Source organism: Candidatus Planktophila lacus (assembly GCF_002288325.1).
GTDB lineage: Bacteria > Actinomycetota > Actinomycetes > Nanopelagicales > Nanopelagicaceae > Planktophila > Planktophila lacus.
In genome coordinates, this window is record NZ_CP016780.1 from 114,406 (window position 1) to 172,076 (window position 57,671).

General features: G+C 47.8%; 55 protein-coding genes, 3 tRNA genes and 1 pseudogene (2 of these 59 only partly in view). 39 read left to right on the forward strand and 20 right to left on the reverse strand.

Translation table 11 applies throughout. The features are described from left to right. The 3 genes in view from A1sIIB106_RS00540 to pdxH are tightly spaced (at most 9 nt apart) and all read right to left on the reverse strand, a layout consistent with a single transcriptional unit that may run on beyond the window. Positions 1-326 carry the 5' portion of an MFS transporter gene (locus tag A1sIIB106_RS00540; protein WP_095676970.1) on the reverse strand. Its footprint begins 838 nt before the window's first position, so only the first 326 of its 1,164 coding nucleotides appear in the window; it begins with the start codon at positions 324-326; its stop codon lies off the left edge, out of view. Positions 327-333: 7 nt separating this feature from the next. Beyond that, entirely contained in the window at positions 334-1,452 is a 1,119-nt protein-coding gene (gene serC / locus A1sIIB106_RS00545) for a phosphoserine transaminase (protein WP_095676971.1), read from the reverse strand. A 9-nt stretch (positions 1,453-1,461) separates the two neighbouring features. Further along, positions 1,462-2,121, reverse strand: a complete 660-nt coding sequence (gene pdxH / locus A1sIIB106_RS00550) for a pyridoxamine 5'-phosphate oxidase (RefSeq protein ID WP_095676972.1) — start codon at positions 2,119-2,121, stop codon at positions 1,462-1,464. 107 nt (positions 2,122-2,228) lie between these two features. Here pdxH and A1sIIB106_RS00555 point away from each other — a divergent pair, with 107 nt between their 5' ends. Both A1sIIB106_RS00555 and A1sIIB106_RS00560 read left to right on the forward strand, forming a co-directional pair. Further along, complete coding sequence (locus A1sIIB106_RS00555) at positions 2,229-3,344, forward strand: citrate synthase 2 (protein ID WP_095670581.1); 1,116 nt, start codon at positions 2,229-2,231, stop codon at positions 3,342-3,344. 11 nt (positions 3,345-3,355) lie between these two features. Continuing rightward, a complete protein-coding gene (locus A1sIIB106_RS00560; protein WP_095676973.1) occupies positions 3,356-4,720 on the forward strand; it encodes a cryptochrome/photolyase family protein in 1,365 nt (454 codons plus the stop codon). On the opposite strand, the gene A1sIIB106_RS00565 is transcribed toward A1sIIB106_RS00560, so the two are convergent. From A1sIIB106_RS00565 to A1sIIB106_RS00585, 5 genes are all read right to left on the reverse strand, one after another. Beyond that, positions 4,689-6,074, reverse strand: a complete 1,386-nt coding sequence (locus tag A1sIIB106_RS00565) for a GGDEF domain-containing protein (RefSeq protein ID WP_095676974.1) — start codon at positions 6,072-6,074, stop codon at positions 4,689-4,691. The genes A1sIIB106_RS00560 and A1sIIB106_RS00565 overlap by 32 nt on opposite strands. An 87-nt stretch (positions 6,075-6,161) precedes the next feature. Continuing rightward, positions 6,162-6,785, reverse strand: a complete 624-nt coding sequence (locus A1sIIB106_RS00570; protein WP_095670584.1) for a hypothetical protein — start codon at positions 6,783-6,785, stop codon at positions 6,162-6,164. An 81-nt stretch (positions 6,786-6,866) separates the two neighbouring features. Further along, positions 6,867-7,631 carry an SDR family NAD(P)-dependent oxidoreductase gene (locus A1sIIB106_RS00575; RefSeq protein WP_095676975.1) on the reverse strand — a complete coding sequence of 255 codons (765 nt, stop codon included), beginning with the start codon at positions 7,629-7,631 and terminating at the stop codon, positions 6,867-6,869. Between the two features lie 18 nt (positions 7,632-7,649). Further along, on the reverse strand, positions 7,650-9,323 hold the full coding sequence (locus tag A1sIIB106_RS00580) for a GMC family oxidoreductase N-terminal domain-containing protein (RefSeq protein ID WP_095676976.1): 1,674 nt from the start codon (positions 9,321-9,323) through the stop codon (positions 7,650-7,652). A 15-nt stretch (positions 9,324-9,338) separates the two neighbouring features. Next, complete coding sequence (locus tag A1sIIB106_RS00585; protein ID WP_095676977.1) at positions 9,339-10,580, reverse strand: saccharopine dehydrogenase family protein; 1,242 nt, start codon at positions 10,578-10,580, stop codon at positions 9,339-9,341. Between the two features lie 104 nt (positions 10,581-10,684). On the opposite strand from A1sIIB106_RS00585, the gene A1sIIB106_RS00590 reads away from it, so the two are divergent. Further along, positions 10,685-10,760: transfer RNA gene (locus A1sIIB106_RS00590), tRNA-Arg, on the forward strand. An 8-nt stretch (positions 10,761-10,768) separates the two neighbouring features. Here A1sIIB106_RS00590 and purU read toward each other — a convergent pair. From purU to A1sIIB106_RS00605, 3 genes and pseudogenes are all read right to left on the reverse strand, one after another. After that, the gene (gene purU, locus A1sIIB106_RS00595) at positions 10,769-11,608 is read right to left on the reverse strand and encodes a formyltetrahydrofolate deformylase (protein ID WP_095676978.1); all 840 of its coding nucleotides are present in this window, start codon (positions 11,606-11,608) and stop codon (positions 10,769-10,771) included. Positions 11,609-11,658: 50 nt separating this feature from the next. Further along, positions 11,659-13,767: an MMPL family transporter gene (locus A1sIIB106_RS00600; protein ID WP_095676979.1), complete on the reverse strand. Its 2,109-nt coding sequence runs from the start codon at positions 13,765-13,767 to the stop codon at positions 11,659-11,661. 201 nt (positions 13,768-13,968) lie between these two features. Then, positions 13,969-14,172: pseudogene (locus A1sIIB106_RS00605) on the reverse strand (FmdB family zinc ribbon protein); the annotation flags it as partial. Positions 14,173-14,278: 106 nt separating this feature from the next. Here A1sIIB106_RS00605 and A1sIIB106_RS00610 point away from each other — a divergent pair. The 3 genes from A1sIIB106_RS00610 to A1sIIB106_RS00620 are packed head-to-tail and all read left to right on the forward strand — an operon-like array spanning position 14,279 to position 17,798. Next, positions 14,279-14,794, forward strand: a complete 516-nt coding sequence (locus A1sIIB106_RS00610) for a copper resistance CopC family protein (protein ID WP_095671778.1) — start codon at positions 14,279-14,281, stop codon at positions 14,792-14,794. Beyond that, positions 14,791-16,644 (forward strand): bifunctional copper resistance protein CopD/cytochrome c oxidase assembly protein, encoded by a 1,854-nt coding sequence (locus A1sIIB106_RS00615; RefSeq protein ID WP_095676980.1) that lies wholly within the window; start codon positions 14,791-14,793, stop codon positions 16,642-16,644. The genes A1sIIB106_RS00610 and A1sIIB106_RS00615 overlap by 4 nt, the downstream gene beginning before the upstream one ends. Positions 16,645-16,646: 2 nt before the next feature. Then, positions 16,647-17,798 carry an acyl-CoA dehydrogenase family protein gene (locus A1sIIB106_RS00620; protein WP_095676981.1) on the forward strand — a complete coding sequence of 384 codons (1,152 nt, stop codon included), beginning with the start codon at positions 16,647-16,649 and terminating at the stop codon, positions 17,796-17,798. Positions 17,799-17,804: 6 nt separating this feature from the next. Here the strand turns inward: A1sIIB106_RS00620 and A1sIIB106_RS00625 are convergent, their stop codons facing one another. Beyond that, positions 17,805-18,362, reverse strand: a complete 558-nt coding sequence (locus tag A1sIIB106_RS00625) for a 5-formyltetrahydrofolate cyclo-ligase (protein ID WP_095676982.1) — start codon at positions 18,360-18,362, stop codon at positions 17,805-17,807. Between the two features lie 45 nt (positions 18,363-18,407). Between A1sIIB106_RS00625 and A1sIIB106_RS00630 the strand changes: the two genes are divergently transcribed. Genes A1sIIB106_RS00630 through A1sIIB106_RS00640 form a run of 3 tightly spaced genes read left to right on the forward strand, consistent with a single transcriptional unit; the run spans position 18,408 to position 20,766 of the window. Further along, positions 18,408-19,334, forward strand: a complete 927-nt coding sequence (locus A1sIIB106_RS00630; RefSeq protein WP_095676983.1) for a molybdopterin-binding protein — start codon at positions 18,408-18,410, stop codon at positions 19,332-19,334. A 20-nt stretch (positions 19,335-19,354) separates the two neighbouring features. Further along, a complete protein-coding gene (locus tag A1sIIB106_RS00635; RefSeq protein ID WP_095676984.1) occupies positions 19,355-19,939 on the forward strand; it encodes a GNAT family N-acetyltransferase in 585 nt (194 codons plus the stop codon). A gap of 50 nt (positions 19,940-19,989) precedes the next feature. Next, positions 19,990-20,766, forward strand: a complete 777-nt coding sequence (locus A1sIIB106_RS00640) for a hypothetical protein (protein ID WP_095676985.1) — start codon at positions 19,990-19,992, stop codon at positions 20,764-20,766. A gap of 6 nt (positions 20,767-20,772) precedes the next feature. On the opposite strand, the gene A1sIIB106_RS00645 is transcribed toward A1sIIB106_RS00640, so the two are convergent. Continuing rightward, positions 20,773-22,047, reverse strand: a complete 1,275-nt coding sequence (locus A1sIIB106_RS00645) for a dolichyl-phosphate-mannose--protein mannosyltransferase (RefSeq protein ID WP_223299495.1) — start codon at positions 22,045-22,047, stop codon at positions 20,773-20,775. A 28-nt stretch (positions 22,048-22,075) separates the two neighbouring features. On the opposite strand from A1sIIB106_RS00645, the gene rsmI reads away from it, so the two are divergent. Genes rsmI through A1sIIB106_RS00670 form a run of 5 tightly spaced genes read left to right on the forward strand, consistent with a single transcriptional unit; the run spans position 22,076 to position 27,114 of the window. Continuing rightward, on the forward strand, positions 22,076-22,918 hold the full coding sequence (gene rsmI, locus A1sIIB106_RS00650) for a 16S rRNA (cytidine(1402)-2'-O)-methyltransferase (protein WP_095676987.1): 843 nt from the start codon (positions 22,076-22,078) through the stop codon (positions 22,916-22,918). After that, positions 22,915-24,477 carry a methionine--tRNA ligase gene (metG, locus tag A1sIIB106_RS00655; RefSeq protein ID WP_095676988.1) on the forward strand — a complete coding sequence of 521 codons (1,563 nt, stop codon included), beginning with the start codon at positions 22,915-22,917 and terminating at the stop codon, positions 24,475-24,477. The genes rsmI and metG overlap by 4 nt, the downstream gene beginning before the upstream one ends. A gap of 6 nt (positions 24,478-24,483) precedes the next feature. After that, on the forward strand, positions 24,484-25,356 hold the full coding sequence (locus A1sIIB106_RS00660) for a TatD family hydrolase (RefSeq protein ID WP_095676989.1): 873 nt from the start codon (positions 24,484-24,486) through the stop codon (positions 25,354-25,356). Further along, positions 25,353-26,192, forward strand: a complete 840-nt coding sequence (rsmA, locus tag A1sIIB106_RS00665) for a 16S rRNA (adenine(1518)-N(6)/adenine(1519)-N(6))-dimethyltransferase RsmA (protein ID WP_095676990.1) — start codon at positions 25,353-25,355, stop codon at positions 26,190-26,192. Before A1sIIB106_RS00660 ends, rsmA begins: the two co-directional genes overlap by 4 nt. A gap of 1 nt (position 26,193) precedes the next feature. Then, positions 26,194-27,114, forward strand: a complete 921-nt coding sequence (locus tag A1sIIB106_RS00670; RefSeq protein ID WP_095676991.1) for a 4-(cytidine 5'-diphospho)-2-C-methyl-D-erythritol kinase — start codon at positions 26,194-26,196, stop codon at positions 27,112-27,114. 13 nt (positions 27,115-27,127) lie between these two features. Here the strand turns inward: A1sIIB106_RS00670 and A1sIIB106_RS00675 are convergent, their stop codons facing one another. After that, entirely contained in the window at positions 27,128-27,622 is a 495-nt protein-coding gene (locus A1sIIB106_RS00675; protein WP_095676992.1) for a MarR family winged helix-turn-helix transcriptional regulator, read from the reverse strand. Positions 27,623-27,701: 79 nt separating this feature from the next. Here A1sIIB106_RS00675 and A1sIIB106_RS00680 point away from each other — a divergent pair. The 5 genes from A1sIIB106_RS00680 (at position 27,702) to pth (ending at position 31,610) form a co-directional block, all read left to right on the forward strand. Further along, positions 27,702-27,773 (forward strand) — tRNA-Gln (locus tag A1sIIB106_RS00680). 50 nt (positions 27,774-27,823) lie between these two features. Further along, positions 27,824-29,260 carry a bifunctional UDP-N-acetylglucosamine diphosphorylase/glucosamine-1-phosphate N-acetyltransferase GlmU gene (gene glmU, locus A1sIIB106_RS00685; RefSeq protein WP_095676993.1) on the forward strand — a complete coding sequence of 479 codons (1,437 nt, stop codon included), beginning with the start codon at positions 27,824-27,826 and terminating at the stop codon, positions 29,258-29,260. Between the two features lie 5 nt (positions 29,261-29,265). Beyond that, positions 29,266-30,246, forward strand: coding sequence for a ribose-phosphate diphosphokinase (locus A1sIIB106_RS00690; protein WP_095676994.1), 981 nt, complete (start codon positions 29,266-29,268; stop codon positions 30,244-30,246). 141 nt (positions 30,247-30,387) lie between these two features. After that, positions 30,388-31,008: a 50S ribosomal protein L25/general stress protein Ctc gene (locus A1sIIB106_RS00695; RefSeq protein WP_095676995.1), complete on the forward strand. Its 621-nt coding sequence runs from the start codon at positions 30,388-30,390 to the stop codon at positions 31,006-31,008. A 17-nt stretch (positions 31,009-31,025) separates the two neighbouring features. Next, a complete protein-coding gene (gene pth, locus A1sIIB106_RS00700; protein WP_095676996.1) occupies positions 31,026-31,610 on the forward strand; it encodes an aminoacyl-tRNA hydrolase in 585 nt (194 codons plus the stop codon). Between the two features lies 1 nt (position 31,611). Here pth and ppc read toward each other — a convergent pair whose 3' ends face one another. Further along, positions 31,612-34,338 (reverse strand): phosphoenolpyruvate carboxylase, encoded by a 2,727-nt coding sequence (gene ppc, locus A1sIIB106_RS00705; protein WP_095676997.1) that lies wholly within the window; start codon positions 34,336-34,338, stop codon positions 31,612-31,614. A gap of 159 nt (positions 34,339-34,497) precedes the next feature. Between ppc and mfd the strand changes: the two genes are divergently transcribed. From mfd to A1sIIB106_RS00755, 10 genes are all read left to right on the forward strand, one after another. Further along, positions 34,498-37,983: a transcription-repair coupling factor gene (gene mfd, locus A1sIIB106_RS00710; RefSeq protein WP_095676998.1), complete on the forward strand. Its 3,486-nt coding sequence runs from the start codon at positions 34,498-34,500 to the stop codon at positions 37,981-37,983. Then, positions 37,980-38,585 carry a putative periplasmic lipoprotein gene (locus A1sIIB106_RS00715; protein ID WP_095676999.1) on the forward strand — a complete coding sequence of 202 codons (606 nt, stop codon included), beginning with the start codon at positions 37,980-37,982 and terminating at the stop codon, positions 38,583-38,585. The genes mfd and A1sIIB106_RS00715 overlap by 4 nt, the downstream gene beginning before the upstream one ends. A gap of 19 nt (positions 38,586-38,604) precedes the next feature. After that, complete coding sequence (locus A1sIIB106_RS00720; protein ID WP_095670611.1) at positions 38,605-39,249, forward strand: nucleoside triphosphate pyrophosphohydrolase; 645 nt, start codon at positions 38,605-38,607, stop codon at positions 39,247-39,249. A gap of 62 nt (positions 39,250-39,311) precedes the next feature. Continuing rightward, on the forward strand, positions 39,312-40,592 hold the full coding sequence (eno, locus tag A1sIIB106_RS00725; protein ID WP_095677000.1) for a phosphopyruvate hydratase: 1,281 nt from the start codon (positions 39,312-39,314) through the stop codon (positions 40,590-40,592). Between the two features lie 13 nt (positions 40,593-40,605). Continuing rightward, positions 40,606-41,046 carry an FtsB family cell division protein gene (locus tag A1sIIB106_RS00730; RefSeq protein ID WP_095677001.1) on the forward strand — a complete coding sequence of 147 codons (441 nt, stop codon included), beginning with the start codon at positions 40,606-40,608 and terminating at the stop codon, positions 41,044-41,046. Between the two features lie 2 nt (positions 41,047-41,048). Further along, positions 41,049-41,540 (forward strand): DUF501 domain-containing protein, encoded by a 492-nt coding sequence (locus A1sIIB106_RS00735; protein ID WP_095677002.1) that lies wholly within the window; start codon positions 41,049-41,051, stop codon positions 41,538-41,540. Beyond that, complete coding sequence (locus A1sIIB106_RS00740; RefSeq protein ID WP_095677003.1) at positions 41,531-42,439, forward strand: Ppx/GppA phosphatase family protein; 909 nt, start codon at positions 41,531-41,533, stop codon at positions 42,437-42,439. The genes A1sIIB106_RS00735 and A1sIIB106_RS00740 overlap by 10 nt, the downstream gene beginning before the upstream one ends. Next, positions 42,414-43,124, forward strand: coding sequence for a uracil-DNA glycosylase (locus A1sIIB106_RS00745; protein WP_095677004.1), 711 nt, complete (start codon positions 42,414-42,416; stop codon positions 43,122-43,124). The genes A1sIIB106_RS00740 and A1sIIB106_RS00745 overlap by 26 nt, the downstream gene beginning before the upstream one ends. 10 nt (positions 43,125-43,134) lie before the next feature. After that, a tRNA-Leu gene (locus tag A1sIIB106_RS00750) sits at positions 43,135-43,210 on the forward strand. 56 nt (positions 43,211-43,266) lie between these two features. Further along, the gene (locus tag A1sIIB106_RS00755; RefSeq protein WP_125932734.1) at positions 43,267-44,832 is read left to right on the forward strand and encodes a hypothetical protein; all 1,566 of its coding nucleotides are present in this window, start codon (positions 43,267-43,269) and stop codon (positions 44,830-44,832) included. A 53-nt stretch (positions 44,833-44,885) separates the two neighbouring features. Here the strand turns inward: A1sIIB106_RS00755 and A1sIIB106_RS00760 are convergent, their stop codons facing one another. Continuing rightward, on the reverse strand, positions 44,886-46,061 hold the full coding sequence (locus A1sIIB106_RS00760) for a leucine-rich repeat domain-containing protein (protein WP_125932735.1): 1,176 nt from the start codon (positions 46,059-46,061) through the stop codon (positions 44,886-44,888). 200 nt (positions 46,062-46,261) lie between these two features. Between A1sIIB106_RS00760 and A1sIIB106_RS00765 the strand changes: the two genes are divergently transcribed. Further along, complete coding sequence (locus A1sIIB106_RS00765) at positions 46,262-47,014, forward strand: Bax inhibitor-1/YccA family protein (protein WP_223299497.1); 753 nt, start codon at positions 46,262-46,264, stop codon at positions 47,012-47,014. A 9-nt stretch (positions 47,015-47,023) separates the two neighbouring features. On the opposite strand, the gene A1sIIB106_RS00770 is transcribed toward A1sIIB106_RS00765, so the two are convergent. Further along, a complete protein-coding gene (locus tag A1sIIB106_RS00770) occupies positions 47,024-48,241 on the reverse strand; it encodes an MFS transporter (protein WP_095677007.1) in 1,218 nt (405 codons plus the stop codon). 73 nt (positions 48,242-48,314) lie between these two features. Between A1sIIB106_RS00770 and A1sIIB106_RS00775 the strand changes: the two genes are divergently transcribed. Both A1sIIB106_RS00775 and A1sIIB106_RS00780 read left to right on the forward strand, forming a co-directional pair. Then, on the forward strand, positions 48,315-49,310 hold the full coding sequence (locus A1sIIB106_RS00775; RefSeq protein ID WP_095677008.1) for an ATP-binding cassette domain-containing protein: 996 nt from the start codon (positions 48,315-48,317) through the stop codon (positions 49,308-49,310). Then, positions 49,307-50,098, forward strand: coding sequence for an ABC transporter permease (locus tag A1sIIB106_RS00780; protein ID WP_095677009.1), 792 nt, complete (start codon positions 49,307-49,309; stop codon positions 50,096-50,098). The genes A1sIIB106_RS00775 and A1sIIB106_RS00780 overlap by 4 nt, the downstream gene beginning before the upstream one ends. Before the next feature lie 16 nt (positions 50,099-50,114). On the opposite strand, the gene A1sIIB106_RS00785 is transcribed toward A1sIIB106_RS00780, so the two are convergent. Then, complete coding sequence (locus tag A1sIIB106_RS00785) at positions 50,115-51,821, reverse strand: IlvD/Edd family dehydratase (RefSeq protein ID WP_095677010.1); 1,707 nt, start codon at positions 51,819-51,821, stop codon at positions 50,115-50,117. Positions 51,822-51,885: 64 nt separating this feature from the next. Here A1sIIB106_RS00785 and A1sIIB106_RS00790 point away from each other — a divergent pair, with 64 nt between their 5' ends. Next, complete coding sequence (locus tag A1sIIB106_RS00790; protein WP_095677011.1) at positions 51,886-52,902, forward strand: zinc-dependent alcohol dehydrogenase; 1,017 nt, start codon at positions 51,886-51,888, stop codon at positions 52,900-52,902. A gap of 9 nt (positions 52,903-52,911) precedes the next feature. Beyond that, positions 52,912-53,673, forward strand: a complete 762-nt coding sequence (locus tag A1sIIB106_RS00795; RefSeq protein WP_095677012.1) for an SDR family NAD(P)-dependent oxidoreductase — start codon at positions 52,912-52,914, stop codon at positions 53,671-53,673. Here A1sIIB106_RS00795 and greA read toward each other — a convergent pair whose 3' ends face one another. Next, positions 53,674-54,150 (reverse strand): transcription elongation factor GreA, encoded by a 477-nt coding sequence (gene greA, locus A1sIIB106_RS00800; RefSeq protein ID WP_095677013.1) that lies wholly within the window; start codon positions 54,148-54,150, stop codon positions 53,674-53,676. 24 nt (positions 54,151-54,174) lie between these two features. Next, positions 54,175-54,564, reverse strand: coding sequence for a DUF4307 domain-containing protein (locus A1sIIB106_RS00805; protein ID WP_095677014.1), 390 nt, complete (start codon positions 54,562-54,564; stop codon positions 54,175-54,177). A gap of 25 nt (positions 54,565-54,589) precedes the next feature. Here A1sIIB106_RS00805 and A1sIIB106_RS07105 point away from each other — a divergent pair, with 25 nt between their 5' ends. The 5 genes from A1sIIB106_RS07105 to A1sIIB106_RS00825 form a co-directional block, all read left to right on the forward strand. Further along, positions 54,590-54,733 carry a hypothetical protein gene (locus A1sIIB106_RS07105; RefSeq protein ID WP_190276896.1) on the forward strand — a complete coding sequence of 48 codons (144 nt, stop codon included), beginning with the start codon at positions 54,590-54,592 and terminating at the stop codon, positions 54,731-54,733. Continuing rightward, entirely contained in the window at positions 54,711-55,427 is a 717-nt protein-coding gene (locus A1sIIB106_RS00810) for an SURF1 family cytochrome oxidase biogenesis protein (protein WP_095677015.1), read from the forward strand. Before A1sIIB106_RS07105 ends, A1sIIB106_RS00810 begins: the two co-directional genes overlap by 23 nt. Then, complete coding sequence (locus A1sIIB106_RS00815; protein ID WP_095677016.1) at positions 55,424-55,723, forward strand: DUF3817 domain-containing protein; 300 nt, start codon at positions 55,424-55,426, stop codon at positions 55,721-55,723. Before A1sIIB106_RS00810 ends, A1sIIB106_RS00815 begins: the two co-directional genes overlap by 4 nt. After that, positions 55,704-56,480 carry a polyprenyl diphosphate synthase gene (gene uppS / locus A1sIIB106_RS00820; protein ID WP_095677017.1) on the forward strand — a complete coding sequence of 259 codons (777 nt, stop codon included), beginning with the start codon at positions 55,704-55,706 and terminating at the stop codon, positions 56,478-56,480. Before A1sIIB106_RS00815 ends, uppS begins: the two co-directional genes overlap by 20 nt. Before the next feature lie 137 nt (positions 56,481-56,617). Further along, positions 56,618-57,671, forward strand: the 5' portion of a protein-coding gene (locus tag A1sIIB106_RS00825) for a PhoH family protein (RefSeq protein ID WP_095677018.1). It continues 275 nt past the right edge of the window; 1,054 of the gene's 1,329 nt are visible here — the first part of the coding sequence; the start codon lies at positions 56,618-56,620; its stop codon lies beyond the right edge, outside the window.

Sequence of the window (57,671 nt, forward strand, 5' to 3'; positions counted from 1 at the left end):
CAACCTGCAATAAGTGTTGCTAGCAGAGTTAGTTGTACTGGGGGAGCAAAGACGAAAAATACGATACCGATGGAAAAGACTGTTAAGCCAATCCAAGTTGTATTTGAACGACCAAAGCGGTGGACCAACTTTGAATTCATCCCGCCCGCGATTATTGCGGCAACGCCCATCGCGGTTCCGTGAAGTCCAGCAACGCCAAGTGATGTGCCCTGATCTTCGCGAAGTAAAGCTTGAGAAGGACCGAAACCGCCAGTAAAGAAGTTAACTGTCGCTACTTGAAGTGCGAGCAGCCAGAACTGCCCGTTACGCGCAAACGTCTTTGGCATCTGAGCTTTAGAGCGCTGCTACAACGAAATCGATTGAGGCAGTTAGCGCATCAATATCACTTGGATCAACAGCCGGGAACATACCAATACGAAGTTGGTTTTTACCTAGCTTGCGATATGGCTCAGTATCCACGATTCCGTTAGCGCGCAGGGCTGCAGCGACTGCAGTTGCATCAATTGATTCATCAAAGTTAATTGTTCCGACAACCTTTGAGCGCATTGCCGGATCAATGACAAATGGCGTTGTGTAAGAAGTCTTTTCTGCCCATGAGTACAACTTCGCTGCAGATTCAGCGCTGCGGCCTGCGGCGAATTTAAGTCCGCCATTGGTGTTCATCCATTCGATCTGATCCGCAAGGAGCACCAGAGTCATAAGAGCAGGGGTGTTGTAAGTCTGATCAAGGCGTGAGTTTTCAATCGCGATACCAAGATCAAAGAACGCTGGCACCCAACGGCCACTTGCCTTAATTTTCTCAGCGCGCGCAATTGCGGCAGGGCTCATTAGCGCAAGCCAAAGTCCACCATCAGATGCAAATGATTTCTGTGGCGCAAAGTAATAAGTATCAAATTCTTTTGCATCAACTTCCAGGCCACCAGCAGCGCTTGTTGCATCAACAAGAACTAGCGCACCATCTGTTCCGGCAGGGCGCTTGATTGGCATCGCTACGCCAGTTGAAGTTTCGTTGTGAGTAAGTGCGTAAACATCTACGCCAGCTTCAGCAACTGCTTGTGGGTGTGAACCAGGTTCTGACTTAATCACAGTTGGCTCGCCAAGAAATGGCGCTTCCTTTGCAGCTGATGCAAACTTTGAAGAGAATTCGCCGAAAACTAAGTGCTGTGATTTGTTTTCAATTAAACCAAATGTTGCGATATCCCAAAACGCTGTTGATCCGCCGTTTCCGAGTACAACTTCATAACCTTCTGGCAGCGTAAATAGTGAGTTAAGTCCTTCGCGCACGCGATGAACCACGTTCTTAACTGGCTTTTGGCGGTGAGATGTTCCGAGAATCGATGAACCAGATGCGCCAAGTGCAGCAAGTGCTTCGGGGCGAATCTTTGATGGACCGCAACCAAAACGGCCATCACGTGGTTTGAGATTATCTGGGATCTTAATATCTGCGCTCATGGGCTAAGCCTAAGGGTAGTAGCGAGTTATCTCCCACTCGGTTTCGCTGTTAGCCCGCTCATAGCGCAAGCGATCATGCAGCCTTGAATAGCGCCCTTGCCAGAATTCAATGCTGATCGGCGTAACGCGATAGCCGCCCCAATGTGGTGGCTTTGGAACGGTTGTTCCTTCTGGCCATTTCTCAGATGCACCAGCGAAGCGTTGTTCAAGTTCTTCGCGCGATGAAAGTGGTGAGGATTGCGCACTTGCCCATGCGCCGATTTGGCTGGACCAAGGACGCGAAGCAAAGTATTCGGCTGATTCACTTTCGGAAATCTTTTCGACAAATCCACTTATCGAAACTTGGCGTTCCATCGCAAACCAGGGAAATAAAAGTGTGACTTGCGAATTTAGCTCCATCTCCTGTGCTTTACGCGATGAGTAATTTGTAAAGAAGGTAAAGCCACCTTCAGAAATATCTTTTAACAAAACGGTGCGTGTAGAGATATGTTCTTCCAGACCCAAGGTTGAAAGCACCATCGCGTTAGCTTCGACGATAAAGTCATTCGCCGCCGCCTCCTTTAGCCAGGTGCTGAACGCGGCGAATGGATCAGCGGGTAAATTCTCGAGACCGACCTCGCCGTAAGAACGGCGCATGGCACGGATCGCTTCACGGTCGAGTTCGCTCATAGATGTATCGAACCTCACTTTTACCTCTGCGTCATCTTCTAGGACTTCCTAGTGATTTCCTGGATTGGTGGTCGTCAGCACCCCCTCGGACGGTGCAGAATTGGAGCATGTCAGATGATTTCAAACCCGGCCTGGAAGGCGTTATCGCCTTCGAATCACAAATTGCAGAACCAGATAAAGAAGGCAGCGCACTGCGTTATCGCGGCGTTGATATCGATGACCTTGTTGGTCGCGTTACCTTCGGAAACGTTTGGGGTCTACTAGTAGACGATCTCTTCAATCCTGGTCTTCCAAATGCTGAACCATTCCCACTACCTGTTCACTCAGGTGATGTGCGCGTAGATATCCAATCAGCGATTGCGATGTTGGCACCAGCATGGGGTTTCAAACCACTACTTGATATTTCAGATGAAGAAGCGCGCAGCAACCTTGCCCGCACATCTGTAATGGTTCTTTCATATTTAGCTCAGGCAGCTCGCGGAACTTGGCAGCCAATGGTTCCGCAATCAGAAGTTGATAAGGCTCACACAGTTGTTGAGCGCATGATGATTCGTTGGCGCGGAGAGCCTGATCCACTTCACGTTCGCGCAATCGATGCATACTTTGTATCAGCAGCAGAGCACGGAATGAACGCATCAACATTTACCGGTCGCGTAATCGCATCAACTGGCGCAGATGTTTGTGCAGCAATCTCTGGTGCAATCGGTGCGATGTCAGGTCCACTTCATGGTGGCGCTCCATCACGTGTATTACACATGATTGAAGAAGTAGAAAAGTCGGGCGATGCAACTGCTTATGTAAAGGGCTTACTTGATCGCAAAGAGCGCTTGATGGGATTCGGACACCGCGTTTACCGCGCCGAAGATCCACGCGCTCGCACACTTCGTCGTACTGCTAAAGAACTTAACGCACCACGTTATGCAGTTGCAGAAGCGCTTGAAAAGGCTGCTCTGCAAGAGCTTCGTGAGCGCCAACCAGATCGCGTCTTGGAGACAAACGTTGAATTCTGGGCAGCGATTATCTTGGACTTTGCACAAGTACCAGCACCACTATTTACTTCAATGTTTACTGCAGCTCGTACTGCAGGTTGGTCTGCACACATTCTCGAGCAGAAGCGCACGGGTCGTTTGATCCGTCCATCTGCACGTTATGTTGGCAAAGGCCCACGTAAACCTGAAGATGTTGACGGCTGGGATGACTCAGTCGGAATGCTCCACCTCTAAAGCGCAAAGTAATGGCCACACGTCGAAACATTGTTTGGTTTCGACGGGATCTGCGTATTTCAGATCACCCTGCTTTAGTTGCAGCGATTGAAAATAGCGATGAGATAGTTCCTGTCTTTATCCTCGATAAAACTCAGATCGCTGAAGCTGGCGCAAAACTCCTTGCCTATATGGGTCAATCACTTCGCGCACTCGATGAATCACTTGGCAATAAATTGCACATTATTGAAGGCGATCAAGTTGAAGTCTTAAAAGAACTTATTGAACTTTATGGAGTTTCCGAAGTTCACATCTCAACTGAGTACGAACGCTTTGGCGCAGAACGTGATCTACGTGTTGAAAAGGCTGGCATCAATTTAATCCGCACCGGCAGTCCTTATGCAGTTGCACCGGGTCGAGTTGTAAAGCCAAGCGATGGAACTCCATATCGCGTTTACACACCTTTCTATCGTGCTTGGTGTGTACATGGTTGGCGCGCACCCGCCAAGACTCCAAAAGAAATTAAAGCGTCAACTCCACCTGCTAAGTACCGTGCTTTTCCTGATTTTCCAATGCCTGCTGGTGTTGAAGTAATTCAAGCGGGAGAAGCAGCGGCCCTGGCTCGCTTTAAAGAGTTTGTTAAGAAAGGCCTCGATAGTTACGACGAAAACCGCAACTTTGCTGGAATTGATGGCACATCCAAGATGAGTACCTACTTAAAGTTTGGCGAGATCCATCCGCGTACTTTGATCCAAAACTTAGGCGATTCCAAGGCGCACGATACTTTCCGTAAAGAGATTGCTTGGCGCGAGTTTTATGCCGATGTTCTCTTTAACAACCCGCACACCGATACCGATTACTACGCACCACAATTTAAGGCGATGCGTTACGACAAACCCGGCAAACAATTTAAAGCTTGGTGTGAAGGAAAAACTGGTTATCCATTTGTTGATGCCGCGATGCGTCAGTTGGTTCAAGAAGGTTGGATGCACAATCGCACTCGCATGGTCGTGGCATCTTTCTTAGTTAAAGACCTGCACCTTGAATGGCAACTAGGTGAGCGTTTCTTTGCAGAACACTTAGTTGATTTTGATCCCGCATCAAATGCTCACGGCTGGCAATGGACTGCTGGCACTGGAACCGATGCTTCACCTTATTACCGAGTCTTTAATCCAATTGAACAAGGTCGACGCTTTGATGAAAACGGCGATTACATTCGCAAATATGTTCCTGAGCTAGCTCATTTATCTGCGGCAGAGATACACGAGCCATGGCTTTACTTAGATGGATATTCAAAGGGATATGTTGAGCGAATTGTTGATCACGCGGCCGAACGTCTGGAATCACTTGAAAGACTTAAGGAAATCAAGGCTGATAAGCCGCTGCCTCCACAATAGCCACACCGCTGCGCTTTGCTTCATACATAGCAGCATCAGCCCGTTGCAGTAAATCACCGTTCTTATCGTTTCTAACATGTCCGATACTTACGCTAATTAAAATTTGATTTCCACCGACATTAAATGGATAACTCAACGTTGCTCGCAACGCATGTGCAACTTCTAAAGTTGTATCGGGGCTACCTAGCACGATTACTCCAAACTCATCTCCACCAAGCCTTGCTAAAACAGATCCCGTTGGTAGTGATCGACTAAAGCGCATCGCAACTTGTTGCAGAATTTGATCGCCCATCTCATGTCCGTATTGATCGTTAACTGGTTTAAATCCATCTAGATCCAATAAAAGTAGCGCACCTTCCACGCCACTTAGCGCGCCGATTTCAGCAACTAAACGGCGACGATTGGGTAGACCAGTTAACTCATCTGTGCGCGCCAAGATCTTCTCTTCACCTAAATTACTTGCTTGTCTGATTACAAGTGTCATTCTTATAAAAGCCATAAATAACGTTGCGATCGTTGGAATAACAACATAGATCGGGAAGTAATCAGGACGGAGCGCAATTGCAGATAGCAGCGCCGGGCTGATAAAGATTGAGACTGCAATTAACGCTGGATGTATTTTGGTTTCAGGCTGCAGATTATTTGGCGCTTCCCATAAAGAGAAGGTGATGATGGTTATTCCGAACAACCAACCGTTATCGCTGATCTGTCCAAATTGGTAGGAATTAGTAATTTGCGCCCAAAGAAAATAGAAATCAGTGATTGCAAAAATCGTAACTCCAGATATCAAAAGCGCTGATCTATTTGAAAATCCAGAGACAACTGCGCTAACAATCGCGATAACCACCAAAGCGATATCGCAGACGGGATATAAGACTGCAAAGAAGGCGCTCGTGCTATCCCCAGGGATATTGGAGATAAATTGAATAAGAATCAACGCAGTAACTATTGAACTCAAGCCCAGCCCAAAGATCGCCGCATCTAGCAGCTCAAGTAAACGCAGCCGCTGCCTCCGGCCAAGAATGCGTGGAATTGCCAAGAAAGCAAAAGGATAGAAGAGCGCATATGCGATATTTGAAAACAATAAAGAATTAGCGCTGAAGTTAAAGAATTGAGCAAGGCTCGAATAAAGTGAACCGATTCCCCATGAGGCAATTGCTAGCGCAGTGAAAGAGATGGCAAATGGATCACTATGCAGCGGTGCGCGGATTAGCGAGATAATCGCGGCAACGATAATTAAGTTAAAGAGAAATAGATCTAGAACCATTCCAGCATTTATCTGCAGAAGTTTGGCGGCAGTATGTCCGGCCAAAATAGCCGGAGCGAACCAATTCCAGATTAGATGGGTTCGCACCCACGTAAGTTAAGGCGTGCGATTAAGCAAAACGAATAGGGCTAACCTAAGGCTTACCAAATTCGATTTAGAGTTTAACTGTAAGAGTTAGAAACCCTTGCTGCAGATCAACTTGGCCATGCCAAGTGTGGTCTCAATATCGGTCTTTGAGCTCTCATATTGGCTGAGCGCTTGTTCTTTTGCTCGCTCACTGCGATCACCCTGCTTACCAACAGTTGAGTAGGCCTTAATCGCTGCTTCATAGCTACGAACCGCTGCGGCATACTTATCGATAGTCGCCTTGTTCTTAGTTAGATTTGCAGTATCTGCTCGCAAGGCTGTTAGCGCAGTATTGATCGTTGCAATCTTTGCCTGATATTCAGGGATCAATTTATTAGCCTTCTCAGTTTCAATCGCTTGCTTGGCCATATCTGCATCGAGCTTTGCAACAGTTTCATCTGTCGCAGCTTTGATCTTTGGCAAGTTTGCAACGGCCTTGTTATAGGTATTTGCTGTGTTAAGGCAATCCAGTGACAACCAAGTTAGCTTTGAATTCTTGACCAATGGGTTCTTTGCACAACGGTATGAAGAACCGCTTACCTTTGTGGTTTGGCCAGCCTTTTTACAAGCAACGCCATTGCTGACCTTGGTTGCAGCACTTGCTGGTACTGCAGTGATAGATGCGAGTACGAGAGCGGTGGCTCCGGCTACGACGATGGCCTTACGAAACATGAAAACCTCCATTGATGATGAGGCTATGTTAGCCAACCAGAGGGCTGATCTATGGGATACAAACGGAGAAAAGCGTGTGAATTAGCGTTGTTTGACTCGCAAATTCATACCAACCCTGCGGACCAGCGGCCGTGGAGCCAGAGTTATAAAACCCACTAAGAGTTTGTATTGCCATCCCGGAATCGAGACCGCCTTACCTGCTTGCGCATCCTTCCAAGCTTTCGCGACAAGTTGATCGGAGTTAAGCCACATGAACTCTGGCAATCCCGCCATCTTCATACGGCCGCGTTGATGAAACTCTGTGCGAGTAAATCCCGGACAGAGCGCTGAAACTTTTATCTTGGTTGCAGCAAGTTCGGTGTGAAGTGATTCGCTCAAAACAGTTAGATACGCCTTTGATGCGCTGTAGGCACCGCCTGCAATAAAACTAGCAACCGATGAGACGTTGATTACCGTTCCTGAATTACGTTCTTTCATCCCAGGAAGTGCAATATGCATTAAACGCATAGGTGTACGAACCAAAACTTTGAGAACTTCCTCCTCTTTTGCCAAATCACTCATCGTAAATGCTTTATTTATTCCAAAGCCGGCGTTATTAATCAGCACTTCAATCTCATTACTCTTAATAAACTCTTCAACTTTGGCACAACCAGATTCAGTTGCTAAATCAGCGACGATCACAACAGATTCGGCGCCGAAATTATCTTTTAGCCCTTGTGCTCTTTCGTGCAAGCGAGCCTCATCGCGCGCGACTAAAACCAGATTAAATCCTTGCGCAGCTAGTAAGCGAGTGAAGCTTTCACCTATTCCGGCGGTTGCACCGGTTACTAGAGCCCACTTTTTCATATCGCCTCCGCAAGTAATTTACTTAAGAGCGCCATAAGCGCTGGCCGGAACAACTGGATCGTTAGGTCGTATTGGAGCAAGATACTTGTAAGGAGCGTTTTGTGCGGGACGCTGATCAGCCTCACCATTATTTGGCCACAATGACATTGCGCGCTCTGCTTGCGCAGTAATTGTTAGCGATGGATTCACACCCAGATTTGCGGTGATTGAAGCGCCGTCGACTACGTGAAGAGTTGGGTAGTTATAAACGCGGTGGTACGGATCGATTACTCCAGTTTTTTCATCTGCCCCAATTACGCAGCCGCCAACAAAGTGGGCGGTAAATGGTGCACTGATTAAATCTCCAATATGCCCGCCTGCGATTCCACCATATTCATTTGCGATATGTCGCACCGCTTGATTAGCCGCGGGAATATAAGTCGCATTTGGCTTATCGCTATCGTTCTTGGAAGTTAACTTAAATCCAAATAAACCGCGCTTTCCCTTTACGGTTACCGCTGAGTCAACATCTTGCATAACAAGTGCGATTACCGTCTTCTCGCTCCAGTGGCGCACATCAATTATTCGCAACAGCAGCGAAGGCTTAGCGAAGAACTGCTTTAACCAATGGCGACGCCTTTCTTTTCCAGTAAATCCATCAGTCATGATCGTTTGCAGCAAGCCCATGAAGTTGCTTCCTTTGCCATAACGAACAGGTTCAATATGGGTATGTTCATCAGGAAAGAAGGAAGAGGTTATAGCTGCTCCACGACTGAAATCGTTATCGCGGTTATCCATAAGCGCACCAGTGAGGGCTTCACTATTTGTTCGGGATAGCGCGCCCAGGCGATCTGAAATGAGTGGTAATTGTTTACGTTTCATCTTATGCAATAACTTCTGAGTGTTAAATGTTCCGGCAGCAACCACAAGTTGATCTGCAATAAAGGTTGGTCCGCGCGAGCCATCCCAAGCTCCGGTCTTCTCAGTTTTAATTCTCCATTTTCCATCGCTACGCTCTTCGAATTCTGTAACCGTTGTCATTGGAAATACTTTTGCACCAGCACCTTCAGCAAGACCCAGATAATTCTTGGGCAGAGTGTTCTTTGCGTTGTGGCGACAACCGGTCATACATTCACCGCAGTTTGTGCAGCCTTTGCGATCTGGTCCTTTGCCACCAAAGTAAGGATCACTCGCTGCTACGCCTTCACCTTTTCCAAAGTAAATTCCAAGTGGCGCCATCTTAAAAGTTTGTCCAACGCCCATCTTGGTTGCCGCTGATTTCATAGCCACATCAGATGGCGAGAAGTAAGGATTCTCTTCAACTCCCAGCATGCGTCGAGCTTGTTCATACCAAGGTTCGAGTTCGCGTTTCCAATCAGTGATATCTGCCCACTGTTTATCTTGGAAGTATTTATCGCCAGGTTGGTACAAAGTATTGGCGTAGACCAGTGAACCTCCGCCAACGCCTGCGCCACAAAGGACAAGTACATCGGGGAGGATATGAATTCTTTGGATTCCGAAACAACCGAGTGCTGGCGCAAATAGAAATTTATTTACGCGCCATGAGGTCTTAGGGAAGTCCTTATCTGCAAATCTCTTTCCGGCTTCAAGGACAGCTACGGTGTAACCCTTCTCGCGCAATCGAAGCGCAGTAACGGATCCACCAAAACCGGATCCGATTACTACGACATCGAACTGCAATTCCTTTGCCATCGCAGCCTCCCGTATTTAAACGGTTAACTCCTCGACTGAGATTCCAGCTGTTGATTCATCACGAATATGCCAACTGGTTCCGTACTCTTCAAGTAGATCAAGGAAAGGCTTGGCATCAAACCATTCTGGGCCGTTTACACCTTCTGGTTTCCATGTTCCCTTGTGCAATAACTCCATCGCAATAACTGGATTTATTGCCGTCTGCCAAACAACTGCTTGATCTCCGTAATTAGCCATTGACCATTCGTTATCTACAACGTTGTACATGTAGCACGCATATGGTTTGCCTGACTTATCAAGGCCTTTAACTAAAGTGCCGGCGCAAGTTTTTCCGCGCATACGTTCACCAAGAGTTGCTGGATCTGGAAGAGATGCGGCAAGCAGATCGCGCGGTGAAACGGGGTGGCCTTGAACTTCAACTGTCTCTTTACGATCCATACCGAGCATATGAATTGTCTTTAGAGTTGTGATGAATTGCGCACCAAGTCCGTACTTGAAGTTAACTTTCTTGGCATCGACTTTCTGCGGAATCAAAACAACTTCTTCGTGCTCAACGTTTACGCACTCAACAGGCCCGATTCCTTCAGGGAAATCAAAGACCTCTAGCTCGCTAAATGGTTCAGTTGTAAACCAACCGCGACCATCTTCCCAAACTAGTGGCGGATTCAAACACTCTTCAATAGTTGTCCAGATTGAAAAAGATGGAGCAAAGTCAGCGCCTTCAACTACCAAGTTAGAACCGTCGAGAATGGTTACTTCATCGATTCGGCTAAAGAGATGGTCAGATGCATATTTAGCAAAGACATCGCTCATTCCTGGCTCGATACCCATACCGACTAGCGCGTAAATACCGCGTTCGCACCAGTTCCAGTCACGAGCGAATTGTTCATCGCCGAGCTTTACTCCAGTTTCAGAATTTGGGTAATGCGGATGCGGACGAGAAAGAGACATCGCCATATCCATGTAATTTGTATTTTCAATTTCACAAGCTAAGAAGATCGGCATAACAAAGCGCGGATCTACGGCGTTAATGACAATATCTGGATTGGCCTTGCGAATCAGTGCGCGAATATCCTCGAGTTCTGCGGCGTTCACCTCCGCAGCTGAAAAGCGGGGATCTTTTACTCTTGCTACTGCTTCTTCGGCGCGTGACAGGTTGCGGTCTGCAATGACCATTGAAGTAATAAATGGTCGACGAGATGCGATATTTGCTATTGCCCTGCCAACTCCGCCTGCGCCGATAACGAGCGCTTTCATGGGTGGCCTTTCATTCTTTAATACACACGATTCATTGTTGAACGCGTTAGCCCTATGTTAATCGTAGAGATAACCTTTGCCAAGCGAAGATAACTTTTACGCAGGTCCCCGTAGCTCAGTGGATAGAGCAACCGCCTCCTAAGCGGTAGGTCGCAGGTTCAACTCCCGCCGGGGACACCAATTAAGAATTAGCTGAAAATAACTGTGCGATGTCCAACGATAAAGATGCGATCTTCAGCATAGAGTTTTACCGCTTTAGCAAGTACGCGACGTTCGATATCTCGACCAAGTGCGATTAACTCTTCAGGTGAAGATGAATGAGTTACATGTGCAACATCTTGTTCGATGATTGGACCTTCATCTAAATCAGCAGTAACAAAGTGTGCGGTTGCACCAATTATTTTTACACCGCGATCATGGGCTTGGTGATAAGGCTTAGCGCCTTTAAATCCTGGCAAGAACGAGTGATGAATATTGATGATCTTGCCCGGAAGTGCCGCGCAGAAATCGTTTGATAGAACCTGCATGTAACGAGCCAATACAACAAAATCAATTTTTAACTCTGCAACTTTTGCCAGCATAGCCTTCTCCTGAGCAGCTTTATTTGAGACATCAACTGGCAGATACATAAATGGAATTCCATGAGATTCAACCAACTGCTTCAGATCTTCACGGTTTGAAACGACTAGTGGGATTTCAATCGGTAGCTCACCGAGTTCAAGGAGATACATTAAATCACGCAGGCAGTGGCTCTCTTTAGTAACCATAACGAGCGCTCGTGGCTTCTTTGCAGTCTCGCGAATATGTAGCGCTGGTGAGAATTTTCCTAAACCTTCGCCCAAACTCTTCTCGGCAGCGGCCAGGCCTTGTGATGTTTCGAAGCGAGTGCGCATCACAAATGTATTTGTTGTGTGATCTGTGAACTGCTGATTTTCAATGATGTTGCCACCGCAGTTAAGCACGGCAGTTGTCATCGCATGGACAATGCCTGGTTGGTCTGCGCATTGCAGATTTGCGATGAGATCCATGTCGTAAGGGTACGCGTTAGCGGTTATAGATAGAAATTAGTGGGTCAGTCCTAGTGGGTCATTGTGAAGCGGCGCAGCGGCTTTGGCGCCCACCAGTTGGTCTCACCAAAGAGTCTCATCAGCGCTGGAACTAATAAGGCGCGAATTAGCGTGGCATCGAGCAATACGGCGAGTGAAACGCCAAAGCCCAACATCTTGATGGATGTAACGCCACTTGTCATAAATGCAGCGAAGACGACTGCGAGCAGGAGCGCTGCTGCAGTAATAATGCGTGCAGAACGTTGCAGACCAGTTGCTACAGATTCGATATTGCTCTTGCCAGCCATATGTTCTTCGCGAATGCGAGAGAGTAGGAAGAGTTCATAATCCATTGAAAGCCCAAAGACAACAACGGCAACCAAGATAACGGTTCCAGAATCTAGCGTTCCGGTAACGGTGAAATCACCCACTAACCATTTGAGATTACCGTCGATAAATATCCAAGTGACTGCGCCAAGAGTTGCAGTTAGCGATAGAGCATTTAGCAACACCGCTTTAATCGGCAAGATAATTGAACCGGTAAAGATAAAGATCAAGATCATTACCCAGAATGCGATCCAACCAAGTGCCAGCGGCAAAGTTCTGGAGATTCCACTCTGTGAATCTGTGAAATCGGCAGCTGCACCACCAATTAAAGTCCCTGCAGGTTTATCCAAGGCGCGAATCTCTTTAATTAGCCTTTCAGCATCCATGGTGCGAGAAGATTGGCCCGGAATGACTTGAATACGTAAATCACTTCCGTAAGTTTCGATTTCTCCGACGCGTGCAATTCCGTCAACTTTGGCGACCGATGTAAGGAAATCACTTACTTGGCTTTCTCTTCCGACACCGTTGGGAATAACAACTTCGATGGGGCTGCCTTCAAATCCGCTAAATCGTTCGGTGATCTTTGCTGAACTAATCGCAGCAGGATCACTTGCTGGCAGAACGCGAGAATCTACTTGCGCAAATGCAATATTTGTAATTGGCGCAGCCATTACTCCAAGCAACAGAAGTGAACCAATCACAACAGGCACTGGTCGCTTCATGACATTGCGCGCAGTGTGCGCCCAACGACCATCTTCTTTTGGAGTTATTCCACCTTTTCGTACAGCACCCTTATCAATTTTGTGTCCAAGTAGCGCCATGATTGCAGGTAGCGGAATTAACGCGCCAAGAACTGCCAAGGTAACAACGCTTACCCCGGCATAACCAAATGATTTAAGGAAATCTAATGGAAAGAATAAGAGCGCACTAAGCGTTACAAGCACAGTGAGACCTGAGTAGAAAACTGTCTTTCCGGCAGTGTTAATCGTTGTGCGCACCGAGTCTTCAACGCTCTTTCCAGAGTGCAACTCTTCACGGAAGCGATTGACCATTAATAAGGCGTAATCAATACCAAGACCTAGCCCTAGACCGGTGATCAAGTTAAGGGCAAAAATGCTCACATTGGTAAAGAGAGTGATTAGATAAATAATAAAGAAAGCGCCAAGGATTGCACTTATTCCAACAACCAGTGGCATCGCTGATGCAACGAGTGCTCCAAATACAAAGATAAGTAGTAAGAAAGTCAGTGGTATCGCGATGGATTCGGCAAGTAACAAATCTTGTTCAATTTTATGGTTAATCGCATAAGTGACTACACCGGCACCTGCTGCATAGATCGTCAGATCTCCGCGCTTGCCATCGAAAGCAGCTTGAATATCTTTACCAATTTGTCCGATCGAATCAAAGTCACCTACCTCGGTATTTGCATAGGCAAATAAAAATGCCGCTTTACCGTCAGTTGATTTCAAGTTAGGTGCGCCGCCTGTTGACCAGAAAGAGAGAGTCTTTGAGATTCCGGCTATTTGCCCAACTTCTTTCTCAACTGCAAGTGCTTGTTGTGAAATCGCAGCGTCATCAACGTTCTTGTCACCGCTATCAATAATTAAAATAGCAACAGGTTCTTCAACTTTGAACTTTTCAGATAAGTACGTTGCTGCTTTTGCAGATTCGCTATTGAGATCTGAATATCCACCCGAATCTAATTTTCCGAAAGCGAGTGAACCAATGCCACCGGCAAGGAGAATTCCGAGAGTGAAGAGGATTAAAACGCGCTTGCTGCGCTTAACTATGAAATGACCGAGGCGTTCGAACACAAGCAAACTATGTAGGATTAGCCATAGTTAGGCAATTGAGAATTGCGTATTGAGGGGGTGAAACGCGTCATGTCACAACTGTTCCCAGAATCTTCTAAAGATGAACGCGATCCGCGTGAGGATGAAAACGAATCAAAGCGACGCGAGGAAGAGATTAAAGGCGATAAGCCGCCTCATCACGACGACTGATCTCAGCAACTATTCAGATTTAGATGGTGTTGCAGGTTTTGGTGCTGAATCTGTTTTATAGAAACCAGATCCTTTAAATACAACGCCAACTGCAGAATAAACTTTTTTAACTTCGCCCTTACATTCAGGGCAGGAAGTTAGGGGCTCATCAGAGAAGCTCTGGAAAGCCTCAAAGGCGTGCTCGCAAGCAGAACATTGATATTGATATGTAGGCACGCGCTATCACTCCTTCTCTTATTCGTTTAAATCACAGCCCCAGGGGCTGGTGGTTAAGTCTAAAGAAGTGAGACGATAGAGGCGAATTGAGAGGCAGGTCTACCAAGTGAAGCGTTTAGCGGCAGTTATTGCAGCGCTGGGATTTACCGTTCTTCTAGCAGCGCCTGCGCTTGCTAACTCTCTTGTTGCCACATCACCAATCGCTGGTTCGACTCTCAAAGTAGAGCCAAGTGCAGTGACGATCACTGTTGAAATCACACCTATGGATATGGGCAATGAAGTAACTGTCACAGATCCATCCGGTCGTCGCGTAGATGATGGCACCTTAACTGTCGCCGGAAACGATTTGATTGTTGGAATGAAACCAATTACTCAGTCAGGTGTTTATAAAGTCTCTTACAACATTATCTCCGAAATGGATCTGCCACTCGAAGGATCTTTCGTCTTTAACTTTTCAACTCCAACAATTTCCGTGCCTGAAGAAGTGGTTCCAACAACGCCTGCAAAGATAGAAGGCAGCGACTTCGGAACCAACTTATTTGTAATCGGACTGCTGGTTGCTTCACTAGCGGTACTGATTGCACTTGCGCTGTATGCGCGAAAGATTTTTAACGAGCGATGAATTTACTGGAGATAAGTAAATTCTTATCCCTAGCTGCGGGCATTACCACAATCGGTTTGCTCCTGGCCATCGCCTTCTTTTTAAATGATGTTGAGGGAAAGCTTGGGGAAACCGCCAAAGCCTTAAGAAATATAACGGCAATTGCGGCTCTGACTTGGGCGATAACAACCGGAATTTCGATAGTTGCAACTTTGGCGAATATTCTCGGAACAGATTTATCGGAAGCTTTAGATCCAACGTCAATGCGTTCCTTTATCTCGCAGGTAACGCTCGGCAAATATATGTTTGCGCAACTCTGTTTGGCGCTACTAGTTGCATTAGTAGCGATTCGTATCAGAGGCGTTGCCGGTGCAAATGCACTGCTCTTGCTAAGTCTGGCAGCGATCATTGCACCAGTCTTTGAAAGCCACTCTGCATCTAGTGGTTCGCACGCGCTGGCCATCGGGTCTTTAGTAGTACACGTCATTGCAATTTCTCTTTGGGTTGGTGGTTTAGTAGCGATCACCTTCTTAAGGGCGCAAGATCGTGCAATGGCGCTGCCACGCTTTAGCGCCCTAGCTTTATGGACAGCGATCGCGGTATCCGCTAGCGGAACTGCAAATGCTTGGGCCAGACTTAATTTTCAAAGCGCCTGGAGTTCAGAGTATGCGCGTATGGTGTTGCTTAAAATCTTATTAACGGCAGCGCTTATCTTTTTTGGCTATTTGAACCGTCGCCAACTGAAAGGTTCACTTAAATTAAATGGAAAGCAATTAGGACGTTTAATTTCAGTTGAAGTTTTGATCATGGCTATAACTACCGTTGTTGGCTCCAAACTTTCAACTATGCAACCACCTTTGCGTGCCGAAAGCTCTGTACTTGATCCCGGCTTAGCAGTTGCTGGAATTGCAACGCCACCACCTCCAAACCTTTGGCGCTTAGTCTCTCTCTACGATCCTGATGCGTTGATGATTGGCGTTTTGGTAACTGCCGTCGCACTCTATATAAGAGGAGTAATTATTCTTACGCGGCGTGGTGATAAGTGGCCAGTAGGACGAACCGTTGCCTTTGCTCTTGGAATTAGCGCAATTGATTATGCGACAAGCGGTGGCTTAGGTGTTTATGCCAAGTTCTCATTTGAGTATCACATGATTGCTCACATGCTTCTTGGAATGGTTGCACCAATCGGAATTGTTCTAGGAGCACCGATTACCTTGGCGCTGCGCACTTTGCCACAAGGTCGTACGAACCAAGAACGCGGAGTTCGTGGAACGCTAATTGCATTGCTCCATTCAAAACCTGCAGCAGTGTTTACCAACCCAGTATCTGCTCTGGCCCTCTTTGATGGCTCACTCTTTGTTCTATATATGACACCGCTCTTTGGAAATCTGATGCAGTCACATCTCGGTCACCTTGTCATGAGCGTTCACTTCTTACTTGCCGGAATTCTTTTCTTCCACGTCATTATCGGAATTGATCCCAATCCAAGAAAAGTTCCACACATCGTGCGCATAGTTATTCTCTTCGCAGCGATGAGCATCCACGCCTTCTTTGCGGTCGCACTCATTTCCACTTCGACTCTGCTTGATCAGGGTTACTTTGCTTCACTGCAAACACCCTGGAATTTGGATTTGCTTGCCGACCAGCATGCAGGTGGTTCAGTCGCATGGGCGATGGGCGAGATCCCAATCCTGCTTGCGCTGGTAGCCACGTTTATTCAATGGATGCGCGATGACTCTCGCGAGACTAAGCGCATTGATCGAAATGAAGCGCGATTAGCGGCCATGGGTGAACCTGATGAACTTGCTCAATACAATGCATACTTATCTAACCTTGCAGCACAAGACCGAGAAAGAAAAGGCAGAGGCTAACGATGAGCGCGAACGATCTTTACGCACTTCCATCTGAGTACAACGATCTACGTGAAAGCGTTCGTGCGCTTGCTGAACATGAGATTGCTCCACATGCTGCAGCTGTAGATGAAGACCATCGCTATCCGCAAGAAGCAGCAGATGCGTTACTTAAAGCCGGACTAAGCGCTGCACATGTTCCAACTGAATTTGGTGGAGAAGGCGCAGATGCTGTTGCCACAGTAATAATTATTGAAGAAGTTGCGCGAGTTTGCGGTTCATCTTCGCTAATTCCAGCGGTAAATAAACTTGGATCGTTGCCACTAATTCTGAGTGGAAGCAAAGCGCAGAAAGAAAAGTGGCTGCCACAACTTGCAAAAGGTAAAGGATTTTCTTACTGCCTCTCTGAATCTGAAGCGGGCTCAGATGCATCTGCCCTGAAAACTAAAGCAGAGTTAAAAGATGGATCTTGGGTAATCAATGGAAGTAAGAAATGGATTTCTCACGCTGGAGTATCTGAGTTCTATACAGTTATTGCGCAGACAGATCCAAGTAAAGGATCTAAAGGAATAACCGCCTTTATCGTTGAAAAATCTGATCCCGGAGTTTCCTTCGGAGCTCCAGAGAAGAAGATGGGTTTTCGCGGATCTCCAACTCGCGAAGTTTATTTCGATAACGTAACAATCGGAGATGATCGCCGGATCAGCGAAGTCGGCGCAGGGTTTGCACTTGCGATGGATACTTTGGATCACACTCGCATCACCATCGCGGCACAAGCTTTAGGTATTGCACAGGGTGCGTTAGATGTTGCGACCAAGTACTCACACGAGCGTAAACAATTTGGCAAAGAGATCTTTGATTTCCAAGGCGTTCAATTTATCTTGGCAGATATGGCGATGAATATTGAGGCTGCTCGTCAATTAACTTATGCAGCAGCAGCACGTAGCGAACGAGGCGATAAAGACCTGAAATTTTTCTCTGCAGCAAGCAAAACTTTCGCAAGCGATGTCGCAATGAAGGTAACAACAGATGCAGTGCAGGTTCTGGGAGGATATGGCTATGTCTCTGACTATCCAGTCGAACGTATGATGCGCGATGCCAAATTAACTCAGATTTACGAAGGCACCAATCAGATTCAACGAATTGTTATGGCGCGCAATCTACCTAGAGGTTAATTGAAGCTAAGAATTGAATCTAAGAATTAAATCTGGAGTTGCTGCAGCGTTTAGCGGCACATCAAATTCTTCACGAGGTAGATCAACGCTAGAGATCTCATCTGGATGGATCAATCCGATACTCCATGCAGAAAGTTTTGGAAGTGCGCGATCGTAGAAGCCCCCACCTTGCCCCAAGCGATATCCAGATCTATCAATTCGTAGAGCCGGTACAACAATTAGATTGATAAGTGAAAGATCTGTAAGTGCGGCTCCAGTTGGTTCGAGAAGTTGTTTTGATAACTTGCTTGGCGCAAGTTGATCTCTTGATCCGTTCCAAAGTACCCATTCGAGATCGATGCCATTTACTCGCGGCAGATAAAGATCTTTGCCACTTTTCAAAAGCGCCTGATTTAGCTCTTTCGTATTTGGCTCATCTCCATAAGAGATATAACTAGCGATAGCGCTTGCCTTAGAAAATTCTAAAGATGTAGCAAGGTATGAAAAAGAGTGATCTAGATATCTTTCGCGGCGTTCAAAACGATAGCGAGTGCGAAGTTCAGACTTCTCGCTTGCTGCACTCATCTAAATCCCCAATTATCTACTGCACTAGAAGTATTGTTTCCGATTATGTCAGACCGCACTCGTGTAGATGAGTTCCTGTCCTCTCTATTAGCGATCTGTCGACCACTCGAAGCATTTGAGATGTCCCTGCTAGATGCGCATGGCGCAACTCTTGCCGAGGATATTTATGCCGGAGAACGTCTTGTCCTCAAGTCCGGTTCCAGAATTCGCTCGACACAGATCGGACTAGCGGCATCTATTGGTCGCGATCATTTACCAACACGTCCACATCCCCGTGTTGTTGTGCTTTCGGCAGGCCCAGATTTAGTTGAACCAGGTAAAGAGTTAAAGGCTGGCGAAGAGTACGAGACTAATTCGTGGTTGTTAACTACTGCTGTGCGTGAAGTTGGAGCAGTTGCATATCGCGTCCACACAATTCCTGACGACGAAGCCCAACTGCAGGCGGTTATTGAAGATCAATTGGTTCGCGCTGATTTGATTATTATCAGTGGAGAACGCCACGATGATTCATTTGATCTAATTACTCGCACACTTTCGGCAATGGGTGAGATAACAACCGTGGATATCGCTATCGAATCTAGCGGCCGCCATAACTTTGGTGTGATTGGCCCAGATAAAACTCCGGTTGTTACATTGCCAGGTGATCCAGTCGCTGCCTACATCTCATTCGAACTTTTCATACGCCCGATGATTCGCACAATGCTTGGTGCGGCAACAATTCATCGCCCATCAATTAAGGCAAAGCTTGAGAAAGCAATTACCTCATCTGGCGGATATCGCTCCTACATCCGAGCCGTCTTATCTGAAGATGGAAAATCGGTTCTCCCATTGTTATCTCAAGGTTCAAGTACTCAGGATGAACAAGCCACGCTCTCTGATGCCAATGCATTTATTGCAGTTCCAGAAGGCGATTTAAATATCGCCGCAGGCAGTGATGTCACTGTTGTCGTGCTCGAGCGCCGTTATATATAAGTATTGATATAGGTCTAGATATGTCTGAGCACTGGCCGATTTTCTTAACTCAGGGCGAGTTGCAATTACGCCCGCTGCGAATCCGCGATCGTCGTCGTTGGCTACTAGTCCGCGCCGAAAATAAAGATTGGCTCTCTGAATGGGAGGCAACGCTTCCAAAAGTTCCGGGAGAGAAGAACTCCAGCCAACTACCTTCATTTAGCGAGATGGTCAGATGGCATCGCCGTGAAGGGCGAAACGGACGCTCTTATTCACTAGCTATTTGGCAGATTAACCAGCAAGGGCGCAACCTAATCGGGCAGATAACTATGGGCGGAGTTTCATACGGTGCGATGCGCGGGGCGCATATCGGCTACTGGATCGATCGCGCATATGCCAACCGTGGATTTACAACACAAGCGGTAAATATGTTGACCCGCTTTGGCTTTGAAGAACTGGCCTTGCATCGAATCGAAATAAATATTCGCCCCGAAAATGCACCTTCGATAAAGGTCGCCGAGAAAGCTGGCTATATTTTTGAAGGTTTACGACCTAGGTATTTACATATCGATGGAAAATGGCGTGACCATCACTGTTATGTGAAAGAAAATTCCCAGGTCATTTAACCCTCTAAATCCACGGGGCGGCGGGGGTGCTCCTCTAACCTTGACCCATCATGGCTTCTGGAATTATTTATCTTTCGATTATCGGCATGTGGGTGGCTTACTTCCTCCCACGCTGGGTTCACGATCGAAACGAGTTCTCTGGAAAAAATGTAGAGAGATATAAAAGCGCACTTCGCATAGTTGCAGAAAATTCTCCGGGTGGAAGTTCTGGAACCGGGGTAATTCATACCGACCTAGATCGTGAAGCAAAAATTGCTCAACAACTTATGCGCCGCAGAATTATCTTCTCAATAATTATTATCGCTTTCGTAATGACGACAGTAGGTGCGATTATGCAAACTCTTGCAATTTCATTTATCGGAGTACCAGTAGTTGGATTGGTTCTCTACTTGGTACATGTTCGCCACCAAACAACAACCGACCGAGCGCGTCGTCGCCGCGTTACTCAGATTCATCGCACAACAGTTGGTGTCTCATCAACAAACTTGGCAGAGGTTGTCGCACCGAAGCCTTCGACTGAACATTGGATTCCACTTTCCGAACGTGAACTAACTGGTGTAACGCTTTTGCCTAAGGGAACAGCAGCCGCTCGTGGAGAATGGCAACCAAACTCTGTGCCGGTTCCAACTTATGTAAATGCTCCAAAGGCGATTACTCCAAAGCGGGTTATTGATCTAACGACACCTGGTCAGTGGAGTGAAGAACAAGAACGCCTAGAACGCGAAGCCCTTGCCGCGGCTGCGCCATCGCGCGATGAAATCTTTGATCAACAACTTGCAGATGAAGCTGTAGAGCGCATGAAGCGCAACCGCGCTGCCAACGAATAGTTAGATTTAAACCCAGGAAGGCAGCCACATACGCGCCTGCCATGAATCGTAAGTAATCACATCTCCTGTGAAAAGTGGCAGGAAGAAGATGAAATTTACAAAGATCGCAAAGGCGATAAAGCCCAGCACCACATAGCTATTTCGCTTGTTTTCAAAGTGCATCAATAGCGCGTAGGCGCAGTAAATAACGGCAAGAATCAAGAAGGGCTGAAAGACAATTGCGTAGAAGGTAAAAACCGTGCGCTCTTGAAAGAAGAACCAAGGTAGATATCCAGCAGCCATTCCAGCAATAATTAAATTTAGTGGTGGTTCATAACGTTTAACGGCTATCGATCTAATCCAAAAACCCAGCACTACAGTAAGTGCGATAGTTCCCAACCACCAGAGCAGCGGTGTTCCAAGAGCGAGAACTTCCTGCGAGCAATTCTCTGCCCCGCAATTCTTTGGGGTCTCATAGTAGAAAGAGGTTGGTCTTCCCATAATCAACCAACTCCACGGGTTGGATTGGTAAGAGTGTTTTTCTACTAGCCCGGTGTGAAAGCCCAACATCTGAGAGTGATAATAAATAAAAGATGTAACAACATTTTCAGAGTAATCGCGCGCCCACCCACGGCTGCTGGCAAACCAACCAGACCAAGAAGTTATATATAGCGACATTGGGACCAACCCATATTGAGCAGCCGTCTTTAGCGTTGGCTTAATTAAATCGCGACCAGTGTTATGTGCGAACGCTCGATAGAGCGCAACAACTGCAAAGAGTGCAAGGAAGTAAAGACCACTCCATTTGGTTGCAACCGCTAAGCCGAGTGCGATGCCAGCCCACCAGTGCCAACGCGCCATGAAGAAATAAGTCGCCAGCAAAATGAAGAATGAGAGATAGATATCCAGTAACGCGGTACGAGAATGTACTAAAGCCAATCCATCCATCGCCATAAGCGCACTTGCCGCAATTGTTATGTAGGAATTTCTAAACAGGCGCTGCGCTATGAGCGCGATTAAAACGATCATGGCAGAGCCAAGAAGTGCGCCCATAAAACGCCAACCAAATTCGTTATCGCCGAATAGCTTTATACCTAGCGCTATCAGCCACTTTCCAACCGGTGGGTGAACGACAAATTCTGGGTCATCTCCAGATATTTCAACGCCATGGGCCAAATAATCGCGCGCACCATCTACGTAATAAACCTCGTCAAAGACGAAGCCCTTTGGAGTTCCGAGATTGAAGAGCCGCAAGGCAAGTGAGATCAAAGTGATCGCGCCAACGTAGATGCGGGTTTTCACATACCTAGCGTACTGAGAGGATGTACCCATGGCGCTCACGTTGGCAGCAACTCCTCTGGGAAATCCCGGCGATGCAAGCCCGCGCCTAAAAGATGCGATCGCAAACGCTGAAGTTATCGCCGCTGAAGATTCGCGCCGCTTTCATCGCTTATGTTCTGATATCGAAGTTACCTTTACTGGCCGAGTTATTTCATTCTTTGATGGCAACGAAACAGAACGCACACAAGAGATTCTTGAACTACTGCGCGCCGGAAAGAACGTATTAGTTGTATCGGATGCTGGAATGCCAACCATTAGCGATCCGGGTTTTCGTCTAGCACGTGATGCGATCGCTGAAAATTTAACGGTAACAGTTATTCCTGGACCAAGTGCACCGGTTATGGCGCTTGCGTTATCTGGACTTGCAACAGATCGCTTTACCTTTGAAGGGTTTGCACCGCGCGCACTTGGCGCGCGTCAAGCACTCTATGAATCACTCCGCTTTGAAGAGCGCACGATGGTTTTCTTCGAAGCGCCACATCGCATCACCGAATCACTGCAAGATGCCCTTGCGGTATTTGGTAGCGATCGCAAGGCAGCGATCTGTCGCGAGATGACCAAGACTTATGAAGAAACAGTTCGCGGAACTCTTGCTGAACTAGTTGCTTGGTCCACCTCAAAAGAGATTTTGGGGGAGATAACCATGGTTATTGCAGGCGCGGCTGTCGGAACAGCGGAAGTGACTGCAGATCAGGTGGTTGCGCGAGTTCGTGAATTTGAGGCGGCGGGCATGGATCGCAAGGCGGCAATTGCAACTGTGGCCGATGAATTCGACCTGCCTAAGCGGATCGTTTATGCAGCGGTAGTTGATGCGAATAAGATGCGTTCGTGAAATCTTTCTACCTAACAACGCCGATTTACTATGTAAATGATGCGCCGCATATTGGCCATGCATATACAACCGTTGCCGGCGATGTCTTAACTCGTTGGCATCGCCAACGCGGTGAATCTGTTTGGTTCTTAACTGGAACTGACGAGCATGGTCAGAAAGTAATGCGTACCGCTGAGCAAAATAACGTTGCTCCACAAGCTTGGGTAGATCGCTTGGTGCAAGAAGCCTGGAAGCCAAATTGGACCGCGCTAAATATCGCAAACGATGATTTCATCCGTACCACCGAAGCCCGTCACACCGAACGCGTACAAAAGTTTCTGCAATCACTTAAAGATGCTGGGCATATTTACGCTGGTAAATATGAAGGCCCATATTGCGTCGGCTGTGAAGAATTTAAATTACCTGGCGATCTAATCGATGCCGATGGACAGAAGCTCTGTCCAATTCATAGCAAGCCGGTTGAACTCGTAAATGAAAATAACTGGTTCTTCCGCTTATCGGCATTTGTTGAGTCGCTCTTAGAGCACTACCGCAAAAATCCAGATGCCTGCCAACCAGAAAGTGCGCGCAACGAAGTTGTCTCATTCCTTGAAGGCGGCGTTTCTGATCTTTCAATTTCACGTTCTACATTTGATTGGGGCATTCCAGTTCCTTGGGATACCGATCAAGTTGTCTACGTTTGGTTTGATGCGCTCCTTAACTACGCAACTGCAGTTGGTTTAACTGATGCGCCAGATACAGAAGGCGGCAAGAAGTTTGCTCAAACTTGGCCAGCAGATGTTCACTTAGTTGGAAAAGATATTTTGCGTTTCCATGCTGTTATTTGGCCGGCGATGTTGATGGCTGCAGGCCTTGAAGTACCTAAAAAAGTATTTGCTCACGGTTGGTTGCTAGTTGGCGGCGAGAAGATGAGCAAGAGCAAGCTAACCGGTATCGCACCTTCTGATATCACCGATCATTTCGGCGTCGATGCCTTCCGTTATTACTTCTTGCGCGCTATTCCTTTTGGCAGCGATGGCTCTTTCTCTTGGGAAGATATGTCGGCTCGCTATACATCAGAGCTCGCAAATGACTTTGGCAACCTAGCTTCACGCTTGGCTGCGATGATTGAAAAATACTGCGAAGGTAAAGTGCCGGCGAAAGCTGCCGATGCCGGACTTTCTGCAGCGCTAACTAGCACCGTTGAAAAAGCCGATGCTGCAATGGTCGCACTTGATTTCCAGGGTGGAATCAACGCGGTTATGGATTTCTGCAAGAAGGTAAATGGCTATGTAACCGAGAAAGAGCCATGGATCCTGGCGAAAGATCCAGCAAATAAAGCAGCGCTAGAAGAAGTTTTATATAACACCGCCGAATCACTTCGCGCACTTGCCGTCTTGTTGCATCCGGTAATGCCGGCAACAACAGAAATTTTGTGGGAATCACTTGGTGCAAATGCAACTATTGGTGCACTTGCAGATCAACAGATCTCAAAGGTTGCACAATGGGGACAACTTCCCGAAGGAACTCTTGTAACTAAGACTCCAGTGCTGTTTCCACGACTCGAGACTAAAGAGTAATTTCCTATGGCAGATCGCCACAATCGCGATATTGATCGCCCTCTGGCGCCAGCGCCAAAACCACTTCCTGTTCCTACGGTTGATGCACATGCACATTTGGAAATCGTTACCGATGCTGCACCTGATTCAGCAGAAGTAAAACAAGTTTTAGATGATGCAAAAGCTGCTGGCGTAGATCGCGTTGTACAGGTTGGGTACTCAGCAGAACAATCAAAATGGTGTGTTGCAGCGGCTGAACACTTTAACGACCGCGTGCTTGCCGCAGTTGCGCTGCATCCCAATGAAGCGCCCGTTGTTCCTGATTTAGAAGCCGACTTAAAGATCATCGAAGAACTTGCGAGCCACCCACGCGTTCGCGCAATTGGTGAGACCGGTTTAGATTATTTCCGCACTCCACCCGAACTGCGCAAACGTCAACAAGATTCCTTTAAATGGCATATCGAGTTAGCGAAGAAGACAAAGAAGGCGTTAGTGATTCACGATCGCGATTCGCATGATGAAGTCTTATCTATCTTGCTCGAAGTCGGGGCTCCCGAAAAGACTGTCTTTCACTGCTTCTCAGGCGGAGTAGATATGGCCAAGCTCTGTATCGATCGCGGATACATACTTTCATTCGCAGGCACGTTAACTTTTAAAAACGCACCCGAACTTCGCGATGCGGTAAAACTTGTGCCGCACGATCAGTTATTGGTTGAAACAGATTCTCCTTTCTTGGCTCCTATGCCAAATCGCGGCGCGTTAAATACTCCAGCACAAATCGCAAACATTGTTCGCGCCATGGCTGAAGAACGTAACGAGAGCGTTGGCGCACTCGCCCAATCACTCTCCGATAACGCCGAACGTATCTTCGGGCCATTTGCCGCAGGAACCACGTTATGACCCTGCTTGGTGCTGCAGAAATTCGCGCCCTTGCTGAAAAGTTAGATTTAAAACCTGCCAAAGCACTTGGCCAGAATTTTGTAATTGATGCCAATGTTTGCCGCAAGATTGTTCGCACCGCTGGCGTTACTGCCGGTGATGTCGCACTAGAGATCGGTCCCGGCCTCGGTTCGCTAACTCTTGCGCTAATGGAAGAAGCAACCAGCGTAATTGCCATTGAAATTGATTCACGTTTAGCAAACCAACTACCTATAACAGCTGCGCTACATAGCGATCGCAGCGAAATTCTCACTGTCATCAATCAAGATGCTCTTCAAGTTAAATCACTTCCAGGTGAGCCAACAGTCTTAGTTGCGAACTTGCCTTACAACGTTTCAGTTCCGGTCTTCTTACATCTTTTAGAAATCTTGCCAACTCTGCGCAGTGGCGTTGTTATGGTGCAAGCTGAAGTTGCAGATCGTCTAGCTGCAAAACCAAATACCAAAGAATATGGAATTCCGAGCGTTAAAGCCGCCTGGTGGGCAGATGTAACAGGTGCTGGTTCAGTTTCTCGTTCGATCTTCTGGCCGGCGCCAAATGTGGATTCAAAGTTAGTTGGATTTAAACGCCGTGAAACACCAGGTAATGAAACTCTGCGCAAGGAAGTCTTTACGATTATCGATTTAGCATTTGCACAACGTCGCAAGATGCTGCGTGCTGCTTTATCTTCTCGCTATGGCGGTTCCGCTGCTGCTGAAGCGCACTTGATCGCTGCCGGAATCGACCCAACTCTGCGCGGTGAATCACTCGATATCCATGGCTTCTGCAAAATTGCCCAACAAGGTTTAGAGTCTTAGCGTGTCCAGAACCAACCGCAACTCTGTCACCGTACGAGTTCCTGCCAAGGTAAATCTGCAATTGGCGGTTGGCCCACGTGAGGCCGATGGTTTCCATAATTTAGTCACTGTTTTTCAAGCGATCTCAATTTATGACGATGTCACAATTACTAAATCTGCACCAGGTAACGGAATCACTATTTCAATCATTGGTGATCACACACACGGAGTACCAGCAGATGCCACAAATTTAGCCGTGAAAGCAGCACAGTTAATCGCTGATGACTATGACTTTGTTATTGATGCCCATATAGAAGTGAATAAATCGATTCCCGTTGCAGGTGGCATGGCAGGTGGCAGCGCCGATGCCGCCGCAGTAATAGTTGGCGTAAATGAACTTTACGAACTCGAGATGTCACGAGAAGAGATGCACGAATTCGGCTCACAACTTGGTAGCGATGTTCCATTTATGATTTCTGGTGGCACTGCAATTGGTCAAGGTCGCGGCGATCAATTAACTGCAGCGTTATCGCGCGGCACATATCACTGGGTTTTAGCGCTCTCAACCGTTGGTTTATCAACTCCTGCGGTTTATCAAGAGTGCGATCGACTGCGCGCCGGTTTAGATATCGCAGCTCCGCAAACTAGCGATGCGCTGATGCAATCTTTACTTGCCGCAGATTCGAAAGCAGTTGGTCAAGCGCTACATAACGATCTGCAATCAGCGGCTTGTTCGCTGCGCCCGGCGCTAACTTTGGTTCTCGATGTCGGCGAAGAATATGGCGCACTTGGTTCGATCGTTTCTGGTTCCGGGCCAACCGTTGCATTCTTAGTTGCCGATGAAGAGCAAGGTTTGGATTTAGCAGTTGCCTTAACTTCTAGCGGAGTTGTTGGCAGCGTTGCCCGAGCCTATGGCCCAGTGCATGGTGCCAAGGTCATCTAATTATTTTAGTTATCTAGTTTTCTTCGAGATGCGCAGCGAGTGCGCTAAGTAAATCGGCTAGAGCTACTTTCTGATCACGGGTTAAGCCCTTTAATAATTCACGTTCTTGTTCAAGCAAACCTTCTAGCGCCTCATCAACTGCGCGCATTCCGGATGCAGTTAAAGTAACAAGTGAACCGCGGCCATCGTCAGGATCTGGCTGACGCGTAATTAACTTCAACTCTTCTAAACGATCTAAACGATTTGTCATGGTGCCACTTGTAACAAGTGTTTCTTGCATAAGTGCGCCAGGGGAGAGTTGATATGGATCGCCAGAACGACGCAGTGCAGCTAAAACATCGAAGCCCGAAGTTTCCAGATCGGCGAAAGCATCACGACGGGCGATATCTAAATTTCGAGAGATACGCGAAATACGGCTAAGCACCGCAAAGGGGCTGATATCTAAATCGGGGCGCTCGCGCTTCCAATCCGCGATTAGGCGGTCGACTTCATCACGGTGCGCGCTCATAGGTCTAGAGGATATATCGCTTACGGGGATCGCCCTGAAATGGTCGCGAGCACACATGGATATGAGGGAGAATATGCGTTCCGCCATTGTGTAGTGGCTAGCACATGGGCCTTTGAAGCCCAGGGTCCAGGATCGATACCTGGTGGCGGAGCAATTTAGATTGCCCGCCGATGGTGCTAGCGGAGCGTTAGACTTAACTACATGAGTGCAAATCTCGAAACGGTTGTTGTTCTCGCCGCCGGTGAAGGCACTCGCATGAAATCATCAACGCCAAAGGTTTTGCACGAAGTTGCCGGCCGCTCACTTGTTGGCCATGTTCTAAACGCCGTTAGCGCGCTTGCTCCAAAGCAAGTGCGAGTTGTTGTTGGCGCAGGACGCGAAGCAGTTGAAGAACATTTACGCGAAGTCGCACCTAACGTCACAACAGTCTTCCAAGAACGTCGCGGTGGCACTGGCCATGCAACGCAGTTGGCGCTCGCAGGTACAGATATTTCAGGAACTATCTTGATCTTGGCGGGCGATACGCCGATGCTTACCGGGGAATCACTTAAGCAACTCCTTGCCACTCACCACGAAGGTGGCTTCACCGCATCAGTTTTAACTGCAGAACATCCCGACCCAACTGGTTACGGGCGCATAGTTCGTAGTGATGATGGCTCACTTCTTCGCATCGTTGAAGAACGCGATGCTGATGACTTTGTTAAGGAGATCTACGAAGTTAATTCAGGGGTTTACGCATTCGATGCTAAGAAACTTGCTGGAGCGATTGGCAAGCTAACTAACGATAATTCCCAAGGCGAGCTATATCTAACTGATGTCATCGAAATTCTGCGCAATGAAGGCGGAACAATCGCAGCTGCGCTAATCGAAGATTTCATCGAAATCTTGGGCGTAAACGATCGGGTGCAGTTAGCCGAAAGTGCGGCTTTGCTCCGTGATCGTATTAACGAAGGTTTCATGCGCGCTGGAGTAACAATTGTCGATCCGACAACAACTTGGATTGATGCAACTGCTGAAATCGCAAACGATGTAACTATATTTCCTGGCTCTGCGATCTTGGGATCTTCAAAGATCGCAACTGGCGCCGTTATTGGCCCTCGCACAACGCTGGAATCTTGCAAGGTACTTGAGGGCGCAAACATTGTTGAATCTAATTGTTTTGAAGCAACAATCGGAGCCGGTGCAAACGTTGGCCCTTATTCATATCTACGCACAGGAACAGTTCTTGGTGCCGGTGCAAAAGCTGGCGCATTCGTTGAAATTAAGAATGCAAAAGTCGGCGATGGTTCTAAAGTTCCACATCTTTCATATGTGGGCGATGCCACCATCGGTGAAGGCTCAAATATTGGTGCGGCCACAATCTTTGTTAACTATGACGGAGTAGATAAGCATCACACCACTATCGGAGATCATGTCCGAATCGGAAGCGATTCGATGTTAGTTGCGCCAGTTTCAATTGGTGACGGGGCTTACACCGCCGCCGGATCTGTAATTACTGAAGATGTTCCGGCCGGTGCCATGGGTGTCGCTAGAGGTAAGCAACGAAATGTATTAGGTTGGGTCATGCGCAAGCGATCTGGCACTAAATCTGCAATTGCTGCCGAAGCTTCAGAAAAACGCAACGAGAAGAAAGGCTAATTTCCTTGAGCGAAATTCGTTTGTCCTCAGAGAAAAGACTTCGACTCTTTTCAGGCCGCGGATTTCCAGAGCTCAGCGAAGCAGTCGCCGCAGAACTCGGTATTCCATTAACACCAACATCTGCATATGACTTTGCAAATGGTGAAATCTTTGTTCGCTTCGAAGAATCAGTTCGTGGTTGCGATGCCTTCGTTCTTCAAAGCCACACCGCTCCAGTAAATAAACAGATCATGGAACAACTAATCATGGTCGATGCGCTAAAGCGCGCATCTGCAAAGCGCATCACAGTTGTTGCACCTTTCTACGGTTATGCGCGTCAAGATAAGAAACACCGTGGTCGCGAGCCAATTACCGCACGTCTGATGGCAGATCTCTACAAGGCAGCTGGCGCTGACCGCCTAATGGTTGTTGATCTTCACACTTCACAGATTCAAGGATTCTTCGACGGACCAGTCGATCACTTATTTGCACTACCAATGCTCGCAAACTACGTTGGCAGCAAAGTAGATCGCACTCGCTTAACAATTGTTTCTCCTGACTCAGGTCGCGTACGCGTTGCCGAGCGCTGGTCAGAACTACTTGGCGGCTGCCCAATTGCTTTTATCCATAAAACCCGCGATCCACGAGTTCCAAACGAATCAGTTACCGGAAAAGTTGTCGGTGAAGTCGAAGGCCAGACTTGCGTAGTAATTGATGACATGATCGATACCGCAGGAACAATTACCAAAGCAGTAGATGCCTTATTCGCAGCAGGTGCAAAAGAAGTTATTGTTGCGGCAACGCACGCGGTCTTTTCTGGCCCAGCAGTTGATCGCCTAAAGGCTTCCAAGGTCACCGAAGTTGTCGTTACCGACTCACTTCCGATCGATGAAGATAAGCGTTTTGATGGGCTGACCGTCCTCTCAATCGCGCCGCTTCTGGCTCGTGCGATCCGCGAAGTCTTCGAAGATGGCTCCGTAACAAGCCTTTTTGACGGACACAGCTAAGCCGCGCTAACCTTTGCCCAGGTTTCCGGCGAGGGTGAAAAACTCCGTAATCGACGGTAAGGATTTAACTCCTGCTGGAACTTCGTGTTAAAAAAGTAAAGCCCCGAAGTATTCAGATCAAAACAAACAGGAGTAATAAAAATGGCTGAAATCAAGATCACCGGCACAACACGTACTGAGTTCGGTAAAGGTGCCTCACGTCGTGCACGCGTTGCAGGTCTAGTTCCTGCAGTTATCTACGGCCATGGCGAGAAGCCACAGCACATCACTCTTCCAGCGCGCGAACTCGGCGTTGCTTTGAAGCAATCAAACGTTCTCCTTCAAATCGATATCGATGGCAAGGATCAACTAACACTTCCAAAGGCGATTGTTCGCCACCCACTTAAGCAGATCCTTGAGCACATCGACCTAGTTGCTGTTCGTCGTGGTGAAAAAGTTACCGTTGGCGTTCCTGTTCACACAGAAGGCGAACACGATCGTGACGGAATTCTTGAGCACGTTAACCACACAATTGAAGTTGAAGTTGAAGCAACTGCTATTCCTTCATTCTTCACACTTGATCTAACAGGTCTTGCAGCTGGTCAATCACTCTATGCAGAGAACGTTGCACTTCCTGCTGGCGTTAAGTTGATCTCTGATCCAAAGACAATCGTTGTTCACCTCTCAGAGCGTTCAACTGCAGTTGAAGAAGTTGCAGTAGTCGCACCGGCTGCAGATGCAGCAGCGGCACCAGCAGCTGATGCAGAGAAGAAAGACGCTTAAGCCTTACTCTTTATCTCGTGAGTACATCTCCTTGGATAATTGTTGGGCTCGGTAACCCGGGCGAACAATATGAAGCCACTCGCCATAACGTTGGCCAGATGGTTATTGATGAACTCGCTAGGCGTCATAACGTAAAGCTAAGTACACATAAGTCACGCACCGACATCGCCGCCTACAAGTTAGGCGTCGGTGTCGATGCTTTTTCTGTGATTCTTTCTAAATCTAAGGGTTACATGAACGAATCTGGCGGACCAATCAAAGCTCTCGCTAACTTCTATTCAGTAGAACCACAACAAATAATTGTTCTTCACGATGAGCTCGATATTCCCTTTGCGGCAATTCGCTCCAAGATTGCTGGTGGCGATAACGGACATAACGGTTTGAAATCACTTACCTCAGCATTTGGCACTGCTGAGTACTACCGAGTTCGCCTTGGCATAGGGCGCCCAATGGGACAGCAAGATCCAGCCGACTTTGTATTGAAGCAATTTAGTAAGGAAGAGAAGAAAGATTTAGGAGAATTTCTAGATCGTGGCGCAGATGTTGTTGAGTCGCTAATTACTAAAGGGCTTGATTTAACTCAATCGCAATTTAATTCTTAAATCAGCCCGTATTACGAAGGCCAGCTGCGACGCCGTTAATAGTCAGCAACAGCGCACGAACCAACATCGCATCTGATGATTCTCCAGCAGTGCGCACGCGGTGCAAGAGGTTTACCTGCAGCAGATGCAGCGGAGAAAGATAGGCATCGCGTACCTGCAAGGTACGAGCCAAAATTGGTTGATCTCCCAGCAGCGTCTCTTTCTCAGTCAGAGCAAGGATCTCTTTAACTGTCAGCTCGAATTCCTCAGTAATAGTGTCGAGGAAGTGATGAAGCTCGGCCGGAACCAGAGTTTCAACATAACGTTTTGCAGTTACGAGATCTGTCTTCGCTAAAGTCATCTCCACGTTGCTAATAAAGGTGTGGAAGAAGTGCCATTCCTTAAGCATCTTCTTTAATACATCTGATTTACCAGCCTCGCGCGCTGCCTTAAGTCCGGTACCAACGCCGAACCAACCTGGCACGATCTGTCGTGATTGGGTCCAACCAAATACCCACGGAATCGCACGGAGTGAATCGAGCCCACCTGCAGCATCTGGGCGACGTGATGGACGTGAACCCAGGAAGAGATTTCCAAGTTGTTCAACCGGAGTTGAGGCATAGAAGTAAGCAGGAAGATCTGGATGATCAATCAACTTTCGGTAGCGCGCAAAAGAGTTATCGCTAATCAAGTTCATGCATTCGTTCCATTGCGCTAAATCTTCAGGGCTTTGACGAGCTGCGCGATTAAGAATCGTTGCTTCAAGGGATGCGGCAAGAGTTAACTCAACATTTTCGCGAGCAAGTGCGGGAAGTGCGTACTTGTCGCTAATAACCTCGCCTTGTTCAGTCATCTTGATCTGACCATCAACTGATCCCCATGGAAGTGCAACCAACGCATCGTAAGTAGGTCCGCCACCACGGCCGACAGAACCACCGCGACCATGGAATAAACGAAGTTTTACGCCGTACTTCATAGCGACATCACGGAGCGCACGTTGTGCACGGTGGATCTCCCACTGGCTTGTTGCAATACCTGCATCTTTATTTGAATCTGAATATCCCAACATCACTTCTTGCACATCATCGCGCAGCGCAACAAGTGCACGATAGGTTGGATCCGAAAGAAGCTTTTCGAGGATCGCACCAGCGGAACGAAGTTCTGCAACTGTTTCAAGCAGCGGTGCAAAACCGATCTTGGCGACCTTCTTATCGAGATCAACTAGCCCGGCAGCCTTACCGATGACCGCTGCAGCGACTAGATCATCTGCACCCTTTGTCATTGAGATGATGTAAGTCTCGATGACTTCAGGACCGAATCTTGCAATCAGATCATCAATTGCTTTAAAGGTATCGAAAGTCTTCTTACCGGCTGCGTCTAGCGTTGATAGATCAAGCGAACTCTTCTTACCTAACTCTGAAATGAGCAGCGGAAACTTTTCGTCATGTGACAGGTCAATGTAGCCAGTAGGCATGACTTGCTTTAGAAGGCCGTGGTGGGCATCTGAATGTTCGCGCACATCGAGAGTTGCATGGGTAAGTCCGAAGGCGGCGATACTTCGGATTGTGCGCTCTAGAAAGCCGGTTGCGATTAGCTCGCCACGATGGGCAGCCAATGAATCGCGCATCAAAGTTAAATCTGCAATTAGTTCTGCAGAGTTCGCATAGTCGCGTCCTGGAACGTGTGCAGCCTGTGAAGCATGGCGAGTGCGCGTAAAGACCAAACGATGAACGATCGCTGTGGCCTTCAAGCGATATGGCTCTTGTTGATTTAAACGTAAGAAACGTGGCTCAAACTCTGGAATATTCTTTAAATCTTTTTCGATAGATGCCTGTAATTCAGGGGTTGTGCCAACGATGCGAGTTGAAATAGAGAGCATCTGGCGCAGCTCATCCATAGCCGAAATCGTGGTGCGGATCGCATGAGCAACCTGTAGCGCAATTGCATCTTCAGTTACTTGCGCAGTGATATTCGGATTACCGTCTCGATCGCCACCGATCCAGGTGCCGAAGGTAAGTGGGCGGGCAGATACTGGAAGATTGATTTCAAGACGCTTTAGCTCGCGTGCAAAATCATTTAAAACTTCTGGAACGGTATTCAAAGCAAGATCATCTAGGTAATAAAGAGCGTTCATCGCTTCATCAAGTGGTTCTGGGCGATTTAAACGAAGTTCATCGGTCTGCCAAAGGAGATCTACAGTTTCTGCCAGGCGCTCGTTCTGGCGCGGATTTAAATCTTGGTCTAACAACTTTGCTACTTCACCAAGTTTATTGAGGATCGAACGACGTGCAGCTTCGGTTGGGTGTGCGGTAAATACGGGGCGAACCATAAGTTCGCTAACCCATTGTTCTAAATCTGCCTGAGTAAAGGAATGGCCCGGAGTTTGTGCTTTATAAGCCTCTTCAATTTTATCGATCGCGCGACTTAGCCAAGAGCCACCTACTGCACGAGATTGCGCAAGAACACGTGCGCGGTGAACTTGTTCTGCGACATTTGCTAAATGGAAGTAAGTACTGAAGGCGCGCACCAATTGCACGGAATCTTCGACAGAGAGTTTTTCTAGTAGTTCAATACCGCCACCTTCGCGGACCGCTTTACGTACAGATTCAACGAGGTCGAGAAGTTCTTGTCCTTCTTGGCGAACAAGTGATTGACCTAGTAGATCGCCAAGTTTTCGCACATCGCTTCGCAAAATCGCATCATCGCTTGCGATGTTATTGGCGTTAGCGGGGCTCTGTGTCACGGGCATATCCTCTCAGGAATACTCATGAGTTTGATACGCGATTATGCGCGTTAGACTTGATCCATCAAGCCCCCTCCCTTTTGGGAACGGGGCCTTACGGCGTTTTCTCTTGAGAAATCGCCCGTAGGGATTGCGTTTTCTCACATATTGGAAAGGGTTGATCAAATGCGCGCATTAGTGCAGATGCTTGGGGCAGATACTGCCGTTGCATCCTGTATCGAAGGTGCGCAAAAGATAATTTCACCAGCTCCGACCTATCCATTTTTGCTTGCACTGCGCGCACAGAGTAAACCGCTACTTGTAATCACTAGCTCAAGTCGTGGCGCTGAGGATTTAGCGAGCGAACTCCGAGAGTTACATCAGAACGTTCTTGAATTTCCGGCCTGGGAAACTCTGCCTCACGAGCGCTTAAGCCCGCGCAGTGACACTGTTGCCAGAAGGCTAGCGACGCTATCAACGCTTGCGAGAAAAGATTTAGAGAGCCCAATTGTTGTTGCACCAATCCGCGCAGTAATACATAGATTCATCGCCAATTTAGCAACATCGCCTCTGCAAACTTTAGAAATAGGCGGCGAAGTAGATCTAACTTCGTTGGTGGAGCATTTAACACAGTTGGCATATACCCGCACCGACTTAGTTGAAAAGCGTGGTGAGTTTGCCGTGCGCGGTGGAATTGTTGATCTCTTCTTACCGCTATCGGAACATCCGATACGCATTGACTTCTTTGGCGATGAGATCGAAGAGTTAAGTTATTTCGAGGTTTCATCGCAGAGAACCACCAGCCCAGTTGTTGGGAAGCTTTCAATTCTGCCGTGCCGCGAACTTTTACTAACTGAAGAAATTCGTTTTCGCGCAGAGAAGGCGAAGGATAAGTACCCGGCAGCGCTAGAAATTCTCGATCGCATGGCGCAAGGCATCATTTCCGAAGGAATGGAATCGCTAATTCCCATTCTCATCAATGAAACGGAGACAATTTTTCAAAGAATTCCAGTAGGCAGTGAAGTTGTATTTATTGATGACGAGCGAATTCGTATGCGCACCATGGATTTACTTGCCACAAATGAAGAGTTCTTTGAGGCAGCCTGGTCCCACGCCGCACTCGGCGCTGTTGCACCCTTACCCGTTACTGATGCGACCTATCTTTCATGGGATGCGCTAAATGAAGAAGTAGTTCGTTGCGGTTTAAAGCAACGCGCCCTTAATCCATTTGGCACGGATTTAGATACCGAAGCCACCTTCTTAGATTTCAGCGCCATCGATCCGCTGCGAGGAGATGCCGATCGCGCAGTTACCGCAATGCAGGAAGCGGTAAGCCAAGGATTTTCAATTATCTTCTCAACTGCTGGCCAAGGAATGGCTGAACGTTATGCCGGCATCTTCCGCGATGCCGATCTGCCGGTCTTCATTACGCCAGAGCTAAAAGCAATCCCAACTAAGGCAACGATTCATATAACGCAATCATCTATTGCACAGGGATTCTCTTCTCTGGAATCGCGAATTCTATTTATGACCGAACGCGATTTAACTGGCAGCAAGGCTTCAGCAAAAGATGGCGTGCGCATGCCATCGAAACGTAAACAAGCTGTTGATCCGCTAGAACTACGCGCTGGAGATTTTGTGGTGCATGAGCAACACGGCATCGGTCGCTATGTAGAGATGGTGCAGCGCACCATCAATGGTGTCACTCGCGAGTACTTAGTTATTGAATACGCACCCGCTAAACGCGGCCAACCCGGAGATCGCATCTTTGTTCCAACGGATACTTTGGAACAAGTTTCCAAATACGTTGGCGGTGAAGCACCTGCAGTGCACCGCATCGGCAGCGGCGAATGGCAGAAAGCAAAGGGTCGCGCCCGCAAGGCGGTTAAACAGATCGCTGGCGAGTTAATTCGCTTATATGCCGCACGTACATCTTCACCTGGTTATGCATTCTCTGCGGATACGCCTTGGCAGCGCGAGTTAGAAGATGCCTTCTCTTACATCGAAACGCCAGATCAACTTTCGACTATTGAAGAAGTAAAGCGCGATATGGAGAAGCCTTATCCAATGGATCGCATCATTTGCGGCGATGTTGGTTATGGAAAGACCGAGATCGCAATCCGCGCAGCATTTAAAGCGGTGCAAGATGGCAAGCAAGTTGCAGTTCTAGTTCCAACAACACTTCTTGTGCAGCAGCATGCCAAGACTTTTGCAGAGCGATATTCAGGTTTCCCAATTCGCGTCGCCGGAATGTCACGCTTTAACACCGCTAAAGAATCGAAAGAGATCCTCGCCGAATTAGCGGCCGGTAGCGTCGATGTTGTAATCGGAACCCATCGCCTGCTTTCACAAGATGTGATCTTCAAAGATCTGGGGCTCGTCATTGTCGATGAAGAACAACGCTTTGGCGTTGAGCAGAAGGAATCTCTTAAGAAGATGCGCACAACGGTCGATGTTTTAGCGATGTCGGCAACACCTATTCCGCGCACCTTGGAAATGGCGGTTACTGGTATTCGTGAGATGTCGACGATTACAACGCCACCCGAAGAGCGCCATCCGATTCTTACCTACGTTGGACCAAGTGAAGATGCGCAGATTCGCGCAGCAATTCACCGCGAGCTATTGCGTGATGGGCAGATCTTCTACATCCATAACCGCGTTGAATCTATCGATCGCGCGGCGGCAAAGATCCAAGAGTTAGTTCCAGAAGCGCGTATTCGTATCGCACATGGACAGATGTCCGAAGGTGCACTCGAAGATGTAATCCTGGGATTCTGGAACCGCGACTTCGATGTTCTTGTCTGCACCACGATTGTCGAAAGCGGCCTAGATATTGCAAATGCCAATACTTTAATTGTGGAGCGCGCTGAAAACTTCGGGCTTTCACAACTGCACCAGTTGCGTGGACGCGTTGGTCGCGGCCGCGATCGTGCATATGCATATTTCCTTTATCCGCAAGATCAACCACTTACTGAAATTGCGCTAGATCGTTTGAAAACAATCGCTACTAACACTGACTTAGGTGCGGGTATGCGCGTTGCACTTAAAGATCTGGAAATTCGCGGCGCCGGTAACTTACTGGGCGGTGAACAATCAGGGCACATTGCCGATGTCGGATTTGATTTGTATATGCGCATGGTTGGTGAAGCGGTTAATGATTACAAGACAGGCATTATTGATAAGGAAGAAGAGAGCCACGAATGTAAAGTCGAGCTTCCAGTTAATGCGCATCTGGCCGAAAGTTATGTACCAGGAGAGCGTTTACGACTTGATCTCTATCGCCGATTAGCTGATGTTGCTAAACCTGAAGATGTGCAATCAATTCGTGAAGAGTTACTAGATAGATTCGGCGAACTTCCCGAAGAAGCGGTGGCTTTACTTGCAGTTGCACAATTACGCGCGCTAGCTAAATCGCAAGGAATCCGTGAAGTAGTCGCCACTGGAAAATTCTTACGCCTGTCACCTATTTCCCTGCCCGAATCACGTCAATTACGACTTGCACGGTTGTATCCAGGGTCTATCTATAAGGGCCCAACGAATACTGCGCTGGTCACATTGCCGAAAAACCCTGCATGGAACCCGTCTAATCCCACCGCTGAAATAGTGGATACTTCTCTCCTGACCTGGGTAACTGAGGTCGTCAACCAGCTAACGAAAGCGAGCACCACGTGAAGAAGATCCTTGTAGCCCTAACTATCGCAACAGGGTTGCTCCTTACCGGCTGCTCACAGTCCAATGAAGCAGCAACAGTTGGTGACTTTAAAATTACCCAAACCGAACTACAGAGCAGCATCGATGCAGTGATGGCAGAGCGCTCAAAGGTTGATACATCTCAGATGCAGCTCGAAACTGGCGATGCGCTAAACCGCGGCCAGCTTCGCTTTAAGATTTTGATGCACACCTTTGATGAGATCGCTAAAGAGTTGGATCTTGAAATTACTTCCAGCCAAGTTGTAGCTCGCAAACAGCAGATCTCTCAATCTCTCGGTGGCGATGCTGAACTTCCAAAGAACTTAGTTAACGCTGCGATTGCACCGCAAGATTTTGATACCTATGTGCGTGCGATTCTTATCTCTGAACGCATTACTTCAGCGCTTGCCCAATCTGGCGTTGCCGAAGCCGATGTTGCAACACAACTAGGCAAGTTACTTTCTGCAAAAGCTAAAGAGCTCGGCGTTAAAATCAATCCACGCTACGGCTTCTGGGATACCGAAGCAGGCGATGTTGTCGCAGCTGATGTAACTGGCGGCGCCGTAACGCCATCTGCTGAATAACACCAACCGCGATACTTCGATGGCTGGCTCAGAACTTCAACGCCTCGTTGAGGTAATGGATCGGTTGCGTTCTCCGGGCGGTTGTCCTTGGGATGCAGAACAAACTCACGAGTCGCTCGTTAAATACTTACTTGAAGAGTCATACGAATTTATCGATTCCGTTGATGCAAAAGACCGCGAAGGTATGCGTGAAGAACTCGGCGATGTTTTGCTGCAGGTCTATTTCCACTCACGCATCGCCGAAGATCATCCAACAGATCCATTTTCAATCGAAGATGTAGCGCGCGCAATCGCAGATAAGTTGATTCGCCGCCACCCTCATGTATTTGAAGGTTTAGAAGTATCTGGAACAGATGAAATCATCGATAACTGGGAAGAGATCAAGGCAAAAGAAAAGGGCCGCACATCAGCCCTTGATGGCGTCGCGCTTGCACAGCCTGCGCTGCCACTTGTTGAAAAACTTCTCTATCGCGCCGAAAAATATAAAGTTCCAGTTGCGCTAAAGAAATATGAAAGTGATCAGCCCGCGACAAATGAAAGCGTGGGCGAGGCGCTAGCTTCAATAATTGCGTGGGCGCGAGATAACGAAATTGACCCAGAAAACGCGCTGCGCCTATATGGGCGCCAAATTGCCGAGCAAATTAAGGCTACTGAGTCGCGGTAGTATTGCCCTATACCGTTCAGCGCTGAGCGTGCTCATCACTAGTAATTCTTAGGAGACACCCAATGGCAATTATCGAAGCAATCGGCGCACGTGAAATTCTTGATTCGCGCGGAAACCCAACCGTTGAAGTAGAAATCGAACTCGAAGATGGCACACAGGCACGCGCTGCAGTTCCAAGCGGTGCATCAACTGGCGCATTCGAAGCATCAGAACTCCGCGATGGCGATAAGAAGCGTTACCTAGGTAAGGGCGTTCTTAAGGCAATTGACTTTGTAAATAACGAGATCGCACCTGCAATCGAAGGCTTTGATGCACAGGATCAGCGCCTCATCGATAACGAGATGATCAAGCTTGATGGCACACCAAATAAATCACGTCTTGGTGCAAACTCAATTCTGGGCGTTTCACTTGCCGTTGCTAAGGCATCTGCAGAATCAGCAGACCTTTCACTCTTCCGTTATGTCGGTGGACCAAACGCACACGTTCTTCCAGTTCCAATGATGAACATTCTCAACGGTGGCGCGCATGCTGATACCAACGTTGATATCCAAGAATTTATGATCGCACCAATTGGTGCCGAGACTTTCCGCGAATCACTTCGCTGGGGTGCTGAGATCTATCACGCACTAAAAGCTGTTCTTAAGAAGCGCGGTCTCGCTACATCTGTTGGCGATGAAGGTGGCTTTGCTCCAAACCTTGAAAGCAACCGCGCCGCACTTGATTTGATCCTAGAAGCGATCGAAGCTGCAGGATTTAAGCCAGGTAAGGAAATCGCACTTGCGATGGACGTTGCTGCAACTGAATTCCACGACAACGGCAAGTACAAGTTCGAAGGCTCACTTCGCTCATCAGATGAAATGATCGCTTATTACGCAGAGCTAGTTGCTGCCTACCCAATCGTTTCAATCGAAGATCCACTAAACGAAGAAGATTGGGCCGGCTGGAAGTCAATGACTTCATCGCTCGGTTCAAAGATCCAGATCGTTGGCGATGATCTATTCGTAACCAACCCAATTCGCCTTGCTAAGGGAATCGAAACAGATACCGCAAACGCACTTCTAGTTAAGGTAAACCAGATCGGAACGCTTACTGAAACTCTTGATGCAGTTGATCTTGCGCACCGCGCGAACTACCGCAGCATGATGTCGCACCGTTCAGGCGAAACAGAAGATGTCACGATCGCAGACTTGGCTGTTGCAACTAACTGCGGACAGATCAAGACTGGTGCACCTTCACGCACAGAGCGCGTTGCTAAGTACAACCAACTTCTTCGCATCGAAGAAGAACTCGCACACGGCGCTGTTTACGCAGGCCGCGCTGCCTTCCCACGTTTCAAGGGATAGTTAAGGCTTAAAGATGCGACGCGGGCGACGTAGTTACTCTTCACGTCGTCCGTCTCGCCGTCTTTCATCTAACCGCCGCAGATCTCGCGCCAATGCACGTCCGTTAGCGCTTATTGCGATCATCTTTATCTTCACGTTAACTCTTGCTCCACCAATTAAGAATTACTTCACTCAGCGCGCCCAGATCAGCGCACTCAAATCTCAAGTAGTCACAGACCGCGCAGCACTTGATGCCGCTCGCGCTGAACTAGAACTTTGGAAAGATCCTGATTACGTAAAGTCACAAGCGCGCGAACGTCTGCACTTTGTCTTACCCGGTGAGCGTCAATACATTGTGACCGGCACCAAAGATGATCCAACGCTTCCTGATACAACAAAGGTAGTTTCACAATTGCCTGAAGGTGCCCCTTGGTACACCAAGTTGATCGCATCCGTTACTGAATCTGGTCTTTAACAATGACCGATAAGGCAACACAGAAAGATTTAGATTGCATTGAACTTCAACTGGGGCGCACACCGCGCGATGTACATGCCATCGCCTACCGCTGTCCTTGCGGCAACCCAGCAGTCGTTGAAACACCACCACGCCTTAGCCATGGCGAACCATTCCCTACTTTCTATTACGCAACCTGCCCACGTTTAACAGGTGCAATCTCCACACTCGAATCAACAGGTTTGATGGCAGAGATGAATGAGCGCCTTGCCGTTGATGCCGATCTAGCTGGTGCATATGCCGCAGCACATGATGATTACCTAGCTGCACGAGCAGCGCTAAAAATGGATGTTCCTGAAGTCGAAGGAATCTCTGCCGGCGGAATGCCCAACCGTGTTAAATGTTTACATTCACTAGTTGCACATTCACTTTCTGCAGGTCCTGGTGTTAATCCTCTAGGCGATGAAGCTCTAGCCAAGTTACCTGAATGGTGGAAGGACGAACCATGCGAGTAGCAGCCATCGATTGCGGCACCAACTCAATTCGTTTACTTATTGCAGATATTGACGGAACCAACTTTCGTGAAGTAACTCGTCTAATGGAAGTTGTCCGCTTAGGACAAGGCGTTGATAAAACTGGTCAATTCCACCCAGATGCAATCGCTCGCACACTCGCTGCAGTTGATATCTACGCCGCAGAGATTGCAAAGCGCGGTGTTGAAAAGATTCGCTTCTGTGCAACCAGCGCCACTCGCGATGCCACAAACCGCGATCTCTTTATTGAAGGCGTCTTCGAACGCTTAGGAATCCGCCCAGAAGTTATCTCGGGTGATGAAGAAGCGCGCCTTTCTTTCATGGGCGCAACTAAAGATCTACCAGCAGCCGACGGCCCATTCCTCGTGGTTGATATTGGCGGGGGATCTACCGAATTCGTTTTCGGCACCGAAACTGTTGAAGCAGCAAAGAGCGTAAACATCGGCTGCGTACGTATGTCAGAGCGCCACTTCACCGGTGATCTTCCAGATCCCGGCCAAGTAGCTGCAGCAACTGAAGATATTGATGAAGCAATTGCGCAGGCTGCAAAGTTAGTTCCAATCACTAAAGCCAAAACACTCATCGCTGTAGCCGGAACCGCAACAACTGTTGCCGCAGCCGCACTAGATCTACCTGAATACGACAGATACGCAATTCATCTTTCACATATTCCTGCTGAAAAAGTTCACCAAGTTTCACAAGCCTTTATCAAGATGACCCGCTCCCAACGCGAATCACTTGGCTATATGCACCCAGGTCGCGTCGACGTAATCTCTGCAGGCTCTCTCGTTCTCTCACGAATCATGCGCGCAACGGGCGCTACTGAATTCGTTGCCTCCGAATCAGATATTCTCGATGGAATGGCTTGGTCGCTTGTATAAATCGCTCGACCTGCTGGATTCAGCAATTGTTAAATGTAAGAAATGTCCGCGCCTCGTTGAATGGCGCGAAGAAGTAGCCGTTACAAAACGTAAAGCGTACGAAAACGAAAAATACTGGGGAAAGCCAGTTCCAGGTTTCGGACCAGCAAATGCGCAAATAGTCATCCTCGGTCTAGCACCAGGTGCACACGGCGCGAATCGCACTGGCCGCGTATTCACCGGTGATTCATCAGGTGATTGGCTTTACAAGTCACTATATAAAAATGGTTTAGCAAAGATCGCTACAAGTAAGAATAAAGACGATGGCCAACAGTTAATAAACACACGCATTCTCTGTGCTGTTCGATGTGCACCGCCAGATAACAAGCCAACAACTGAAGAGAAAAACACTTGCGCGCCTTTTTACAAAGATGAGATTGCTCTTCTTATGCCCACAGCCAAATCATTTCTAGCTCTTGGAAATCTTGCTTGGACAACGCTGCTTACAACTCTCCAAGAACTTGGTTGCGAGATTCCAAAACCGAAACCAAAGTTTGGTCACGGTGCCAGCGCTGTATTTATTGGGCCAGATGGAATCAAACGAACCATCATCGGCAGTTACCATCCCAGCCAACAGAACACTTTTACGGGAAAATTGACCGAGAAGATGTTGGATTCAGTGATTAAAAAGGCAAGTAGACTCTGACCTTCGCATGGCCCCGATAGCCCAATGGCAGAGGCAGAGGACTTAAAATCCTCCAAGTGTGGGTTCGACCCCCACTCGGGGCACCAAACTAATATTTGCAGGAGTAAAGTCCCTTTAACTAGAAACTTCTATGGGAGCGCAAATGAAATTTAAAGGTTTTAAAGTTTCCGGTGCCCTAGTTTTGTTATTGTCTTTTACTGTTACCACTGCGACGTTTGCCGCCCCTCCAACAGGACCAGCTAATGCAAATGCTTTTACTCAAGATCAAATGAAGGGCGATTTTGCCCTGATCTTTACCGAGGCCAATGCAGGTGGAAGTTACAAGCCCGTATTTAGCGGAATTATTGAATATCCGGATTCAAAAGGATACGTCTCTGTTCTTCCAAATTGTCAGGATGATCCAGCTAACCCATGCGTTAAATCATTCGAAGCTTCGATTGATAATGGAAAAACTTGGATTCAATCAGCAACCGCTAAAACATACGCAGCAAAAACTTTTGATCAATCCAAATATCCAGCGGGCTCATACATAGTTCAGACCAGAAACTGGGTAGGCGAAGAAAAAACCTTGCTTCCTTCTGGTACAGACTCAAGCGTGTTTTCATTTCCTAAGGCACCCCACCACGGCGGTCCAGAGTACTTACTCCAACCAATAATTGAAGGTGTAAGTTCAACTCAAAATGCTAACGCTAGGGCGCATAAACTTTCGCTTTCGATCATTCCGATAAAGACTTACACCGCACCCAATCCAAATAACTGTAGTTTGTGGATTACAACTTGCTTTGATTTATTCAACTTCAAAGCGGAAACCACCTTTCGAGTTGTACTAGATCTTAAGTACCTTGCCCCCACTTTCAGCGGATGGTTTCAGAGCAGAGTTAAAAATAGTGAGATCCAGCAGCTTAGTTCAACCGAATTTGCATTTTCCGGTTCAGCGATCACTGTAAGTAGCGTTATTGCCGAGTTTAGTAAGCCTTACCCAGAAGCTTTGATTGCTTCCTATCCAAATGTTAAAACTGGAGTTTGGTTTGGAAACCAGCCGTATTGGGCTCAAGGCGTAACCAGCAATACAAATGCAGCTATTAAAGATTGGATTAATTTCGAAAGTTCAATTTCTAAGCAAGCCAAATGGGAATCTTCTATCTGGAGTGCAGTTTCGTATTCGACTGCGACCAGTAGCTTCATCTACACGCAGATGAATGGTTGTTTACAATCTTCAAAAGGCCTTTTGGGACAAGTAAGTACAAATGCAACGGTTTACACAATCTCTGCGCCACTTTGGGACGCAACGACCGATTCACTCTCTTTCACCGTTGCATCGCCAACCTTTGAATCAGATGGTGATAAAAAGCAAGGATTGTACGACTTGGTTCTCAGAGAAGATGTAGCCAAATGTCTTTGGGGCAAGAATCTACTCAATACGAACGCTGTAATCGAGGTTTTGAATTCTGATGGCACGAGTCAAGTTGCGACAACGACTTTCAAGGTTCTGAATGGTTATGTTTATTTCCGCGCAGCAGGCTTTCACTTCTCGGTTCCAAAAATTAAGGTTTCAGTTGTTGACGCCGTGACAGTTGCTAGCCCTACCCCTACCCCTAGAGTCTTAACTCCAGTTTCTAAAAAGTCGATCAAATGTGTAAAGGGCAAAGTTGCGAAGAAGGTGACTGGCATCAACCCTAAATGCCCTTCCGGATTTAAAAAGGCGTGATGGACACTCGAAAAAATTGAATCCAGCCGCAGGCGGTTCGCAATTCAGGCTGACTATTTCTTTGTGTACCCCTTTGGGCAATTTGGATTTTTACCCATTACGGAAATAGTTTTCTTCCCATCGCTGCACCTTATAAACGAACTCACGAATCCGCCACCAATGGGCTTTTTTGATGCAGAAGCGGTTGGAGAGGGATTCGGACCTACACCTGCTGAACAAGTTGGCTTAATCGGAAAACCTTGCAAAGCTCCACAATACTTTATGGTCTTTAAAGAGTAATTGCGGTTAAAAGGGTCTTGTCCAATAATTTTTAGGTTCGTTGGCAATGAAACTGAGTTCAGTTTAGTCATTCCCGCAAATGCGTAGTCGCCGATTTCCTCGACTCCATCAGGAATTGATAATGTAGTAATTGTTGATACATTCGCAAAAACGCTACTACCAATGTAACTCAATGATTTCGGCAATTTTATAGAAGTTAACTTGGTGTCCGCGAAGTCCTGCTCAGCGATGTAATTCAAAGAATCTGGAAGATTTACAGATGTCAGAGGAACTCCCGCAAAGGTACTTCCTTCAAGTCGAGTCACAGACTTCGGTATTGTGATCGAAGTTAGTTCAGTCAAAACAAAGGCTGCAATCCCTATCTTGGTAACTGAGCCAGGAATTATGATTGTGGTGATTGGATTTTGCATTAATGCAGCGTCACCAATTGTTTCAAGCGTACTCGACAACTTGACTGATGTTAAACCAATCCGGGCTAATGCCTCTCTTTCCAAGACTTTTACAGAATTGGGGATTGTCAATGTCTTCAAGTTTGTATAACTAAAAGTATTGCTGTTAATTGTCGTTAATGAATTAGACAGAACAATTTCACTCAGCTGCTTGGATCCATAAAAAGCGCCGCCGCCGATTTTTGTAACCGTATTTGGCATTTTTAGCGAAGTCAGTTTTGAATTTCGGAATGCACCAGCGTCAATCACTTTGATTCCATCAATCAAGGTCAATGATCCTGAACATTTACTTCCGTCTAACACAACACCTTCGGGCATAAGGACGCTGTAGGTCGAGCCTTCTCCGCACGGGATGCTTTGCTCAGCAGCCCAGGATGATTGAGGAAGAGAAGCCGCAGAAATAAGCATCAGGGTCACAGCCAAGACCATTTTCTTAATGTTTCGGCGCACTCTTCCTCCAAAATTGTTTAAGCTTGTTGGGCTTATCTCTATGCTTGCCACCGCAGGCAAGGTCACAATTTATGCAGTCATGGGACGCGTTGTCCAGAGAATCAATTCGGGCTATTGAGCGTGGTTTAGCCCGACGCACGCTCAGTTTGAGCGCGGCCTGACTTTTGAAATGAAATTCTCAGGAAAGTGGTTTTAAATAGTCCTACCTACCTCGCCCCGAAGGGGGCGGGATTTCCTAGAAAGGGAAATTAGTGCGCAGTTCAAATCCAGTTCTAACTCGTTCGAACCGTGGTTTTGCTCAAATGGATCCAACTCGTTTGGGTAACGATTCACTCGAAGCAACATACGCAGCACCAGCAGCATCATCACTTCGTACCGGTCGTATGACAATGGACGATGTCGTGATGCGCACTGCAACTTTGTTTGCGGTTTTGGTTGCAGTCGGTGCATTTGCATGGGGCGCTAATAGCCCAGGGCTTGCACTTGTTGGCTTCCTCGGTGGTTTTGTTCTTGCAATGGTTAACACTTTTTCCAAGAAAGTTCGTGTACCTCTAATCGTTGCCTATGCAGCAGCGCAAGGACTTGCACTCGGAACAATTAGCCGTATCTACAACGAAGCGTATTCAGGCATCGTCGGCCAAGCAGTCATCGGAACACTTTGTGCATTCGGTGGAATCTTGGTTGCATACCGCAGCGGCAAGATCCGCGTAACACCTAAGTTCACTCGCATCATGGTTGGTGCGTTGATGGGTTATTTGGTCTTCTCGCTCATCACAATCTTTACAGGACGTCCTGGGGGAGCTACAGGTCTTCTAGTGGCAGTTGCCGCTGTTGCGCTGGCAACATTCTTCCTTGTACTTGATTTCGATCAGATTGAAAAATCAATTGCTGCAGGCGCTCCTCAAGAAGAGTCATGGCGCATGGCATTTGGTTTGATGGTCACAATCGTTTGGTTGTACCTAGAAGTATTGAGACTGCTCTCAATCCTTCGCAATAGTGACTAAATAAATAGATTAACTAGATTGCCCGAGATGCGAAGCCCGCGTCTCGGGCAATTTTGTTGCTACAAAAAGTGCGAAGAACATTAATCCAGCGCTAACAGCAAATGCCGGGCGGAATCCGTAATGGTCTGCGATAAAGCCAAGGGCCACTGGGGCAACCATCGCACCGGCATCACCGGACATCTGGAAGAGCGCAATCACTTGTCCACCCTTGCCCTTCATAACATCGCCGACGATTGCCGCAGTTGAAGATAAGAAGATAGAACCGAATGCGCCAATAACCATTGAAAGTAAGAACATCCAAGGCTGAACGGTTCCGACAAGAACAACGACTGAAATTGCGAGTAGGGATGTGCCCATAATTGCAGAGAATTTGCGACCTCTGGAATCTGAAAGCCCACCAGCTTTAATTAGTAGCAAACCTTGAATTACCGATGAGATTGTGAAACCAAGTCCCAGATAACCGGCAGTTGATTTCATCTCTTCCACCATAAATAGCGGCAAGATCGAACGACTCATTCCGAACAACACTGATGCGCTGCAGAAAGAGATTGTTAAGGCGATTAGATATGGCTTACTGGAAAGTGCTTCACGTATAGAAGTCTTCTCCTGAACGTTCTTCTCTGTAGGGCGCGCAGCAAGAACAGAATTGCGGAGCAAGAAACCTCCTGCAACGCTAGAAACGATTAGCAGTACACCATAAACAAGCAGTGGTGCGCGCAAAGAGAAAGCGGTTAGGAATCCGCCGATAACTGGACCGGCCATCATTCCAACTAGAAAACTAGAGTTATAAAGTGACTGTGCGCGGGCACGTCTTGAATCATCTGTCGCACGCAACATGATCGAACCAGCTGCAACTGAGAACATTGATGAACCAAGTCCACCGGCTGCTCTAAAACTCAACAACTGTTCGTAATTTTGAGCGAATGCCGCAGCAAATGAAGAGATGGCAACGAACCCAATTCCTGTCGTGTAAACAATTCTTTCACCGAATTTATCAACTAACTTTCCTGCAAATAGCCCACTAGCGAATCGAGCAAATGCGAAGGAGGAGATAATTAAGCCCACTTGAGCGTTATTGACGCCAAATGACTTTGCAAAGAGTGGAATTGTTGGTGCGATGATTCCAAACCCAACTGCCACGAAGAAAGAAGAGAAGACCAGAACGCTGACTTCTCTCGGAAATTCCGCAAAAGGATTAGAACGTTTGAATCGGGCCGAAAGGTTCAAAGTTTTTACCGTATGCCTTTCAGGCGTAGCGAGAGAGTTTCAAAGTTGGGGTTGATTGCGCTAAGTTTACTCCGTGAAATCTGTTATCGCTGAAGACTTAGTTAAAACTTATCGCAATGGGGCAGTTCGTGCCTTAGATCACCTCTCACTTGATGTTGAAGAAGGCACAGTGTTGAGCGTGCTTGGACCAAATGGTGCAGGTAAAACAACTTCTGTTCGCATTCTTGCAACGCTACTTCGCCCTGATTCAGGTCGAGCAATGGTCGGTGGCATCGATGTGATCAAGCATCCTGAAAAAGTGCGCGAAGTAATTGGTTTATCAGGTCAATATGCAGCCGTAGATGAGATTTTAACTGGCTGGGATAACTTGGTGATGTTCGGTCAGCTCTATCACTTAGGAAAGAAAGCATCTGTCGCTCGCGCTGAAGAGTTGCTAGAGCGATTTTCACTTACCGAAAGTGCAAAGCGCCCGATCAAGACTTACTCCGGTGGAATGCGTCGTCGCCTAGACCTAGCGGCATCCCTAATCGTTAAGCCAAAAGTTTTATTCCTTGATGAGCCAACCACGGGCCTTGATCCACGCGGCCGTCAGGAAATGTGGAGCGTTATTGAAGAGTTAGTTAAAGGCGGAGTTACTTTGCTTTTGACTACTCAGTACCTTGAAGAAGCCGATCAACTTGCTGATGAAATTGCAGTTATCGATCACGGCAAAGTAATCGCGCGCGGAACATCAGATGTATTAAAGAAGCAGGTTGGCGGCGAACGCCTTGAGATCGTTGTTGAAACACAGCACATCGCCAAGACGGTTGAAGTTGTATCGACCGTCAGTGGCCATAAAGCAATTGTTGATGAAGGTCTGCGCATGATCTCGGCCCCTGTTTCAACTGGTGCAACAGCGCTAATCGAAACACTTCGTTCGCTAGATATTGCTGGTATTCATCCGCTCGATGTGAGCCTAAAGCGCCCATCACTCGATGATGTGTTTCTTTCGCTTACCGGACATGCTGCCGAGGAGAAGAAAGAAGAAGAAGTTGAAACCAAGGGACGCAGAAAGAAGGCAAAGAAATGAGCGCTGTAACTGACACGCTAATCATTACGCAACGTCAATTGCGTTTGCTCACTCGCGTTCCAGAAGTTTTAATCTTCTCGACTATTCAGCCGGTGATGTTCGTACTTCTCTTCCGCTACGTATTTGGCGGTTCAATTGATACCGGACAACCTGGGGGATATGTACAACTTTTGATGCCAGGTATTTTCGTGCAGACCGTTGCCTTCACTCTGGCTGGAACTGCATCTGGACTTGCTGAAGATATGAAGAAAGGTTTGATCGATCGCTTTAGGTCGCTACCTATCTCACAATCTGCGCTTGTTATCGGCCGCACACTTGGAGATTCACTTCTAAACATTGTGGTTCTCGCAGTTATGGGTATCGCAGGATACTTAGTTGGATGGCGTCCATCATCTGGTGCGTTAAACGTCGCCGTTGGTTTCTTATTCCTACTCTTCTTTGGTTACGCACTTTCTTGGGTGGGTATCTATGTTGGTCTTTCGGCATCTGATGCGCGTGTTGTGCAGAACGTCAGCTTCCTTGTGACATTCCCGCTTACCTTCTTATCAAATGCATTTGCGCCAACAACCGGAATGCCGCGTGCGCTGCAGTACTTTGCGGAGTGGAACCCAGTCTCAACGATGGTTGCCGCTTGTCGCGAGCTCTTCGGCCTTGAAAACCAGTTCGGTGCAACCGCTGGCTCATTCCCAAGCGAGAACCCGCTGCTGACTTCATTTATCTACATGATCATCATCATGGCGATATTTATCCCGATCAGCGTCAGAAAATATAAGCGCGCAGCTGATTAAGAACTGATCTAGATAATTAGTGAGATTCGCGGGAGATATGTTCTCCGCTAGATCCAACTAAGAAATCAAGATCGCAACCTGAATCTGCCTGCATTACATGCTCGATATACAGCTTCTGCCATCCGCGTGAAGATTTAGCGAAACCATCGACGGTTGCGGTATTTGGTTTGCGTGCAGCAAGGTCAGCATCGGAGATATCTATATTTAGCGTGCGGGCTTCTACATCGAGTTCAACGAAGTCACCTGTCTGAACAAGACCGAGTGGTCCACCTGCTGCAGCTTCTGGCGCAACGTGCAGAACAACAGTTCCGTAGGCAGTACCGCTCATGCGGCCATCGCAGATACGCACCATGTCACGCACACCTTTATCAAGCATCTTCTGTGGCATTGGCATATTGGAAACTTCTGGCATTCCGGGATAACCCTTAGGTCCGCATCCGCGCAGAATCAAAACTGAATTTTCATCAACATCAAGATTTGGATCGTTGATGCGCGCTTTGAAATCTTCAATGCTGTCGAAGACCATCGCTTTACCGCGGTGCTTTAACAAGTTGGCACTTGCTGCAGCTGGCTTAATAACTGCGCCAAGTGGAGCAAGATTTCCGCGCAGAACGGCAATTCCAGCACTTGGCTGCAATGGTTCTTTGCGAGAGCGGATCACATCTGTGTCATAAATTTCAGCTTCTGATAAGCCTTTAACCAATGGAGTTCCGAGCACTGTAATCGCTTTTGGATCAAGTAGATCTTCAAGCTCTTTAAACACTGCGCGTAAACCACCAGCGCGATGGAAATCTTCCATCAAGTACTTGCCGGCAGGTTGGAGATTAACTAGTAGCGGAACACGAGAACCCGTGCGATCGAAATCATCGAGCGTTAGATCAATACCTAAGCGGCCAGCAATCGCGAGCAAGTGCACAACCGCATTGGTTGATCCACCGATACCAGCAAGGGCCACGATGGCATTTAAGAATGAACCTTTAACCATGATGTCACTTGGCTTTAAACCTTCATGCACCATCTCAACGATGCGGCGACCAGACTCTTGTGAGTACTGAAGCAAGCGGCTATCCGGTGCTGGCGTGCCAGCAATTCCTGGAATAACCATGCCAAGTGCTTCAGCCATGATTCCCATAGTTGATGCAGTTCCCATGGTGTTGCAATGTCCACGGCTACGGATCATCGCGGATTCTGAATCTAAGAACTTTGCTTCGCTTAGTTTTTTAGCGCGCACTTCTTCGCTCAATCTAAATACATCTGTGCCGCAGCCAAGTGGCGTTCCTTGGAAAGTTCCGTTCAACATCGGCCCACCCGGAACAACTAGCGCTGGAATATCAACTGAAGATGCCGCCATCAATAAAGATGGAATCGTCTTATCGCAACCGCCGAGAAGAACTACGCCATCAATTGGATTAGCGCGGATTAATTCCTCCGTTGCCATTGCCGCCATATTGCGCCACAACATCGCAGTAGGGCGAACCAGAGTTTCACCCAATGAAACAGCTGGCATATTTAGTGGAACGCCACCGGCTTCCCAGATTCCGTTCTTTACATACTCCATCACTTCATTTAAGTGAGAGTTGCAGGGAGTTAAATCTGATGCGGTATTTGCAATCGCGATATGCGGGCGGCCATCAAAGGCATCTTTCGGCAAACCGCGGCGCATCCATGCGCGGTGAATGAATCCATCACGGTCTTTGCCTCCATACCAATGGGCGCTGCGCATCTTTGCTAACTCCTTTAATTCGCACCGCTATCGGTGCTGATATCGGTTTGAGTATAGTGACGGCATGAAGGCCCTGACTATAACTTCGCCAAACAATTCCATTGTCGAAGATGTTCCAGAGCCAGTAGCAGGGGATAACCAAGTCGTTGTCGATGTAACGCGCGTTGGAATCTGCGGGACTGATCAAGAGTTCTTCACCGGAGAAATGGTTTATCTCCACAGCAATCAAGCGAAGTATCCAGTTCGCATCGGCCACGAATGGTGCGGCATTGTTTCTGAAATTGGTAAAGGTGTAAATCCCAAGTGGCTTGGTCAACGCGTCACTGGTGACACGATGCTCGGATGCGGAACTTGTTACCGCTGCACGTCAGGTCGCCAACATGTTTGCGATGATCGCTATGAAATCGGAGTTCGCAACGGATGGCCGGGTGCTTGCGCTGAAAAACTTCTAGTTCCAGAACGCGCGCTACACGCACTCCCAGATTCAATTGATGATGCCATTGGCGCACTTATCGAACCCGCAGGAAATTCGCTTCGTGCGGTTGAGGCTGCACTTGCCGGCCCTAGAAAAGAAATCTTGATCTACGGAACTGGCACCATCGGACTTCTCTGCGCACAACTTGCTCAAGCCGCAGGTGCCAACGTGCACCTAGTCGGTCGCAACGAACGCACTATAAAACTTGCGCATGAAATCGGAATCAAAAACGCAGGAACTGATTTGGTAAAACCAAAGACTGGCTTTGACGGAATTATTGATGCAACCAATCACAAATCAATTCCGCACGAAATAGTGCAGGCTGTTGAACCTGGTGGCCGCGTTGTTTACATCGGCATCTCAGGAGAGCCAAGCCTCATCGATTCACGCGATCTGGCACTTAAAGATGTAACCGCAGTTGGAATTTTGTCAGCATCTCCTGGCCTGAAAGGCGCTATCGAGATCTTCGCGCGCGGTGAAGTAGATCCTCGCCCGCTTATTGCTGCAACAATTTCGCTCAATGAAGTACACGATGTCTTTATGGGCAAGCGTCCTGCAGGTGCTGGCGATGGCCCAAAGATCCATATCGATCCTCGGATGAAGTAAGGAATAGAAATGACCAGCACTTCATCAGTTGAATTCAATGGCCAAGTAGTAGTTATCTCAGGAGCAGCAACCGGTATCGGTAAAGCCAGCGCACAGTTAATCGCAGCTCGTGGTGCAACAGTTATCGCACTCGATTTCAACGCCGTTGCACTTACCGATCTATCAAAAGAGCTTTCGCTTGCCGCAAACCAAAGCCACGTCTGCGATATTTCTAGCCAAGATCAGATAGATAAAGCGATCTCAGCAATCTTGAAAGACCACGGCAAGATCGATGCGCTAATAAATACCGCCGGAATCGTTGGCCCTTCAAACACAATCCTCGAAGATGTTAAATGGTCAGACTTTGAAAAGGTTTTACAAGTAAATCTCTATGGAGCGATCTGGCTTACTCAAGCTGTTGTTCCATCAATGAAAGAAAAAAAGTACGGCCGCATCGTGCATCTTGCATCTATCGCAGGTAAAGAAGGAAACCCAGGATTTTCTCCTTACAACACTTCAAAAGCCGGAATGATCGGTTTTGTTAAGGGCGTTGCAAAAGAAGTTGCACCACATGGTGTTGTAATCAACGCACTTGCTCCTGCAGTCATCAGCACGCCTATGAATTCAAATACCAGCGAAGAAACTCTGAAGTACATGATCAGCCGAATCCCAATGGGACGTGTAGGCCAGCCTGAAGAAGTCGCTGAGATTGTTGCCTTTATGGCATCTAAGGCGTGCTCATTTACAACTGGCTTTACCTTTGATGCCTCCGGCGGAAGAGCCACTTACTAATTAATAAGCCGTTGCGGCTTTAATCTCGACTTTGATCTCTTTGCCGTTTGGCGCGGTGTAAGAAACTGTGTCACCGATCTTTGCACCCATGACTGCAGCGCCAAGTGGAGATTTTTCGCTGTAAACGCTTAGGTCTCCAGATGCTATTTCGCGTGAACCAAGTAAGAATTTTTCTTCATCGCCAGCAATGATTGCGGTGATAACCATGCCGGGGCCAACGGTGCCATCTTCAGATGCTGGCGGAGTTCCGATGTGTGCGTTCTCGAGCATCTGCTTAAGTTGGCGAATACGCGCTTCCATCTTGCCTTGTTCATCGCGCGCAGCGTGATAGCCGCCGTTCTCCTTTAGATCTCCTTCTGCGCGAGCAGCCTCAATCTTTGCGGTGACTTCTTTACGGCCAACGTTCTCGAGGTTTTCGAGTTCGGCGCGTAAGCGATCAGCGGCTTCTTGGGTAAGCCAAGTTTGTGGGGTACTCATAAGGGGCAACGGTATACGAAGTAATTATTCGGCGCGACAACGGGCGATGCTGGCAGTGAAGGGCGCTGAGCGTGTGGGAATAGCAGTTACTTGCTGGCTAAAGCGCTCACCCGCAGGGATAGTGTCATCAATTTGGCCGACAACGCTTTTATCTTGATCTAAAGCTTTTAGCGTGCAGATAACTACTTGATCTGAATTTGTGCGATTTATTGAATAACGAAGCGAGATCTCTTTTTCACCTGTTACTTCAAATGAAATTAATTGGCTGCTAATTGATGGATTTGCATGATGAAGTCCCGCCCAGAAAATCCACAGAAGTCCAACGATAGAAATCGCAAAGGCATATGCAACCCAACGATTTCCGCCGGCTTTGCCATAGCGATCTTCGTAGGAAAACTCCTGCGCTTCTTTCATGAGTTGATTATGGCATGATTAGGGTATGCGTGAAACTGTAGATCAAGGCTGGCCCGGATCACTTACCGTTTTATTTCTCTGTATATCTGTTGCCTTTTTACTGCGTAGTTTCTACAAGCGTTACATGCGTATGAACGCCCGCAAAGATGAAAACCCAACCGATAATTAAAAAGTTTTTTCAAGGCGCTGCGGTTATTTCGCTAGCGCTAATTTTTATAGCCTTAGGTAATTGGCAGTTAGATCGCTCAGTAATTGTTAAAGAGTTAAATGCCGCAGCCAAAGTCATTGACCCAAAGATCTATTCATTAGGTGAATTAGCAAAGCCTTCGGTAACCCTTGATTCAAGAAATGTAAATAAGAGCGTTGCCGTATCTGGGTTTTATGTTGCCAACTTCAAAGCGCCCGTGCAGAAAGATATTGATGGCCAGGTAAGTGATTGGGAAGTTGCTTTGTTGCAGGTGGATGGTTCTGACCCACTATCTGGAATATTGGTAGTTCGCGGGCTTTGGGCAGATCGTTTGAATAACCCTGAAGTTGCGATGTCTACGAGGGTTGAAATTGTTGGCACTATGCAGCCGCATCAAAACGATGATCGCGCAGAAAATGTACCTGGGGTTATCTCAAGGTTGGATAGCAGCGTCATCGTAGGTCTTACAGATCTTGAACTATATGACGGATTCGTTGTCGCAAAATCTGAAAAGACTGGCGCCGGTGAATTAATCCGCGATCGCGTGGTTGCCGCACCGCCCGTTTCCAAAGTGGCCGGTTATTACTGGCAACATATTTCATATGTCGCCATTTGGTGGCTCATGGCAGCAATCGTTCTTTACCTTCCCTTCTATCGCCGTAGTATTAAGCCATGAGCGGTGCAGTAAAGAGATTTCGAGTAATGGCGGTAATCGCCGGAGTAATGTCCCTGCTTCTCTGGTTTGTTGATCTGCCAGTGGCTTATCTATTTAACAACGAAGACTGGAAAGCCAAAGTGGCCTGGATTCCCTTCGTTCACGGCTGGGTCTATGCCGTTTACCTTTTAGCAGCGATCCAATTTTCTGTAAAAGCGCGCTGGGAGTTGCGCCGGGTTATCTGGCTGGCTCTAGCTGGCACTTTGCCAATTGCTTCATTTATTGCAGAGCGCAAAATTGTTAAGACCTATTCGTAACGCAATTAAATCTGCGCTCTACCCACTTTATGAGTGGCGGATTGTTAAAGATCTAGATTTCTCAAAGACCCCGCGCCACGTTGGAGTAATCCTCGATGGCAACCGCCGCTTTGCGAAAGAGAATCCAAGCCTGAATGATCCAAAGGGCCATCGCCGTGGGGCGAGCAAGATCGTGGAATTTCTCGGCTGGTGCGATGAAGCCCAAGTAGAAGTTGTAACGCTCTGGTTGTTATCTACCGAAAACTTTAAACGTACCCCTGAAGAGCTCGATGGCTTGCTAAAGATTATTGGCGATACCGTCGATGAACTCTGTGCAACAGGTAAGTGGAATATCAAGGCTGTTGGCGCGCTAGACCTCTTGCCGCTTTGGCTTAGCGAGAAGCTTGCAAACCTGCCGCCAGTAACCGATGGCGGAGTCGAAGTAAATGTTGCAATTGGCTACGGCGGACGGCGCGAAATAGTGGATGCTGTTAAGGGATATCTGCAGGACAAGAGCGCACTTGGCGCAACGCTAGAAAGTGCAGCCAACGAGTTAAGCGCCGATGAGATTTCGAAGTTTTTATATACCGCCGGCCAACCCGACCCGGAACTTTTGATCCGCACATCCGGCGAACAACGCCTGGGCGGATTCTTATTATGGCAGAGCGCGTTATCGGAGTTCTATTTCTGCGAAGCCTATTGGCCTGATTTCCGCCGCGTTGATTTCTTACGTGCTCTTCGCGCATATTCACAGCGCCATCGTCGTCTTGGGGCGTAATTAAGTTTCTGAGTTAATCAAGCGTTAATAAATCGCTATGGCGTGTCGCACTTAAAAGCCGTGCTCTGCGTTCTATCTTTTTCTAGTCAGAAGCAAGTCCCATCGGATACAACTAAAGAGAATGTGAGAGCTGGCCATTGGCTACTCCAGTATCTTCCAGTAAGAAAAAGAATTTAATAAAGACTTACGTCATAGATACCAGCGTTCTATTGGCTGATCCGAACGCGCTCTCGAAATTTGAAGAGCACGAAGTCATCATCCCAATCGCAGTTATTGGCGAGCTAGAGACCAAGCGCGATCACCCAGAACTTGGATACTTTGCCCGCGCCGCACTTCGCACCCTTGATGATTTACGCGTTTCACACGGCCGCCTCGATCAACCACTGGTGATTACCCCAGAAGGTGGAACGCTTTCAGTTGAGTTAAACCACACTGATTTGAGCACCTTGCCGCACGGCTTCTTGCGTGATGGCACAAACGATTCGCGCATTCTGGCGATCGCAAAGAATTTAATGTCTGATGGAAAACAAGTTGTTCTCGTTACTAAAGATCTGCCGCTTCGCGTTAAGGCATCTTCAGTTGGCGTTGAAGCGCAAGAGTATTTAGCCGAACTCGTTTCCAATAGCGGCTGGACTGGTATCGAAGAAGTCGATTGCGGTCACAACGTAATCGATGAGCTCTATGCCTCAGATCGCGCAGACCATGAAGCTGCACATCAATTACCGGTGCACACCGGAATCGTTTTACATTCTGAAAAAGGCAGCGCACTGGCCCGAGTAACCGCCGACAAGCGCCTGCAGTTGGTGCGCGGTGATCGCAACGCCTTTGGTCTTCACGGTCGATCGGCCGAACAACGCATCGCCCTCGACCTTTTATTAGATCCAGATATCGGAATCGTTTCTCTCGGTGGTCGCGCCGGAACCGGAAAGTCAGCGCTCGCACTTTGCGCCGGCCTTGAAGCGGTTATGGAAAAGCGCCTCCATAAAAAGGTAATCATCTTCCGTCCGCTCTATCCAGTTGGCGGACAAGAGCTCGGCTACCTGCCGGGCAGCGAAGGCGAGAAGATGTCGCCTTGGGCCCAAGCCGTCTTCGATACTTTGGGCGCTCTCGTTTCAGAAGCTGTGATCGAAGAGGTCATGGCGCGCGGCCTAATCGAAGTTCTGCCGCTGACCCATATCCGTGGACGTTCGC

Bases quoted from the DNA above. Each gene is read 5' to 3' on its own strand.
- eno (WP_095677000.1), top strand. From the start codon at position 39,312: ATGGCAATTATCGAAGCAATCGGCGCACGTGAAATTCTTGATTCGCGC.
- A1sIIB106_RS00585 (WP_095676977.1), bottom strand. From the start codon at position 10,580: ATGAAAGCGCTCGTTATCGGCGCAGGCGGAGTTGGCAGGGCAATAGCA.
- A1sIIB106_RS00805 (WP_095677014.1), bottom strand. From the start codon at position 54,564: ATGAAAGAAGCGCAGGAGTTTTCCTACGAAGATCGCTATGGCAAAGCC.
- A1sIIB106_RS00785 (WP_095677010.1), bottom strand. From the start codon at position 51,821: ATGCGCAGCGCCCATTGGTATGGAGGCAAAGACCGTGATGGATTCATT.
- A1sIIB106_RS00720 (WP_095670611.1), top strand. From the start codon at position 38,605: ATGGCTGGCTCAGAACTTCAACGCCTCGTTGAGGTAATGGATCGGTTG.
- serC (WP_095676971.1), bottom strand. From the start codon at position 1,452: ATGAGCGCAGATATTAAGATCCCAGATAATCTCAAACCACGTGATGGC.
- ppc (WP_095676997.1), bottom strand. From the start codon at position 34,338: ATGCCCGTGACACAGAGCCCCGCTAACGCCAATAACATCGCAAGCGAT.
- rsmA (WP_095676990.1), top strand. From the start codon at position 25,353: ATGACCCTGCTTGGTGCTGCAGAAATTCGCGCCCTTGCTGAAAAGTTA.
- A1sIIB106_RS00790 (WP_095677011.1), top strand. From the start codon at position 51,886: ATGAAGGCCCTGACTATAACTTCGCCAAACAATTCCATTGTCGAAGAT.
- A1sIIB106_RS07105 (WP_190276896.1), top strand. From the start codon at position 54,590: ATGCGTGAAACTGTAGATCAAGGCTGGCCCGGATCACTTACCGTTTTA.
- A1sIIB106_RS00630 (WP_095676983.1), top strand. From the start codon at position 18,408: ATGTCAGACCGCACTCGTGTAGATGAGTTCCTGTCCTCTCTATTAGCG.
- A1sIIB106_RS00780 (WP_095677009.1), top strand. From the start codon at position 49,307: ATGAGCGCTGTAACTGACACGCTAATCATTACGCAACGTCAATTGCGT.
- A1sIIB106_RS00735 (WP_095677002.1), top strand. From the start codon at position 41,049: ATGACCGATAAGGCAACACAGAAAGATTTAGATTGCATTGAACTTCAA.
- A1sIIB106_RS00740 (WP_095677003.1), top strand. From the start codon at position 41,531: ATGCGAGTAGCAGCCATCGATTGCGGCACCAACTCAATTCGTTTACTT.
- A1sIIB106_RS00580 (WP_095676976.1), bottom strand. From the start codon at position 9,323: ATGGCAAAGGAATTGCAGTTCGATGTCGTAGTAATCGGATCCGGTTTT.
- A1sIIB106_RS00730 (WP_095677001.1), top strand. From the start codon at position 40,606: ATGCGACGCGGGCGACGTAGTTACTCTTCACGTCGTCCGTCTCGCCGT.
- A1sIIB106_RS00575 (WP_095676975.1), bottom strand. From the start codon at position 7,631: ATGAAAAAGTGGGCTCTAGTAACCGGTGCAACCGCCGGAATAGGTGAA.
- A1sIIB106_RS00570 (WP_095670584.1), bottom strand. From the start codon at position 6,785: ATGTTTCGTAAGGCCATCGTCGTAGCCGGAGCCACCGCTCTCGTACTC.
- A1sIIB106_RS00615 (WP_095676980.1), top strand. From the start codon at position 14,791: ATGAATTTACTGGAGATAAGTAAATTCTTATCCCTAGCTGCGGGCATT.
- pdxH (WP_095676972.1), bottom strand. From the start codon at position 2,121: ATGAGCGAACTCGACCGTGAAGCGATCCGTGCCATGCGCCGTTCTTAC.
- A1sIIB106_RS00635 (WP_095676984.1), top strand. From the start codon at position 19,355: ATGTCTGAGCACTGGCCGATTTTCTTAACTCAGGGCGAGTTGCAATTA.
- A1sIIB106_RS00560 (WP_095676973.1), top strand. From the start codon at position 3,356: ATGGCCACACGTCGAAACATTGTTTGGTTTCGACGGGATCTGCGTATT.
- mfd (WP_095676998.1), top strand. From the start codon at position 34,498: ATGCGCGCATTAGTGCAGATGCTTGGGGCAGATACTGCCGTTGCATCC.
- A1sIIB106_RS00640 (WP_095676985.1), top strand. From the start codon at position 19,990: ATGGCTTCTGGAATTATTTATCTTTCGATTATCGGCATGTGGGTGGCT.
- greA (WP_095677013.1), bottom strand. From the start codon at position 54,150: ATGAGTACCCCACAAACTTGGCTTACCCAAGAAGCCGCTGATCGCTTA.
- A1sIIB106_RS00810 (WP_095677015.1), top strand. From the start codon at position 54,711: ATGAAAACCCAACCGATAATTAAAAAGTTTTTTCAAGGCGCTGCGGTT.
- A1sIIB106_RS00675 (WP_095676992.1), bottom strand. From the start codon at position 27,622: ATGAGCGCGCACCGTGATGAAGTCGACCGCCTAATCGCGGATTGGAAG.
- A1sIIB106_RS00620 (WP_095676981.1), top strand. From the start codon at position 16,647: ATGAGCGCGAACGATCTTTACGCACTTCCATCTGAGTACAACGATCTA.
- A1sIIB106_RS00660 (WP_095676989.1), top strand. From the start codon at position 24,484: ATGGCAGATCGCCACAATCGCGATATTGATCGCCCTCTGGCGCCAGCG.
- A1sIIB106_RS00555 (WP_095670581.1), top strand. From the start codon at position 2,229: ATGTCAGATGATTTCAAACCCGGCCTGGAAGGCGTTATCGCCTTCGAA.
- purU (WP_095676978.1), bottom strand. From the start codon at position 11,608: ATGGATCTCATCGCAAATCTGCAATGCGCAGACCAACCAGGCATTGTC.
- A1sIIB106_RS00745 (WP_095677004.1), top strand. From the start codon at position 42,414: ATGGAATGGCTTGGTCGCTTGTATAAATCGCTCGACCTGCTGGATTCA.
- rsmI (WP_095676987.1), top strand. From the start codon at position 22,076: ATGGCGCTCACGTTGGCAGCAACTCCTCTGGGAAATCCCGGCGATGCA.
- A1sIIB106_RS00755 (WP_125932734.1), top strand. From the start codon at position 43,267: ATGAAATTTAAAGGTTTTAAAGTTTCCGGTGCCCTAGTTTTGTTATTG.
- A1sIIB106_RS00695 (WP_095676995.1), top strand. From the start codon at position 30,388: ATGGCTGAAATCAAGATCACCGGCACAACACGTACTGAGTTCGGTAAA.
- A1sIIB106_RS00625 (WP_095676982.1), bottom strand. From the start codon at position 18,362: ATGAGTGCAGCAAGCGAGAAGTCTGAACTTCGCACTCGCTATCGTTTT.
- A1sIIB106_RS00795 (WP_095677012.1), top strand. From the start codon at position 52,912: ATGACCAGCACTTCATCAGTTGAATTCAATGGCCAAGTAGTAGTTATC.
- glmU (WP_095676993.1), top strand. From the start codon at position 27,824: ATGAGTGCAAATCTCGAAACGGTTGTTGTTCTCGCCGCCGGTGAAGGC.
- A1sIIB106_RS00815 (WP_095677016.1), top strand. From the start codon at position 55,424: ATGAGCGGTGCAGTAAAGAGATTTCGAGTAATGGCGGTAATCGCCGGA.